General features: G+C 70.2%; 45 protein-coding genes and 1 pseudogene (1 of these 46 running past the window's edge). 32 read left to right on the top strand and 14 right to left on the bottom strand.

The features are described 5' to 3' along the window. Positions 1 to 109: 109 nt before the first annotated feature. Positions 110 to 766, bottom strand: a complete 657-nt coding sequence (locus tag ACFWSK_RS10570) for an MBL fold metallo-hydrolase (RefSeq protein ID WP_383783494.1) — start codon at positions 764 to 766, stop codon at positions 110 to 112. 10 nt (positions 767 to 776) lie between these two features. Continuing rightward, entirely contained in the window at positions 777 to 1,463 is a 687-nt protein-coding gene (locus ACFWSK_RS10565) for a maleylpyruvate isomerase family mycothiol-dependent enzyme (RefSeq protein WP_383783493.1), read from the bottom strand. A 176-nt stretch (positions 1,464 to 1,639) separates the two neighbouring features. Between ACFWSK_RS10565 and uvrA the strand changes: the two genes are divergently transcribed. Then, positions 1,640 to 4,693 (top strand): excinuclease ABC subunit UvrA, encoded by a 3,054-nt coding sequence (uvrA, locus tag ACFWSK_RS10560; RefSeq protein WP_383783492.1) that lies wholly within the window; start codon positions 1,640 to 1,642, stop codon positions 4,691 to 4,693. 284 nt (positions 4,694 to 4,977) lie between these two features. Then, positions 4,978 to 5,406 (top strand): Rieske (2Fe-2S) protein, encoded by a 429-nt coding sequence (locus ACFWSK_RS10555; RefSeq protein ID WP_383783491.1) that lies wholly within the window; start codon positions 4,978 to 4,980, stop codon positions 5,404 to 5,406. A gap of 36 nt (positions 5,407 to 5,442) precedes the next feature. Here ACFWSK_RS10555 and ACFWSK_RS10550 read toward each other — a convergent pair whose 3' ends face one another. Then, the gene (locus tag ACFWSK_RS10550) at positions 5,443 to 6,366 is read right to left on the bottom strand and encodes a hypothetical protein (RefSeq protein WP_383783490.1); all 924 of its coding nucleotides are present in this window, start codon (positions 6,364 to 6,366) and stop codon (positions 5,443 to 5,445) included. Positions 6,367 to 6,593: 227 nt separating this feature from the next. Here ACFWSK_RS10550 and ACFWSK_RS10545 point away from each other — a divergent pair, with 227 nt between their 5' ends. The 14 genes from ACFWSK_RS10545 to ACFWSK_RS10480 all read left to right on the top strand — a co-directional run bounded on the left by ACFWSK_RS10545 (position 6,594) and on the right by ACFWSK_RS10480 (position 21,526). Further along, entirely contained in the window at positions 6,594 to 7,199 is a 606-nt protein-coding gene (locus tag ACFWSK_RS10545; protein ID WP_383783489.1) for a papain-like cysteine protease family protein, read from the top strand. A gap of 4 nt (positions 7,200 to 7,203) precedes the next feature. After that, entirely contained in the window at positions 7,204 to 8,115 is a 912-nt protein-coding gene (locus tag ACFWSK_RS10540; RefSeq protein WP_383783488.1) for a hypothetical protein, read from the top strand. Between the two features lie 106 nt (positions 8,116 to 8,221). Beyond that, positions 8,222 to 10,327 carry an excinuclease ABC subunit UvrC gene (uvrC, locus tag ACFWSK_RS10535; RefSeq protein ID WP_383783487.1) on the top strand — a complete coding sequence of 702 codons (2,106 nt, stop codon included), beginning with the start codon at positions 8,222 to 8,224 and terminating at the stop codon, positions 10,325 to 10,327. Next, positions 10,324 to 11,310: an RNase adapter RapZ gene (gene rapZ / locus ACFWSK_RS10530; protein ID WP_383783486.1), complete on the top strand. Its 987-nt coding sequence runs from the start codon at positions 10,324 to 10,326 to the stop codon at positions 11,308 to 11,310. The genes uvrC and rapZ overlap by 4 nt, the downstream gene beginning before the upstream one ends. After that, positions 11,307 to 12,341: a uridine diphosphate-N-acetylglucosamine-binding protein YvcK gene (gene yvcK, locus ACFWSK_RS10525; protein ID WP_383783485.1), complete on the top strand. Its 1,035-nt coding sequence runs from the start codon at positions 11,307 to 11,309 to the stop codon at positions 12,339 to 12,341. The genes rapZ and yvcK overlap by 4 nt, the downstream gene beginning before the upstream one ends. Further along, on the top strand, positions 12,332 to 13,321 hold the full coding sequence (whiA, locus tag ACFWSK_RS10520; protein ID WP_383783484.1) for a DNA-binding protein WhiA: 990 nt from the start codon (positions 12,332 to 12,334) through the stop codon (positions 13,319 to 13,321). The genes yvcK and whiA overlap by 10 nt, the downstream gene beginning before the upstream one ends. A 479-nt stretch (positions 13,322 to 13,800) precedes the next feature. Beyond that, on the top strand, positions 13,801 to 14,811 hold the full coding sequence (gene gap, locus ACFWSK_RS10515; protein WP_383783483.1) for a type I glyceraldehyde-3-phosphate dehydrogenase: 1,011 nt from the start codon (positions 13,801 to 13,803) through the stop codon (positions 14,809 to 14,811). A gap of 112 nt (positions 14,812 to 14,923) precedes the next feature. After that, on the top strand, positions 14,924 to 16,135 hold the full coding sequence (locus ACFWSK_RS10510; protein ID WP_383783482.1) for a phosphoglycerate kinase: 1,212 nt from the start codon (positions 14,924 to 14,926) through the stop codon (positions 16,133 to 16,135). Positions 16,136 to 16,141: 6 nt separating this feature from the next. Further along, entirely contained in the window at positions 16,142 to 16,918 is a 777-nt protein-coding gene (tpiA, locus tag ACFWSK_RS10505; RefSeq protein WP_383783481.1) for a triose-phosphate isomerase, read from the top strand. A 120-nt stretch (positions 16,919 to 17,038) separates the two neighbouring features. Beyond that, positions 17,039 to 17,269, top strand: coding sequence for a preprotein translocase subunit SecG (gene secG / locus ACFWSK_RS10500; protein WP_362842466.1), 231 nt, complete (start codon positions 17,039 to 17,041; stop codon positions 17,267 to 17,269). Positions 17,270 to 17,378: 109 nt separating this feature from the next. Next, positions 17,379 to 17,714 (top strand): RNA polymerase-binding protein RbpA, encoded by a 336-nt coding sequence (locus ACFWSK_RS10495; protein WP_136207022.1) that lies wholly within the window; start codon positions 17,379 to 17,381, stop codon positions 17,712 to 17,714. A 154-nt stretch (positions 17,715 to 17,868) separates the two neighbouring features. Continuing rightward, on the top strand, positions 17,869 to 19,521 hold the full coding sequence (pgi, locus tag ACFWSK_RS10490; RefSeq protein ID WP_383783480.1) for a glucose-6-phosphate isomerase: 1,653 nt from the start codon (positions 17,869 to 17,871) through the stop codon (positions 19,519 to 19,521). A 5-nt stretch (positions 19,522 to 19,526) separates the two neighbouring features. Then, on the top strand, positions 19,527 to 20,030 hold the full coding sequence (locus tag ACFWSK_RS10485; protein ID WP_383783479.1) for a PH domain-containing protein: 504 nt from the start codon (positions 19,527 to 19,529) through the stop codon (positions 20,028 to 20,030). Beyond that, positions 20,027 to 21,526 (top strand): PH domain-containing protein, encoded by a 1,500-nt coding sequence (locus ACFWSK_RS10480; RefSeq protein WP_383783478.1) that lies wholly within the window; start codon positions 20,027 to 20,029, stop codon positions 21,524 to 21,526. The genes ACFWSK_RS10485 and ACFWSK_RS10480 overlap by 4 nt, the downstream gene beginning before the upstream one ends. Here the strand turns inward: ACFWSK_RS10480 and ACFWSK_RS10475 are convergent, their stop codons facing one another. From ACFWSK_RS10475 to tkt, 6 genes are all read right to left on the bottom strand, one after another. Beyond that, positions 21,527 to 21,919: a VOC family protein gene (locus ACFWSK_RS10475; RefSeq protein ID WP_383783477.1), complete on the bottom strand. Its 393-nt coding sequence runs from the start codon at positions 21,917 to 21,919 to the stop codon at positions 21,527 to 21,529. A gap of 79 nt (positions 21,920 to 21,998) precedes the next feature. Continuing rightward, positions 21,999 to 22,781, bottom strand: a complete 783-nt coding sequence (gene pgl / locus ACFWSK_RS10470; protein ID WP_383783476.1) for a 6-phosphogluconolactonase — start codon at positions 22,779 to 22,781, stop codon at positions 21,999 to 22,001. Beyond that, positions 22,778 to 23,827, bottom strand: coding sequence for a glucose-6-phosphate dehydrogenase assembly protein OpcA (gene opcA / locus ACFWSK_RS10465; protein ID WP_383783475.1), 1,050 nt, complete (start codon positions 23,825 to 23,827; stop codon positions 22,778 to 22,780). Before opcA ends, pgl begins: the two co-directional genes overlap by 4 nt. Continuing rightward, entirely contained in the window at positions 23,824 to 25,356 is a 1,533-nt protein-coding gene (zwf, locus tag ACFWSK_RS10460; protein WP_383783474.1) for a glucose-6-phosphate dehydrogenase, read from the bottom strand. Before zwf ends, opcA begins: the two co-directional genes overlap by 4 nt. 5 nt (positions 25,357 to 25,361) lie before the next feature. Further along, positions 25,362 to 26,480: a transaldolase gene (gene tal, locus ACFWSK_RS10455; protein WP_383783473.1), complete on the bottom strand. Its 1,119-nt coding sequence runs from the start codon at positions 26,478 to 26,480 to the stop codon at positions 25,362 to 25,364. Positions 26,481 to 26,513: 33 nt separating this feature from the next. Next, positions 26,514 to 28,601, bottom strand: a complete 2,088-nt coding sequence (gene tkt, locus ACFWSK_RS10450; protein ID WP_383783472.1) for a transketolase — start codon at positions 28,599 to 28,601, stop codon at positions 26,514 to 26,516. A 286-nt stretch (positions 28,602 to 28,887) separates the two neighbouring features. Here tkt and ACFWSK_RS10445 point away from each other — a divergent pair, with 286 nt between their 5' ends. The 3 genes and pseudogenes from ACFWSK_RS10445 (at position 28,888) to ACFWSK_RS10435 (ending at position 30,971) form a co-directional block, all read left to right on the top strand. Then, positions 28,888 to 29,841, top strand: a complete 954-nt coding sequence (locus ACFWSK_RS10445; protein ID WP_383783471.1) for a heme o synthase — start codon at positions 28,888 to 28,890, stop codon at positions 29,839 to 29,841. Positions 29,842 to 29,938: 97 nt separating this feature from the next. Then, positions 29,939 to 30,295, top strand: coding sequence for a hypothetical protein (locus tag ACFWSK_RS10440; RefSeq protein WP_383783470.1), 357 nt, complete (start codon positions 29,939 to 29,941; stop codon positions 30,293 to 30,295). An 86-nt stretch (positions 30,296 to 30,381) separates the two neighbouring features. Further along, positions 30,382 to 30,971 (top strand): annotated as a pseudogene (locus tag ACFWSK_RS10435) (hypothetical protein). Positions 30,972 to 30,996: 25 nt separating this feature from the next. Here the strand turns inward: ACFWSK_RS10435 and ACFWSK_RS10430 are convergent. The 3 genes from ACFWSK_RS10430 to ACFWSK_RS10420 form a co-directional block, all read right to left on the bottom strand. Beyond that, positions 30,997 to 31,968, bottom strand: a complete 972-nt coding sequence (locus tag ACFWSK_RS10430; protein ID WP_383783469.1) for a heme A synthase — start codon at positions 31,966 to 31,968, stop codon at positions 30,997 to 30,999. Positions 31,969 to 32,041: 73 nt separating this feature from the next. After that, positions 32,042 to 32,809 carry an ABC transporter permease gene (locus ACFWSK_RS10425; RefSeq protein WP_383783468.1) on the bottom strand — a complete coding sequence of 256 codons (768 nt, stop codon included), beginning with the start codon at positions 32,807 to 32,809 and terminating at the stop codon, positions 32,042 to 32,044. Beyond that, positions 32,806 to 33,732: an ABC transporter ATP-binding protein gene (locus ACFWSK_RS10420; RefSeq protein ID WP_383783467.1), complete on the bottom strand. Its 927-nt coding sequence runs from the start codon at positions 33,730 to 33,732 to the stop codon at positions 32,806 to 32,808. The genes ACFWSK_RS10425 and ACFWSK_RS10420 overlap by 4 nt, the downstream gene beginning before the upstream one ends. Before the next feature lie 343 nt (positions 33,733 to 34,075). Between ACFWSK_RS10420 and ACFWSK_RS10415 the strand changes: the two genes are divergently transcribed. The 9 genes from ACFWSK_RS10415 to ACFWSK_RS10375 all read left to right on the top strand — a co-directional run bounded on the left by ACFWSK_RS10415 (position 34,076) and on the right by ACFWSK_RS10375 (position 44,478). Next, positions 34,076 to 37,663, top strand: a complete 3,588-nt coding sequence (locus tag ACFWSK_RS10415) for a S8 family serine peptidase (RefSeq protein WP_383783466.1) — start codon at positions 34,076 to 34,078, stop codon at positions 37,661 to 37,663. Between the two features lie 218 nt (positions 37,664 to 37,881). After that, a complete protein-coding gene (locus ACFWSK_RS10410) occupies positions 37,882 to 38,619 on the top strand; it encodes a helix-turn-helix transcriptional regulator (protein ID WP_383783465.1) in 738 nt (245 codons plus the stop codon). Next, positions 38,616 to 40,037 (top strand): Fe-S cluster assembly protein SufB, encoded by a 1,422-nt coding sequence (gene sufB, locus ACFWSK_RS10405; protein WP_383783464.1) that lies wholly within the window; start codon positions 38,616 to 38,618, stop codon positions 40,035 to 40,037. The genes ACFWSK_RS10410 and sufB overlap by 4 nt, the downstream gene beginning before the upstream one ends. A 59-nt stretch (positions 40,038 to 40,096) precedes the next feature. Next, the gene (gene sufD, locus ACFWSK_RS10400; RefSeq protein ID WP_383783463.1) at positions 40,097 to 41,314 is read left to right on the top strand and encodes a Fe-S cluster assembly protein SufD; all 1,218 of its coding nucleotides are present in this window, start codon (positions 40,097 to 40,099) and stop codon (positions 41,312 to 41,314) included. After that, positions 41,314 to 41,631 (top strand): bifunctional 3-phenylpropionate/cinnamic acid dioxygenase ferredoxin subunit, encoded by a 318-nt coding sequence (locus tag ACFWSK_RS10395; protein ID WP_185301523.1) that lies wholly within the window; start codon positions 41,314 to 41,316, stop codon positions 41,629 to 41,631. Before sufD ends, ACFWSK_RS10395 begins: the two co-directional genes overlap by 1 nt. A 4-nt stretch (positions 41,632 to 41,635) precedes the next feature. Beyond that, complete coding sequence (sufC, locus tag ACFWSK_RS10390) at positions 41,636 to 42,400, top strand: Fe-S cluster assembly ATPase SufC (protein WP_383783462.1); 765 nt, start codon at positions 41,636 to 41,638, stop codon at positions 42,398 to 42,400. Beyond that, positions 42,397 to 43,665 carry a cysteine desulfurase gene (locus ACFWSK_RS10385; protein WP_383783461.1) on the top strand — a complete coding sequence of 423 codons (1,269 nt, stop codon included), beginning with the start codon at positions 42,397 to 42,399 and terminating at the stop codon, positions 43,663 to 43,665. Before sufC ends, ACFWSK_RS10385 begins: the two co-directional genes overlap by 4 nt. A gap of 25 nt (positions 43,666 to 43,690) precedes the next feature. Beyond that, entirely contained in the window at positions 43,691 to 44,146 is a 456-nt protein-coding gene (sufU, locus tag ACFWSK_RS10380) for a Fe-S cluster assembly sulfur transfer protein SufU (RefSeq protein ID WP_383783460.1), read from the top strand. Then, a complete protein-coding gene (locus ACFWSK_RS10375; RefSeq protein ID WP_173312305.1) occupies positions 44,143 to 44,478 on the top strand; it encodes a metal-sulfur cluster assembly factor in 336 nt (111 codons plus the stop codon). Before sufU ends, ACFWSK_RS10375 begins: the two co-directional genes overlap by 4 nt. Before the next feature lie 178 nt (positions 44,479 to 44,656). On the opposite strand, the gene ACFWSK_RS10370 is transcribed toward ACFWSK_RS10375, so the two are convergent. Next, positions 44,657 to 45,823, bottom strand: a complete 1,167-nt coding sequence (locus ACFWSK_RS10370; protein WP_383783459.1) for a hypothetical protein — start codon at positions 45,821 to 45,823, stop codon at positions 44,657 to 44,659. Positions 45,824 to 46,019: 196 nt separating this feature from the next. Between ACFWSK_RS10370 and dapD the strand changes: the two genes are divergently transcribed. After that, entirely contained in the window at positions 46,020 to 47,018 is a 999-nt protein-coding gene (gene dapD, locus ACFWSK_RS10365) for a 2,3,4,5-tetrahydropyridine-2,6-dicarboxylate N-succinyltransferase (RefSeq protein WP_383783458.1), read from the top strand. A gap of 90 nt (positions 47,019 to 47,108) precedes the next feature. Here dapD and dapA read toward each other — a convergent pair whose 3' ends face one another. Beyond that, positions 47,109 to 47,999, bottom strand: a complete 891-nt coding sequence (gene dapA / locus ACFWSK_RS10360) for a 4-hydroxy-tetrahydrodipicolinate synthase (protein ID WP_383783457.1) — start codon at positions 47,997 to 47,999, stop codon at positions 47,109 to 47,111. A 146-nt stretch (positions 48,000 to 48,145) separates the two neighbouring features. Between dapA and ACFWSK_RS10355 the strand changes: the two genes are divergently transcribed. The 3 genes from ACFWSK_RS10355 to ACFWSK_RS10345 all read left to right on the top strand — a co-directional run. After that, positions 48,146 to 48,793: a DUF4232 domain-containing protein gene (locus tag ACFWSK_RS10355; RefSeq protein WP_383783456.1), complete on the top strand. Its 648-nt coding sequence runs from the start codon at positions 48,146 to 48,148 to the stop codon at positions 48,791 to 48,793. 17 nt (positions 48,794 to 48,810) lie between these two features. Further along, complete coding sequence (locus tag ACFWSK_RS10350) at positions 48,811 to 49,593, top strand: SGNH/GDSL hydrolase family protein (RefSeq protein WP_383783455.1); 783 nt, start codon at positions 48,811 to 48,813, stop codon at positions 49,591 to 49,593. 277 nt (positions 49,594 to 49,870) lie between these two features. Next, positions 49,871 to 50,660 carry the 5' portion of a hypothetical protein gene (locus tag ACFWSK_RS10345; protein WP_383783454.1) on the top strand. Its footprint extends 713 nt past the window's final position, so only the first 790 of its 1,503 coding nucleotides appear in the window; the start codon lies at positions 49,871 to 49,873; its stop codon lies beyond the right edge, outside the window.

Here is a 50,660-nt window from a genome sequence, read left to right as displayed (position 1 = left end):
TCACCGGGGTCACCCCATTGGCTTATAAGCAGCACAACGGCCCCGGGCGGGGGTGCGCGTATCGTCCCGCACACCCCGGCCGGTGTGGTGTTTCAGCTTCTGGAGACGCTCACCAGCCGCGCTCGCGCCACGCGGGCAGGTGAGGCCGCTCGTCGCCCAGCGTGGTGTCGTGCCCGTGTCCCGGGTAGACCCAGGTCTCGTCCGGCAGGGGCTCGAAGAGCTTCGTCTCCACGTCGTGGAGCAGACGGGCGAACGCCTCGGGGTCCTTGCGCGTATTGCCGAGGCCGCCGGGGAAGAGGCAGTCCCCGGTGAACAGGTGCGGGGCCCCGTGCGGGTCGTCGTAGACCAGGGCGATGGAGCCCGGAGTGTGTCCGGCGAGGTGGCGGGCGGTCAGCGAGACGCGGCCCACCCGGATCGTGTCGTCGTCCTCGACGAGCACGTCGGTCGGGACCGGGATGCCCTCGGCGTCGTACCGCCCCGCGTAGGTGCGCGCTCCGGTGGCCCCCACGACCTCGGCCAGCGCCTGCCAGTGGTCGCCGTGCCGGTGCGTGGTGACGACGGACGCGATGCCGTCGTCACCGATGAGCCGCAGCAGGGTCCCGGCCTCGGCGGGCGCGTCGATCAGGAGCTGCTCGCCGGTGGCCCGGCAGCGCAGCAGATAGGCGTTGTTGTTCATCGGTCCGACCGCGACCTTGGAGATCATCAGGTCGGTCAACTCGTGCACATCCGCAGGTCCGCCGACCTTGACTGCTCCGCTGTACGTCATACGACTCAGCCTATAGCGGGGGCAGTACGGGAAGGGGGCCTCCTTCCGTGATCAGCGCGGAGCCGTCGCGGCGTCCGCAGAGCCAGCCCATGACCTCGGGTGCCGCCCCCCGGACCGTGACCGCCCCGCCTCCGGCGCCGCCGCCCGTGGTCCACGTCCGCCCGCCGGCGATCACGGTCGTCGCCACGACGTCGGGGTGGCCGGTGAACCGCTTCGCCAGGAAGTCGGTCTCCCGCGTCACGAACTCCTCCGGCAGATCGTCCAGCTCGTAGCCGGTCCCCAGATCGACGTGGTGCAGTTCGACCTCGATCAGGCGCCGGAACGGGATGCGGGAGGCCGAGTCGGTCACGCCGTTGCGCAGGGTGACGGTACGGGCCCAGTCTGCTGTGCCGGCCGCCGCCTGCAGGAAACCGGCCGCGCTCTCCCGGAGGTCGGCCAGCTGCTCGTCGAGCGGCCGGGGAGCATCACGGGCGATGTCCTGGTCCCGGGTTTCGCTGCTCGCGTACATCGGACGTCCCTGGAGAACATTTACGAGCGCGTCGGCGTTACGTGAAAGGTGGGCCAGTACATGGCCCCGGCTCCACCCCGGCAGCCGTGACGGCTCGGCGAGCGAAACGTTGTCCATTCTGCCCGCTGCGCTGAGCAGTCGATCGGTTGCCTCGCGTACAGCGCCCAGGTCGCGCACATGATCAATCATGAGGCCGAGCCTAGCTCCGCCACTCAATCGGGTGAAGGAGTCCGAGCGCGGCCGAAAATCGAATGTGCGTGCTATACGCTCGGAGTCGAAAGCTTTTCTACATCGCTGTGGCGCCCCCCATACCCTGGGACAGGGGCTCAGTTCCCCCGCTTCTCTCAAGAAAGGTGCGGACCGGCGTGGCCGACCGTCTCATCGTCCGTGGCGCGCGCGAGCACAACCTCAAGAACGTCTCGCTCGACCTCCCCCGCGATTCCCTCATCGTCTTCACCGGGCTCTCCGGGTCGGGCAAGTCGTCCCTCGCGTTCGACACGATCTTCGCCGAGGGCCAGCGGCGCTACGTGGAGTCGCTCTCCTCGTACGCCCGGCAGTTCCTCGGTCAGATGGACAAGCCGGACGTCGACTTCATCGAGGGCCTCTCACCCGCCGTCTCCATCGATCAGAAGTCGACCTCGCGCAACCCGCGCTCGACGGTCGGCACCATCACCGAGGTCTACGACTACCTGCGGCTGCTGTTCGCCCGGATCGGCAAGCCGCACTGCCCGGAGTGCAACCGCCCCATTGCGCGTCAGTCCCCGCAGGCCATCGTCGACAAGGTGCTGGGCCTGCCCGAGGGCAGCCGCTTCCAGGTGCTGTCGCCGCTGGTGCGTGAGCGCAAGGGAGAGTTCGTCGACCTCTTCTCCGATCTGCAGACCAAGGGCTACAGCCGGGCCAGGGTCGACGGGGAGACCATCCAGCTCTCCGAGCCGCCCACGCTGAAGAAGCAGGAGAAGCACACCATCGAGGTGGTCATCGACCGCCTCACGGTCAAGGACAGCGCCAAGCGCCGCCTGACCGACTCGGTGGGGACCGCGCTCGGCCTCTCCGGGGGCATGGTCGTGCTCGACTTCGTCGACCTCGCCGAGGACGATCCCGAGCGTGAGCGGATGTATTCCGAGCACCTCTACTGCCCGTACGACGACCTCTCCTTCGAGGAGCTGGAGCCCCGCTCCTTCTCCTTCAACTCGCCCTTCGGCGCCTGTCCCGACTGCACGGGTATCGGTACGCGCATGGAGGTCGACCCGGAGCTGATCATCCCGGACGAGGACAAGTCCCTCGACGAGGGCGCGATCCACCCCTGGTCGCACGGACACACCAAGGAGTACTTCGGGCGGCAGATCGGCGCACTCGCCGAAGCCCTCGGATTCCGTACGGACATCCCCTGGGCCGGACTGCCCCAGCGGGCCAAGAAGGCCCTGCTCTTCGGCCACAAGATCCAGACCGAGGTGCGTTACCGCAACCGGTACGGGCGCGAGCGCGCGTACACCACCCCCTCCTTCGAGGGTGCGGTGCAGTTCGTGAAGCGCCGGCACTCCGAGGCCGAGAGCGACTCCAGCCGGGAGCGCTTCGAGGGCTACATGCGCGAGGTGCCCTGCCCGACCTGTGAGGGCACCCGGCTCAAGCCGCTCGTCCTCGCGGTGACGGTGATGGAGAAGTCCATCGCCCAGGTCGCCGCGATGTCGATCAGCGAGTGCGCCGACTTCCTCGGCCGGCTCAAGCTGAACGCCCGCGACAAGAAGATCGCCGAGCGGGTGCTCAAGGAGGTCAACGAGCGGCTGAAGTTCCTCGTGGACGTCGGCCTGGACTACCTCTCGCTCAACCGCGCCGCGGGCACCCTGTCCGGTGGCGAGGCCCAGCGCATCCGGCTGGCCACCCAGATCGGCTCCGGCCTGGTGGGCGTCCTGTACGTGCTGGACGAGCCGTCCATCGGACTGCACCAGCGGGACAACCACCGGCTGATCGAGACCCTGGTCAGGCTCCGCGACATGGGCAACACACTCATCGTCGTCGAGCACGACGAGGACACCATCAAGGTGGCCGACTGGGTCGTCGACATCGGCCCCGGCGCCGGTGAGCACGGCGGCAAGGTCGTCCACTCCGGCTCGCTCAAGGACCTGCTGGCCAACAAGGAGTCGATCACCGGCCAGTATCTGGCAGGCAAGCGCGCCATCCCGCTGCCCGACATCCGGCGCCCGGTCGACCCGACGCGGCAGCTCACGGTGCACGGCGCCCGGGAGAACAACCTCCACGACATCGACGTCTCCTTCCCCCTCGGTGTGCTCACCGCGGTCACCGGCGTCTCCGGGTCGGGAAAGTCGACCCTGGTCAACGACATCCTCTACACGCACCTGGCACGCGAGCTGAACGGCGCCAAGTCGGTGCCCGGCCGGCACACCCGCGTCGAGGGCGACGACCTCGTCGACAAGGTGGTGCACGTCGACCAGTCGCCGATCGGCCGTACACCGCGGTCCAACCCGGCCACGTACACCGGAGTCTTCGACCATGTCCGCCGGCTCTTCGCCGAGACGATGGAGGCGAAGGTGCGCGGCTACCTGCCGGGCCGCTTCTCCTTCAACGTCAAGGGGGGCCGCTGCGAGAACTGCTCCGGTGACGGCACCATCAAGATCGAGATGAACTTCCTGCCCGACGTGTACGTCCCGTGCGAGGTCTGCCACGGAGCGCGCTACAACCGGGAGACCCTGGAAGTCCACTACAAGGGCAAGTCCATCGCCGAGGTGCTGGACATGCCGATCGAGGAGGGGCTCGAGTTCTTCGAGGCCGTCCCGACGATCGCCCGCCATCTGCGCACGCTCAACGAGGTGGGCCTCGGATACGTCAGGCTCGGGCAGTCCGCGCCGACGCTCTCCGGTGGTGAGGCACAGCGTGTGAAGCTGGCGAGCGAGCTCCAGAAGCGTTCCACGGGCCGCACGGTCTACGTTCTGGACGAGCCGACCACGGGTCTGCACTTCGAGGACATCAGCAAGCTGATCACGGTGCTCTCGGGTCTGGTCGACAAGGGCAACACGGTGATCGTCATCGAGCACAACCTCGATGTCGTCAAGACCGCGGACTGGGTCATCGACATGGGCCCCGAAGGGGGCAACGGAGGCGGTCTGGTCGTCGCCGAAGGCACTCCCGAGCAGATCGCGTCGGTGCCCGCCAGCCACACCGGGAAGTTCCTCCAGAGCATTCTCGGCGCGGACCGGATCAGCGACGCCGCCATGCCGACGGCCCGTAGGAAGACCGCCCGCAAGACGGCCGCCGAGCAGGCGGTGGCGGCCAAAGCCGCCCCGGCCCGTGAGAAGGCCGCGGCCAGGACGGCGGCGCAGCCTGCCGCGAAGAAGGCCGCGGCCAAGAAGACGGCCGTGAAGAAGCCCACCGCGAAGAAGACGGCCCGCGCCCCGAAGGCGTGAGCACCGGCTGACCGGGACAGCGGCCCGCTGTCCCGGAACGCCCGCAGAGGTGGCGGTCCCCGGCCCGGGGGCCGCCACCTCGCCGTCGGGCCGACATGCTCCTCGGACGCCGTCGCCCCCGGCCCTTCCCCCTGCTCCACCGCCGGAACCGGCCCGGTCGAAGGGCCGCCGATCTCCGCCGGTATCGTCGGTTCTGTCGCTGCTGCCTCCGGCTCCCGGCCCCTCGGGTGCCCCTGGCGGCTCTCTGCCCCCTCACCTCTGCCCCCTCACCCCGTGGAGACCGCATGCCCGGCCTGCCCGCCGCCCGCCGTACCGTGCTGAAGGGCGCCGCTCTCGCCGGTGCCGCCGGGCTGGGAGTGGCCGCCTGCTCGACCGAATCGAAGCTGGGCCACGCGAAGACGCCCACGCCCACCGCGCCCGTGGCGCTCGGCGCCGCGGACGATGTCCCGGTCGGCGGAGCCAGGCTCTACCGGGAACAGCGGCTCGTCGTGAGCTGCCCCGCCAAGGGCCAGTACAAGGCGTTCAGCGCCCAGTGCACCCATGGCGGCTGCGTCCTGGACAAGGTCGAGGACGCCGAGGGCCACTGCCCCTGCCACGGCAGCCGCTTCGACATCACGACCGGCAAGGTGGTGCAGGGCCCGGCCACCGTTCCGCTGCCCTCCGTGCCGGTGAAGGTCGAGGGCGGACAGCTCGTCGCGGGCCCCGACGCCTGACGGAACCGCGCGCGTGACGCCACCGCACGATCGTCGTCACTCCCAGTCCCAGTCGATGCCGACCAGTCCGGGCCGTACCCCCTGCTCGACCAGGTGGACGGTCCGGTGCCGGCCGGTGAGTGTGAGGTCGGTCCGGGCACCGCGCGGCGCCCCCGCCGACACCTGGACGAAGCGCCGGCAGCGCACCGGCAGCGCGGCCTCGTCGAAGCGCACCTGCAGTACGTACTGCCCGCCGCCGAAGCTGAACCCCCGCACGTACTCCCCGCAGGGCCCGCCCGTACCGTCCTCGAAGCCGTAGCCGAAGAGGTACGTGTCGCCGGCCCGGAGCCGGGTGTCGAACAGGAGCTCGGCGACGAGGACTCCCGCCTCGTGGTCCCAGCGGACCCGGCCCGTCCGGCAGTTCTCCACGGCGCGCACCTCGATCGCGGACGGATCACAGCCCGGATCGCCACGGTAGACCGCCAGATAGCGGTCGACCCCGTCCCGGTGCGCCCGTACGACGTGCTGCGACGCGCGGCCCGCCATCTCCCGGCCCGCCGCGATCCGTACCCGCTCCTGATGCCCCACCGTGTGCAGCCCGCCGTCGGCCGGTGACTCCATCGAGGCCAGCAGCCGCTCCACCGCGCCGGACACCTCCAGCAGCGCGCGGTACGAGCGGGCGGCCGGACGCTCGGCGTCCGCCGGGACGCCGGAGTCCAGCAGCCGGAGCAGGGAGTTGCCCGGCAGGGCGAGCACCTCCTCCAGCGCCTTCACGGCCCGCAGCGACTCGGCTCGCCGCGGCCGCCGGACGCCCTGCTGCCAGTAACTCAGGCTCGTCACCCCGACCTTGATGCCGCGGTGCGCGAGATGGTGCTGCACCCGCTGGAGAGGCAGTCCGCGCACCGAGATTGCCGTGCGCAGGGCCAGATGGAACGGGCCGGTGTGCAGTACCTGCGCCAGTTCACCCTCGGTGTGCCGCATCCGGGCCTCCAGTGAATGTTCACGACGGGGAACGGCGCCACCGCGCCGACGGGAAGGGGCGGCCAGGTGACCGGGCCGGGAGCGTTCACACGGCCGCCGTGCCGTTCACACCGTGATGTCACCCCGCATTGAAGCGTGTTGACCCCCTCCGGACAACGGCCGATGCTCGACCCCAGCGTCCGGACGCGCTCCTCCGACCCCACACCCCCCGCCATGGGAGGAACGCCATGCGCAACCGAAGAAGCAGGCCGGGAAGGTTCCCGTTCACGGCTCTCCTGGCCGCCGTACTGCTCGCCGTGCCCGCGGCCACCGCCACCGCGGCCGGGTCCCCCACCCCGACGGCCGGAAGCGCCGCAGCTCAGCGGCTCGGCATCACCATGCAGGCGCAGCAGAAGACCAACTGGTGCTGGGCCGCAGGGGGCAGCACCATCGCCACCTGGTTCGGCCGCGGTTACACCCAGAACCAGTTCTGCAACGCCGCCTTCGGCCGTACGCAGGGCTCCGAGTGCCCCAACTCGCAGGCAACGCTCGGTGATGTGCAGGACGGCCTGTCCTGGGCCGGGGTCAGCCCCGGTTCGTACGTCAGGGGCTGGCTGCGCTACGCGACCCTCCAGGGCGAGATATCCGCGGGGCGTCCTGTCGAGACGCGCATCCAGTGGTCGTCGGGCGGCGGCCACATGCACGTCCTGTACGGGTACGACGACGCCAGCAGCTGGGTCTACTGGGGTGACCCCTGGCCCACCAGCAACCGTTACAACTGGGCCTCCCATGCCTGGTATGTGAATAACGGCGAATTCTCCTGGACCCACTCGCTCTACCGGATCGGGGCGTGACCCCATGACCTCCACGACCCGGCGCACCCTCGTGGCCGCCGCACTCACCGGCGTCGCCCTGTTCACGGCGGCCGCTCCCCGGGCCACCGCCGCCCCCGGACCGGTGACGCCTCCCGCGCCCACCGCCTCGGACGTGGCCGCGGCCCACCGGGCGGCCACCGCGTCTACGACCCTGGACACCCTGTCCCGGTTCTTCGCGAGGGAGGGCGCGGTCAGCGGGTCCGCGGCGGCCCCGCGGATCGAGGGGGCGGCCATCGCCGTGCGCACGCTCGCCCCGGACTTCGTCGCGGGGAGACCGGGGGCGCCCGTCGCCCGGCTGCACTACCTGGCCAGCACCGCGGTCTCCTCGGACGGCCGGAAGGCCACCCTGTGGACCGTCCCCAAGAAGGGCACGAAGGCCGTCTGGGAGGTGGTGAACATCGCCACCGGGGACGACGAGTCGCGGTACGCCGCGGCCGGCGCCCGCGCACTCCCCGGCGGCACGGTCTTCCGTGAGCCGCAGATCGACGCCTGGTACGTCCACGACGGCGCCCGGGTCCTCCCGCTGGACGCGGACGCGGCCCGTGCGGTCGGCGACGGCGGCACCACGCTGACCGCATACGGCAGCCGGGTGCGGAAGGCGTACGGGGACAAGCTCCCGGACTCCGGATACGGCCGCTCGGGCAAGGCGGGCGGCTACGCCACCGGACCCGGCACGGCCCCGGGACCCGGTAAGGCCACGGGCACGGACCCGGGCCTCGGCACGGGCGTCGCCGCCGGCCGGCCGGCTGCCGCCGCCGTGAGCACGCCCGACACCGCCCTCGCGGTCACCTCGGCCGTCGCCGGAGCCGGGGCGCTGCTCGTCCTGGTCTCCTGGGCCCGCACCGCCGTCCGCCGCGACCGCAGGCGCGGGGAGACCCCCGGCGCCGACGCCTGACCCGCTCCACAGGTGCGTGTTCCGGGGGCACACCCCCGCCCCGGGAGCGCGCACCTGTCCGCCGACCGAGGCCGCGCTGTCACTGCCCGCAAGTAGGGTGTGAGACATGGCAGACCCCTCCAGCTACCGCCCCAAGCCGGGACAGATCCCCGACTCCCCGGGGGTCTACAAGTTCCGCGACGAGCACCGCAGGGTGATCTACGTCGGGAAGGCCAAGAACCTGCGCCAGCGCGTGGCCAACTACTTCCAGGACCTGGCCAGTCTCCACCCGCGCACGCGCACGATGGTCACCACGGCCGCCTCCGTCGAATGGACCGTCGTCTCCACGGAGGTCGAGGCGCTCCAGCTCGAGTACTCCTGGATCAAGGAGTTCGACCCCAGGTTCAACGTCAAGTACCGCGACGACAAGAGCTATCCGTATCTCGCGGTCACCCTCAACGAGGACTTTCCCCGCGTCCAGGTGATGCGGGGGGCCAAGAAGAAGGGTGTGCGCTACTTCGGGCCGTACGGGCACGCGTGGGCGATCCGCGAGACCGTCGACCTGATGCTCCGCGTCTTCCCCGTGCGTACGTGCTCCGCGGGCGTCTTCAAGAACGCCGAGAGGACCGGCCGCCCCTGCCTCCTGGGCTACATCGGCAAGTGCTCCGCGCCCTGCGTCGGCCGGGTCACCCCCGACGAGCACCGCGAGCTCGCCGAGGACTTCTGCGACTTCATGGCGGGCCGGACCGGTACGTACATCCGCCGCCTGGAGAAGGACATGATGCAGGCGGCCGAGGAGATGGAGTACGAGCGGGCGGCCCGGCTGCGCGACGACGTGGAGGCTCTCAGACGGGCCATGGAGAAGAGCGCCGTCGTCCTCGCCGACGCCACCGACGCCGACCTGATCGCCGTCGCCGAGGACGAGCTCGAAGCGGCCGTCCAGATCTTCCACGTCCGCGGTGGCCGGGTCCGCGGCCAGCGCGGCTGGGTCACCGACAAGGTCGAGGCGGTCGACACCGCGGGCCTCGTCGAGCACGCGCTCCAGCAGCTGTACGGGGAGGAGAGCGGGGACTCCGTACCCAAGGAGGTCCTGGTCCCCGCCCTCCCGGAGGACGCGGAGGCGGTCGCCCAGTGGCTCGCCGGGCGCCGGGGCTCGCAGGTCAGCCTGCGCATTCCGCAGCGGGGCGACAAGAAGGACCTGATGGCCACGGTCCAGCGCAACGCCCTGCAGGCCCTCGGGCTGCACAAGACCAAGCGGGCCTCCGACCTGACGACCCGCTCCCGTGCCCTGGAGGAGATCTCCGAGGCGCTCGGCCTCGACACGGCGCCGCTGCGCATCGAGTGCTACGACATCTCGCATCTCCAGGGCGACGACGTGGTGGCGTCCATGGTGGTCTTCGAGGACGGCCTCGCGCGCAAGAGCGAATATCGCCGCTTCCAGATCAAGGGCTTCGAGGGCCAGGACGACGTGCGGTCGATGCACGAGGTGATCGGCCGCCGCTTCAAGCGGTATCTCCAGGACAAGGAGCGGACGGGGGAGTGGGAGGAGACCCCCGCCCCGACAGGCCCCGTCCCGGCCGGTCCGGTCCCGGCGGGCGCCGTCCCGGCCCCCGCCCCCGCAGGCCCCGCTCCGACGGGACCCGTGCCGGCGCCCACCGGAGCCGTATCCGCGGGTGACGACACCGGGAGCGAGCCCCGGGAGGACGACGGCCGGCCGAAGCGGTTCGCGTATCCGCCGCAGCTCGTCGTCGTCGACGGCGGGCAGCCCCAGGTGGCCGCCGCGAAGCGCGCCCTGGACGAGCTGGGCATCGACGACATCGCCGTCTGCGGGCTCGCCAAGCGCCTCGAAGAGGTCTGGCTGCCCGATGACGACGACCCCGTCGTCATGCCCCGCTCCAGCGAAGGGCTCTATCTCCTGCAGCGGATTCGTGACGAGGCCCACCGCTTCGCCATCACGTACCAGCGCGCCAAACGCGCCAAGCGCATCCGCAGCAGCCCGCTGGACGACGTCGCGGGCCTCGGCGAGACCCGGAAGCAGGCTCTGATCAAGCATTTCGGCTCCGTGAGGAAGCTGCGGCAGGCGACAATCGACGAGATCTGCGAGGTCCCGGGGATAGGGCGCAGGACGGCGGAATCAGTGGCCGCCGCTCTCGCCACGACCGCCCCGGCCGCGCCCGCCGTGAACACGGCCACAGGAGAGATCATTGAAGACGACGACGGGGGCACGTCATGACTGAGCACAAGAACGAACGCACGCACGAAACCGAACCTGAGCACCACAGCACCGACCGAGCAGACGGAGCAGCACACGTGAGTACGGGCACCACGAACGAGGCGGATGAGGCCACCGCGCCGGTCATCCCCGAACTGGTGATCATCTCCGGAATGTCCGGCGCCGGGCGCAGCACCGCCGCCAAGTGTCTGGAGGACCTCGGCTGGTTCGTCGTCGACAACCTGCCGCCCGCGCTGATCCCCACCATGGTGGAGCTCGGCGCACGGTCCCAGGGCAACGTGGCCCGCATCGCCGTCGTCGTCGATGTCCGGGGCCGCCGCTTCTTCGACAACCTCCGGGAGTCCCTCGCGGACCTGGAGGCCAAGCACGTCACCCGGCGCATCGTGTTCCTGGAGTCCTCGGACGACGCCCTCGTGCGCCGCTTCGAGTCGGTCCGCCGCCCGCACCCACTCCAGGGCGACGGCCGGATCGTCGACGGCATCGACGCCGAGCGCGATCTGCTGCGCGAGCTGCGCGGCGACGCCGACCTGGTGATCGACACCTCCAGCCTCAACGTGCACGAACTGCGCGCCAAGATGGACGCCCAGTTCGCCGGCGACGAGAAGCCGGAACTGCGGGCCACGGTGATGTCGTTCGGCTACAAGTACGGCCTCCCGGTCGACGCCGACCTCGTGGTGGACTGCCGCTTCCTGCCGAACCCGCACTGGGTGCCTGAGCTGCGGCCGTTCACCGGGCTCAACGAGGAGGTGTCCGCGTACGTCTTCGACCAGCCGGGCGCCAAGGAGTTCCTCAACCAGTACACGGAACTGCTCCAGCTCATCGCCACCGGGTACCGCCGCGAGGGCAAGCGCTACGTGACCGTCGCCGTCGGGTGCACGGGCGGCAAGCACCGTTCCGTGGCGATGTCCGAGAAGCTGGCTGCCCGGCTGGCCACGGAAGGCATCGAGACCGTCCTCGTCCACAGGGACATGGGGCGCGAGTGACCAGTCGTAATCTGCGTCTGCGGCGGCTGAGCAGAGCGACATCCGCGCTGTCCGGACGCAAGCGTGGTGCCCAGCCCAAGGTCGTCGCCCTCGGCGGCGGCATGGGGCTGTCGGCCTCGCTCACGGCGCTGCGCCGGATCACCGGCGATCTCACGGCCGTGGTCACCGTCGCCGACGACGGGGGCTCCAGCGGCCGGCTCCGCGAGGAGCTCGGCGTGCTGCCCCCGGGCGATCTCCGCAAGGCGCTGGCCGCCCTCTGCGGGGACGACGAATGGGGCCAGACCTGGGCCCAGGTCATTCAGCACCGTTTCGAGTCCAAGGGTGATCTGCACGGGCACGCGGTCGGCAACCTGCTGATCGTCGCCCTCTGGGAGCAGCTCGGTGACCACGTGCAGGCGCTCGACCTCGTCGGCAAGCTCCTCGGCGCCCACGGCCGGGTGCTGCCGATGTCGGCCGTGCCCCTGGAGCTCCAGGCGCTCGTACGGGGACACGACCCGGAGCGTCCCGACGACATCGTCACCGTGCGCGGACAGGCGACGGTGGCGCTGACCCCGGGCGAGGTGCAGTCCGTGCACGTCGTACCGGCCGACCCGCCCGCCGTCCCGGAAGCGGTCGCCGCAGTCCTCGACGCGGACTGGGTGGTGCTCGGTCCCGGGTCCTGGTTCTCCTCGGTGATCCCGCACCTGCTCGTCCCGGAACTGCTCGACGCACTGGTCGTCACGAAGGCCCGGAAGGTCCTTTCCCTGAACCTCGCGCCGCAACCCGGTGAAACAGATGGCTTCTCACCGCAGCGTCATTTGGAGGTTTTGGGGCGACACGCCCCTAAACTCGCCTTGGACGTGGTGTTGGCCGACGAGGCCGCCGTGCCCGACCGCGAGTCCCTCGCCGACGCCGCAAAGCGGCTCGGTGCCGCGGTCGAGCTGGCGCCGGTGGCTTCACCCGATGGCGTTCCGATTCATGATCCGGAGCTGTTGGCCGCCGCGTACGACCGTATTTTTCGGATGCATGGAAGGATCGGCCCATGGCGATGACGCCAGCGGTGAAGGACGAAATCTCTCGGCTTCCCGTAACCCGGACCTGCTGCAGGAAGGCAGAAGTCTCGGCGATTCTTCGGTTCGCGGGTGGGCTGCACCTGGTGAGCGGCCGGATTGTGATCGAGGCGGAGCTGGACACCGCGATGGCGGCGCGCCGGCTGAAGCGGGACATTCTCGAGATCTTCGGGCACAGCTCGGAGCTGATCGTGATGGCACCCGGCGGGCTACGGCGCGGCTCCCGCTATGTCGTACGGGTGGTGGCGGGCGGCGACCAGCTCGCCCGCCAGACCGGGCTGGTGGACGGCCGCGGCCGTCCCATCCGCGGGCTGCCCCCGCAGGTGGTCTCGGGGGCCACCTGCGACGCCGAGGCGGCCTGGCGAGGGGCCTTCCTGGCGCACGGCTCGCTCACCGAGCCCGGCCGTTCCTCCTCGCTGGAGGTGACGTGCCCGGGTCCCGAGGCGGCGCTCGCCCTGGTCGGTGCGGCGCGCAGGCTCTCCATCGGGGCTAAGGCCCGCGAGGTGCGCGGTGTGGACCGCGTCGTCGTCCGCGACGGCGACGCCATCGGAGCGCTCCTGACCCGGCTCGGCGCGCACGAGTCGGTGCTTGCCTGGGAGGAGCGCCGGATGCGGCGCGAGGTCCGCGCCACGGCGAACCGCCTCGCCAATTTCGACGACGCCAACCTGCGCCGCTCGGCACGGGCCGCGGTGGCCGCAGGCGCCCGCGTGGGGCGCGCGCTGGAGATCCTCGGCGAAGAGGTTCCCGAGCACCTCGCGGCGGCCGGACGGCTGCGCATGGAGCACAAGCAGGCGTCCCTGGAGGAGCTGGGTGCGCTGGCCGAGCCGCCGCTGACCAAGGACGCGGTCGCCGGGCGTATCCGCCGCCTGCTGGCCATGGCGGACAAGCGGGCCCAGGACCTGGGTATCCCGGGGACGGAATCCACCCTGAGCGAGGAGCTGGCCGACGGCCTCGTCGGCTGACCGGCACCCCCGCACCGGGGCACACCATCACGCCCCGGGGTCCGCTCCGGACATCACGCCGCCGGCGCCCCGCAAGGGTGCGCCGGCGGCGGCATGTCCGGGCGCGGACGCTTTTCGGACGTCTCTCCTTCGCGCCCGGGTACCCGGCCCCCGGGCAGTCGGGCCGCTCAGCGCCGGGCCCAAATACCTCACCGGCGCGGCCGGGCGCAAGCGTTTCCTGCCGGAAAGAGGCTGAGAACACAGGGCGGTTGACACTCCGTAGCCGGCGTCCCGGACCCCGTGCGCGGGTCATCGCCGGCGGCGGACCCCAGGAGCGGAGGTCCGTACTCCTACTGGGGAGTACGGACTTCCCGGCCTCGTCCGGCCCCTCTCGATGTCACTTCCCGGTCCCCGGAGGGGTAGGGTCGGAGGCGGTCGGGGACATCCCTATACAACTCGCCGGCGTCGAAAACCGGCGTACCTAACGAGGAGATCGGTTCGTGACGATCCGCGTAGGCATCAACGGCTTTGGCCGCATCGGACGTAACTACTTCCGCGCGCTGCTGGAGCAGGGTGCGGACATCGAGATCGTGGCTGTCAACGACCTGGGTGACACTGCGACCACGGCCCACCTGCTGAAGTACGACACCATTCTGGGTCGTCTGAAGGCAGAGGTCAGCCACACCGCCGACACCATCACCGTCGACGGTCACACCATCAAGGTGCTCTCCGAGCGCAACCCCGCCGACCTGCCCTGGGGCGAGCTGGGCGTCGACATCGTGATCGAGTCGACCGGCATCTTCACGAAGAAGGCCGACGCCGAGAAGCACATCGCCGGTGGCGCCAAGAAGGTCCTCATCTCGGCTCCGGCCAAGGACGAGGACATCACGATCGTGATGGGCGTCAACCAGGAGAAGTACGACGCCGCCAAGCACAACGTCATCTCCAACGCCTCCTGCACCACCAACTGTGTGGCGCCGATGGCCAAGGTTCTCGACGAGAACTTCGGCATCGTCAAGGGCCTGATGACGACGGTCCACGCGTACACGAACGACCAGCGGATCCTGGACTTCCCGCACTCGGACCTGCGTCGCGCCCGCGCCGCCGCCGAGAACATCATCCCGACCACGACCGGTGCCGCCAAGGCCACCGCTCTGGTCCTGCCGCAGCTCAAGGGCAAGCTCGACGGCATCGCGATGCGCGTGCCGGTCCCGACCGGCTCGGCCACCGACCTGGTCGTCGAGCTCTCGCGCGAGGTCACCAAGGACGAGGTCAACGCCGCGTTCAAGAAGGCGTCCGACGACGGCGACCTCAAGGGGTACCTCGCGTACACCGAGGACCCGATCGTATCCTCGGACATCGTCGGTGACCCGGCGTCCTGCACCTTCGACTCGTCGATGACGATGGTTCAGGAGGGCAAGACGGTGAAGATCCTCGGCTGGTACGACAACGAGTGGGGCTACTCCAACCGTCTCGTCGACCTGACCGAATTCGTCGGCGGCCAGCTCTGATCCTCGGAGTGGCAGGCAACTCGATGTGAGCGTGGGGCTCGGACGGCGCAACGCGGCGCCGTTCGAGCCCCGTTGCATGCTCTCTCGTCCTTCCAAGGAGTACCGGAAACAGATGAAGACGATCGACGAACTTCTCGCCGAAGGGGTCGCGGGCAAGCGGGTATTCGTCCGCGCCGACCTCAACGTGCCGCTCGACGGCACCACGATCACGGACGACGGCCGCATCCGCGCCGTCGCGCCCACGGTCGCCAAACTTGCCGCAGCCGGCGCGCGCGTCATCGTCGCCTCGCACCTCGGCCGCCCCAAGGGTGCCCCCGACCCGGCGTTCTCGCTCGCGCCCGCAGCCGCGCGCCTCGGTGAGCTGCTCGGAACCGATGTCGCCTTCGCGACCGACACCGTCGGCGAATCCGCCCGGTCCACGGCCGCCGCTCTCACCGACGGCCAGGTCGCCGTCATCGAGAACCTGCGCTTCAACGCCGGCGAGACGTCGAAGGACGACGCCGAGCGCGGCGCCTTCGCCGACCAGCTCGCCGAGCTCGCCGATCTGTACGTGGGCGACGGCTTCGGTGCCGTCCACCGCAAGCACGCCTCGGTCTTCGACCTCCCGGCCCGGCTGCCGCACGCGGCGGGCGATCTGATCGCCACCGAGGTCGGCGTCCTGAAGAAGCTCACCGAGGACGTCGAGCGCCCCTACGCCGTCGTCCTCGGCGGCTCCAAGGTCTCCGACAAGCTCGGCGTCATCGACCACCTCCTGGAGCGGGCCGACCGCATCCTCATCGGCGGCGGCATGGCGTACACCTTCCTCAAGGCCCAGGGCCACGAGGTCGGCAGCTCCCTCCTGCAGGAGGACCAGATTCCGGCGGTGCTGACGTATCTGAAGCGGGCCGAGGAGAAGGGCGTGGAGTTCGTCCTCCCCGTCGACGTCGTCGTCTCCGAGCAGTTCCCGGACCTGAAGACCAAGGCCCCGAGCCACCCCACCACGGTGGCCGCTGACGCCATCCCGGCCGGTGCGATGGGCCTGGACAACGGCCCCGAGACCAACAGGCTGTACGCCGAGAAGCTCGCCGGCGCGGCCACGGTCTTCTGGAACGGTCCCATGGGTGTCTTCGAGCACCCCGACTACGCCGAGGGCACCAAGGCGGTCGCCCAGGCCCTCGTCGACTCCCCGGGATTCAGCGTCGTCGGCGGCGGAGACAGTGCCGCCGCCGTGCGCATCCTGGGCTTCGACGAGAATGCATTCGGCCATATCTCGACCGGTGGCGGCGCCAGCCTCGAATACCTCGAGGGCAAGACGCTTCCCGGCCTCGCCGCACTGGAGGACTGACACTCAATGACTACCCGCACCCCGCTGATGGCGGGCAACTGGAAGATGAACCTCAACCACCTCGAGGCCATCGCCCACACCCAGAAGCTCGCTTTCGCCCTGGCCGACAAGGACTACGACGCCGTAGAGGTCGCCGTCCTGCCGCCCTTCACCGACCTGCGCTCCGTGCAGACGCTGGTGGACGGCGACAAGCTGAAGATCAAGTACGGCGCCCAGGACATCTCGGCGCACGAATCCGGTGCGTACACGGGTGAGATCTCCGGCGCCATGCTCGCCAAGCTGAAGTGCACGTACGTGGCCGTCGGCCACAGCGAGCGCCGGCAGTACCACGGCGAGAACGACGAGATCTGCAACGCCAAGGTGAAGGCCGCGTACAGGCACGGCCTGACCCCGATCCTCTGCGTCGGCGAGGGCCTGGACATCCGCAAGGCCGGTGACCAGGTCTCCTACACCCTCGCGCAGCTCACCGGCGCCCTCAAGGACATCCCCGCCGAGCAGGCCGAGTCCATCGTGATCGCGTACGAGCCGGTCTGGGCCATCGGGACCGGCGAGGTCGCCACCCCCGAGGACGCCCAGGAGGTGTGCGGAGCGATCCGTGGCCGGCTCGCCGAGCTGTACTCGCAGGAGCTGGCGGACGCCGTCCGCATCCAGTACGGCGGCTCCGTGAAGTCCGGCAACGTGGCGGCCATCATGGCGCAGCCCGACGTCGACGGCGCACTGGTCGGAGGCGCGGCGCTGGACGCCGAGGAGTTCGTCAAGATCGTCCGCTTCCGCGACCAGTGAGTATGCGGTAGCGCCGATCCGTCGTACCCTAGCGGGGGCCGAGGGGGGGTACCCCTCCGGCCCCCGTTGTCCGTATGTGCAGTCCAAGGGAATTCCGGAAAGTAGGGACCAGCCGTGATTATGGGGTTCTCGATCGCCCTGATCGTCTTCAGCCTGCTGCTGATGCTGCTGGTGCTGATGCACAAGGGAAAGGGCGGCGGCCTCTCCGACATGTTCGGTGGCGGTATGCAGTCGTCCGTCGGTGGCTCCTCGGTCGCCGAGCGCAACCTCGACCGCATCACCGTGGTGGTCGGTCTGGCGTGGTTCGCATGCATTGTTGTACTTGGTCTGCTGATGAAGCTGGACAACTGACCCGGCGTCCGCGATTCCCGGTGAGGGTGTAACTCCAATCACTGGACGCGCGTTGGGCCTTACGTAGACTGGGGCATCTTCGAGCACCATCACGCAGGGAGTTACGACCGTGGCAAGTGGCAACGCGATCCGGGGAAGCCGGGTCGGAGCGGGGCCGATGGGGGAGGCCGAGCGGGGCGAGTCCGCGCCGCGCCTCCGCATCTCCTTCTGGTGCTCGAACGGGCACGAGACGCAGCCGAGCTTCGCCCATGACGCGCAGGTACCGGAGACTTGGGACTGCCCGCGCTGCGGCTTCCCGGCCGGCCAGGACCGGGACAGCCCGCCCGACCCGCCGCGCACCGAGCCGTACAAGACGCATCTGGCGTATGTACGTGAGCGGCGCAGCGACGCGGACGGCGAGGCCATTCTTGCCGAAGCACTCGCGAAACTCCGCGGCGAAATCTAGAAGTTGTTCACCGGCCGGTCACCCCAGGGGTGCCCGGCCGGACCGCTTTCCCCGTGCCGCACAGTGCCCTCGCGCCGCACACCCCTCGGATCAATTAGGTTGGAGGGGCAGCGGGGCATGCGCAGGTACGAGAAGAAGTGGGCTGATACCCGGGATGAACGCACAAAGCCGAACGAAGCTCAATCAGACGCCCGAGTGGACGGCTCTGGGCAAGCACCGTGAGGAACTCGGCGGGACCCAGCTGCGACAGCTGTTCGCCGACGCACCGGACCGCGGAACGGACTACTCCCTCCGGGTCGGCGACCTCCTCGTCGACTACTCCAAGAACCTGGTCACCGACGAGACGCTCCGCCTGCTGCGCGAGCTCGCCGCCGCCACCGGTGTCGCGGAGCTGCGGGACGCGATGTTCCGCGGCGAGAAGATCAACACGACCGAGGACCGCGCCGTACTGCACACCGCGCTCCGCGCTCCGCGCTCCGCCGTGATCGAGGTCGACGGCGAGAACGTGGTGCCGGCCGTGCACGCCGTCCTGGACAGGATGGCGGCGTTCTCCGACCGCGTCAGGTCGGGGGAGTGGACCGGCCACACCGGCAGGCCCATCAAGAACATCGTGAACATCGGCATCGGCGGCTCCGACCTCGGTCCCGCCATGGCGTACGAGGTGCTGCGGTCCTTCACGGACCGTTCGCTCACCCTGCGCTTCGTGTCGAACGTCGACGGAGCCGACCTCCACGAGGCCCTGCAGGGCCTGGACCCGGCCGAGACGCTGTTCGTCATCGCCTCGAAGACGTTCACCACGATCGAGACCATCACCAACGCCACCTCGGCCCGCGACTGGCTGCTCACCGGTCTGAGGGCCGGTCAGGAAGCCGTCGCCAAGCACTTCGTGGCGCTGTCGACCAACGCCGGCAAGGTCGCCGACTTCGGCATCGACACGGCCAACATGTTCGAGTTCTGGGACTGGGTCGGCGGGCGTTACTCGTACGACTCGGCGATCGGTCTCTCCCTGATGATCGCCATCGGCCCGGACCGCTTCCGCGAGATGCTCGACGGCTTCCACCTCGTCGACGAGCACTTCCGCAACGCCCCGGCCGAGGAGAACGCCCCGCTGCTGCTCGGCCTGCTGGGCGTCTGGTACGGCGGATTCTTCGACGCCCAGTCGCATGCCGTGCTGCCCTACAGCCACTACCTGTCCAAGTTCACCGCGTACTTGCAGCAGCTGGACATGGAGTCCAACGGCAAGTCCGTGGACCGGGACGGCAATCCGGTGGAGTGGCAGACCGGCCCGGTCGTCTGGGGCACGCCCGGGACCAACGGGCAGCACGCCTACTACCAGTTGATCCACCAGGGCACCAAGGTCATCCCCGCCGACTTCATCGGCTTCGCCGAGCCGGTATACGACCTGCTGCCCGGACTGGTCGCCCAGCACGATCTGCTGATGGCCAACTTCTTCGCCCAGACCCAGGCGCTGGCCTTCGGCAGGACGCCGGACGAGGTCCGCGCGGAGGGCGTGCCCGAGGAGCTGGTGCCGCACAAGACGTTCCGCGGCAACCACCCGACGACGACCATCCTCGCCGACAGGCTGACCCCGTCGGTGCTCGGCCAGCTCATCGCGCTGTACGAGCACAAGGTCTTCGTCCAGGGCGCCGTCTGGAACATCGACTCCTTCGACCAGTGGGGCGTCGAGCTCGGCAAGGTCCTCGCCAAGAAGATCGAGCCGGTCCTGACCGAGGGCACCGGCGGGGAGCAGCTCGACAGCTCCACCGCCGCGCTCGTCGCCGCCTACCGCTCCCTGCGGGGACGCTGAGCGGCGTGATGACGGGGGAGGGGACGGTACGGCTGCGGCCGCCGCGCAACACGCTGGACCGCAGGGCCGTCGGCTGGTGGCGGGCCCAGTGGCTGCTGCTGACCGCGGTGCCCGTGCTGGTGCTGGGTGTGCTCGGCGCGTTCGTCGGGCCCGCCCGGTTCTGGCTGCTGACGGCCGCCGCCGTCCTGGCGGTCGCCGGTCCGGTCTGTGCCGTCCTCTTCCCCCTCTGGTGGTTCCGGACGCACCGCTGGGAAGTCACCGACGAAGCGGTGTACGTCCGGACGGGAGTCTTCCGGCAGGAGTGGCGGATCGCGCCGATGTCCCGGATCCAGACCGTGGACACCGTGCGCGGCCCGCTGGAACAGCTCTGGAGGCTGGCCACGGTCACCGTCACCACCGCATCCGCCAAGGGCGCGGTGCGGATCGAGGGCCTCGACCACGAGGTGGCGGCGGAACTGGCCGAGCGGCTGACCCGGATCACGCAGGACACCCCCGGGGACGCCACATGAGCACCCCCGCCGACGACTGGCGGCGCCTCGACCGGCGTACGGTCCTGGTCACCGCACTCGTCACGGCGGGGGTGCTGCTGGGGGCGGCCGTACCGGTCGCCCTCGCGCTCGCCGGACGCTTCGGGACCGGCAGGGCCCTGGTCTGGGTGCCGGCCGCCGTCGTCGTGCTCACCGTCTGCTCGGCGGGGGTCGACTACGTGCGCTGGCGCCGCACCCGCTACCGCGTCGGCGCCGAGCGCGTCGCCCTGCGCACCGGCCTCCTGCTCGTGAAGGAGCGCTCGCTGGCCCAGGAACGCATCCGCAGCGTCGACCTCACGGCCCGCCCGCTGCTGCGCCTGCTCGGGCTCGTCACGGTCCGGATCGGCACGGGCGAGCACGCGGGCAGCGACTCGACGCTGGAGCTCGACCCGGTCACCCGCGCCGAGGGCGAGCGGCTGCGCCGCCTGCTCCTGGAGCGCGCGGCCACCGGTGCGACGGGCAGCCACCGCGAGGGCGAACTGAGCGCACTGAACCTCCGGTGGATCAGATACGCCCCGGTGTCCTTCGTCGCCCCCATGCTGGGCGGTGCGGCGGCCGGGGCCGTGATGCAGGTCAGCGAGTGGGCCGGGGCGCAGGGGCAGGTGATCGCCTGGATCGGAGACCTGTTCCGCGACACCCCGCTGCTCTGGACGGTCCTCGTCCTGGTCGTCGCCGTCGTCGTCGCGGGCGTCGTCGGCGCGCTCGCACTCTGGGTCGAGATGTGGTGGAGCTACCGGCTGGAGCGTGAACCGGGTGGCACCCTGCGGGTCCGCCGCGGGCTCTTCACCTCCCGGTCGGTCTCCATCGAGGAACGCCGGCTGCGCGGGGTCGACCTCGTGGAGCCGCTCGGAGTACGGCTGATGGGCGCCGCCCGGCTGGACGCGATCACGACGGGCCTGGCCAAGGACGACGAGGAACAGCACGGCGCCCACAACACCCTGCTGCCCGCCGTGCCCCGCGCGCTGGCCGACACGGTCGCCGCCGATGTCCTGCGCGAGCGGGTGACCCCCACGGGCACCGCACTGACCGGCCACCCGCGCGCCGCCCGCCGCCGACGGCTCGGCTGGGCCCTGTGGAGCGTACTGGTCCCGGTGGCGGTCCTGGCCGTCCTCGGCGCGCTGCTGACGCCCGTCCTGCTCGGGATCGCCCTGGCCTGCGCGGTGGTCTTCCTGCCGCTCGCCGTCCTCCTCGCCCTCGACGCGTACCGTGCCCTCGGACACGCCGTCGGCGGCGCCTACCTGGTGACCCGCTCCGGCACGCTCCGGCGCTCCACGGCCGCGCTGGAACGGGCCGGAGTGATCGGCTGGACGGTGCGGCAGTCGTACTTCCAGCGGCGGGCCGGGCTCCTCAGCGTCACCGCCACGACAGCCGCGGGAGCGGGTGCGTACACGGCGTACGACACCGACGCCTCCGAGGGCCTCGACTTCGCCGCCGAGGCCGTGCCTGGCCTGCTGGAGCCGTTCCTGGAGAGGTCCTAGCTAGGGGATGGCCGCGACGATATCCTCCCCGGTCAGGCCGTGCGTCGTGTCGATGACGCAGAAGCGATTTCCCTCCGTGTCCGCGAGCACCACGAAATCCGGGTCCTGCGGGTAGAGCTCCCAGGCCACCCGGGCCGCCCCGAGCGCGAGCAGGCGCTCCACCTCGGTGTCCTGCTCGTCGGTGTACAGGTCGAGATGGACCCGGGGGACCTCCTGCACGGGCGACTCACTGCGCCCCAGGGCCAGCCCCACGCCGGTTCCCCCCGCCGGGACCAGGACCACCCAGTCGTCCTCCAGCGGTTCGCGCTCCACATAGCCGAGCGCCGACTTCCAGAACGACGCCGCGCGCCGTACGTCCGACGTCCCCATCACCACGGTTCCGATACGCATCATGGTCCGAGGCTTTCATGACGGAGGCCCGGCCCGCTCCTGAGAGCGAAACGGGCCTCCGTACAACCTTGCTGACAGCCTCTCAGGGAGAGGCCGGCGGGTAGAGCGCTCGCGGCAGCCGCGAGGCCGCCGCCGCGTCCAGCAGCCACAGGGTGCGGCTGCGCCCGTACGCTCCCGCGGCCGGGGCCTGGATCTCCCCGGCGCCGGACAGGGCGATGGCCGCGGCCTCCGCCTTGTCCTCGCCCGCCGCCAGCAGCCACACCTCGCGCGCCGCCCGGATGGCGGGCAGCGTGAGCGAGACGCGGGTCGGCGGCGGCTTGGGCGCACCGTGCACACCGACGACGGTGCGCTCGGTCTCCCGTACCGCGGGCAGCTCCGGGAAGAGGGACGCGACATGCGTGTCCGGTCCGACGCCCAGCATCAGTACGTCGAACGCCGGCACGGGGCCGTGGTTCTCCGGCCCCGAAGCCGCGGCGAGTTCGGCCGCGTACCCCGCGGCGGCCGCGTCCGCGTCGTCCCCGTACGGGCCGTCCGAAGCGGGCATCGCGTGCACCCGGGACGGGTCGAGCGCCACCGAGTCCAGCAGGGCCTCGCGGGCCTGCGTGACGTTGCGCTCCGGATCGCCCTCGGGCAGGAAACGCTCGTCGCCCCACCAGAGGTCGAGCCGCGACCAGTCGATCGCGTCCCGCGCGGGCGTGGCGGCGAGCGCGGCCAGCAGGCCGTTGCCGTTGCGCCCGCCGGTCAGCACCACCGAGGCGTGTCCGCGCGCGGCCTGGGCGTCCACGACCTTCGTGATCAGCCGGGCCGCCGCGGCCTGCGCCATCAGCTCCTTGTCGCGGTGCACGACCAGTTGGGGAGCGTTCACTTCGACGCCGCCCTCTTGGCGGCGGCCTTCTTGGCGGCCGTCGCCGTGGCCGCCGGGGTGGCGGAGGCGGGCTTCTCCCCGGACTCCCCGGCCTCCCCGGACTCCGCAGGCTTCGCCGCGGTGCTGCCCAGCCTTTCGAGGCCGAACTTCACCGCCGAGGCGTAGGTGTTGTCCGGGTCGAGGCGCCGCAGCTCCTCCGCGAGGAGTTCGGCTGTCTCCCGCCGCTTGAGCGCCACTCCGCGGTCCGGCTGCCCCTGCATGGAGAGCGTGGCCAGCGAACCGTCGGGCCGGTGCAGCGTGATGACGCCGTTCCTGGTCTCCATGCGGACGGCCGTCAGACCGGGACCGCCGGAGTGCGTCCGCTCCACCGGGACGCCGAGCCGGTCCGCGAGCCACATGGCGAGCAGCTCGCAGCTCGGGTTGTCCGACTCGCCCTCGACCGTGGCGGCCACGACCTCCGCGGCCTGCTGGTCGAGCGCGGCGGCCAGCATGGAACGCCACGGCGTGATGCGGGTCCACGCCAGGTCGGTGTCGCCGGGGCTGTACGTCGCTCCGCGCACGGCCAGCTCGTCGAGCGGCCGGGCCGCCGAGTAGGTGTCCGTGATGCGGCGCTGGGCCAGCGCGCCCAGCGGGTCCTTCGCCGGGTCGGCGGGCGCGTCCTGCGGCCACCACAGCACGACGGGTGCGTCCGGCAGCAGGAGCGGCAGGACCACCGACTGGGCGTGGTTGGCCAGTTCGCCGTGCAGCCGCAGGACGACGGTCTCACCGGTGCCCGAGTCGGAACCGACCCGCACCTCGGCGTCGAGCCGAGCGTCACGCCGGCTGCGCGGTGAACGGCTGACCCGCTTGATCACCGCGATGATCCGCGAGGGGTGCTCGCGGGAGGAGTCGCTCGCCGCCTTGAGGGCGTCGTACGCGTTCTCCTCGTCGGTGACGATGACGAGGGTGAGCACCATGCCGATGGCCGGCGTGCCGATGGCACGGCGGGCCGACACGAGCGCCTGATTGATCTTGCTGGACGTGGTTTCCGTGAGATCGATCTTCATGGCCGGCGCCAGCTCCGTCCGTCGCGTGCGAGCATCTCGTCAGCCTCGGCCGGACCCCAGGTGCCGGCCGCGTACTGAGCGGGCTTGCCGTGCTTGTCCCAGTACTCCTCGATCGGGTCGAGGATGTTCCAGGAGAGTTCGACCTCCTGGTGGCGGGGGAAGAGGTTGGCGTCGCCGAGCAGCACGTCGAGGATGAGCCGCTCGTACGCCTCGGGGCTGGACTCCGTGAAGGACTCGCCGTATGCGAAGTCCATCGTGACGTCCCGGACCTCCATCGAGGTGCCGGGCACCTTCGAACCGAACCGCACGGTCACGCCCTCGTCCGGCTGGACCCGGATGACCAGGGCGTTGCCGCCCAGCTCCTCGGTCGCGCCGGACTCGAAGGGCAGGTACGGGGCGCGCTTGAAGACGACCGCGATCTCCGTGACCCGGCGGCCGAGCCGCTTTCCGGTACGGAGGTAGAACGGAACGCCCGCCCACCGGCGGTTGTTGATCGTCAGCTTGATCGCGGCGAAGGTGTCGGTCGTCGACTTGGGGTCGATGCCGTCCTCCTCCAGATAGCCGAGGACCTCTTCGCCGCCCTGCCACGCGTGGGCGTACTGGCCGCGCACGGTGTGCTTGCCCAGGTCGTCCGGCAGCTCCACCGCCGTGAGGACCTTGAGCTTCTCGGCGACCAGGGCCTTGGGGTGGAAGGAGCCGGGCTCCTCCATCGCCGTCAGCGCCAGCAGCTGGAGCAGGTGGTTCTGGATGACGTCACGGGCCGCGCCGATGCCGTCGTAGTAACCGGCCCGGCCACCGATGCCGATGTCCTCGGCCATCGTGATCTGGACGTGGTCGACGTAGGACCGGTTCCAGATGGGCTCGAACATCGTGTTGGCGAAGCGCAGCGCCAGGATGTTCTGGACCGTCTCCTTGCCCAGGTAGTGGTCGATCCGGAAGACCTCGTTGGGCGGGAACACATCGTGCACGAGCTGGTTGAGCTCCTGCGCGCTGGTGAGGTCGTGACCGAACGGCTTCTCGATGACGGCACGCCGCCAGGAGCCTTCCTTCTGGTCGGCCAGCCCGTGCTTCTTGAGCTGCTGGACGACCTGCGGGAAGAACTTCGGGGGCACGGACAGGTAGAAGGCGAAGTTGCCGCCCGTGCCCTGTGCCTTGTCGAGCTCCTGGATGGTGGCCTTCAGGGTCTCGAAGGCCTCGTCGTCGTCGAAGTTGCCCTGGACGAAGCGCATCCCCTGGATGAGCTGCTGCCAGACCTCTTCACGGAACGGCGTACGGGCGTGCTGCTTGACGGCGTCGTGGACCTCCTGTGCGAAGTCCTCGTTCTGCCACTCGCGGCGCGCGAAGCCGATGAGCGAGAAGCCCGGCGGCAGCAGGCCGCGGTTGGCCAGGTCGTAGACAGCGGGCATCAGCTTTTTACGGGACAAATCGCCCGTGACGCCAAAGATGACCAGGCCCGACGGCCCCGCGATGCGCGGGAGCCGTCGGTCCTGGGCGTCACGAAGCGGGTTGGCTCCGGGAACACCAGACAAGGTGGTCAGCCCTCCGAAGGGGCGAGGCGCTTGAGTTCCGCCTCGGTGGAGTTGAGCAGGTCGATCCAGGCCGCCTCGAACTTCTCGACGCCCTCGTCCTCGAGGAGCTGGACGACGTCGTCGTAGCTGACCCCGAGCTTCTTGATGGCTTCGAGGTCGGCACGGCCCTGGCCGTAGCTGCCCGCGATGGTGTTGCCGGTGATCTCGCCGTGGTCGGCGACCGCGTCGAGCGTGGCCTCCGGCATGGTGTTGACCGTGTTCGGGGCGACGAGCTCGTCGACGTACAGGGTGTCCTTGAGGGACGGGTCCTTCACGCCGGTGGAGGCCCACAGCGGGCGCTGCTTGTTGGCCTGCGCCTTGTCCAGGGCGGCCCAGCGGTCGCCCGCGAAGACCTCCTCGTACGCCTCGTAGGCCAGGCGCGCGTTGGCGAGGGCGGACTTGCCCTTGGCGGCCCTGGCCTCGTCGCTGCCGATCGCGTCGAGACGCTTGTCGATCTCGGTGTCCACGCGGGACACGAAGAAGGAGGCGACCGAGTGGATCTTGGAGAGGTCCAGGCCCGCGGCCTTCGCCTTCTCCAGGCCCGCCAGGTAGGCGTCCATGACCTCGCGGTAGCGCTCCAGCGAGAAGATCAGCGTCACGTTGACGCTGATGCCCCGGCCGATGACCTCGGTGATCGCCGGAAGGCCGGCCTTCGTCGCCGGGATCTTGATGAGCGTGTTCGGCCGGTCCACCAGCCAGGCGAGCTGCTTGGCCTCGGCGACCGTGGCCAGGGTGTTGTGCGCCAGGCGCGGGTCGACCTCGATGGAGACCCGGCCGTCCTGGCCGTCCGTCGCGTCGAAGACCGGACGCAGGATGTCGGCGGCGTCGCGGACGTCGACCGTCGTGATCATGCGGATGGCCTCGTCGACGGTGACCCTGCGGGCGGCGAGGTCGGTGAGCTGCTGCTCGTAACCGTCACCGTGCGAGATCGCCTTCTGGAAGATCGACGGGTTCGTGGTGACACCCACCACGTGCTGCTGGTCGATCAGCTCGGCGAGGTTGCCGGACGTGATCCGCTTGCGCGAGAGGTCGTCGAGCCAGATCGCCACGCCCTCGTCGGAGAGGCGCTTGAGTGCGTCTGTCATTGGTATTGCATCTCCTACTGTCGTATACCTGCGTCAGCGCGCGGAGGCGGCGAGGGATTCCCGGGCGGCGGCAGCGACGTGCTCTGCGGTGAAGCCGAACTCGCGGAAGAGGACCTTCGCGTCGGCGGAGGCACCGAAGTGCTCCAGCGAGACGATCCGGCCGGCGTCACCGACGTACCGGTGCCAGGTCAGGCCGATGCCCGCCTCGACGGCGACACGCGCCTTCACCGACGGCGGCAGAACGCTGTCCTTGTACGCCTGGTCCTGCGCCTCGAACCACTCGACGCACGGCATCGACACGACACGCGTCGGCACACCGGCGGCCTGGAGCTGCTCGCGCGCCCCGACCGCGAGGTGCACCTCGGAGCCCGTGCCGATCAGCACGACCTCGGGCTCGCCGCCCTCGGCGTCGAAGAGCACGTAACCGCCCTTGGCGGCGTCCTCGTTCGCCTCGTACGTCGGCACGCCCTGCCGGGTCAGCGCCAGACCGTGCGGGGCACCCTCGCCGAACACCTTGGTGTAGCGGCGCAGGATCTCGCGCCAGGCGATGGTGGTCTCGTTCGCGTCGGCCGGGCGCACGACGTTCAGGCCCGGGATCGCGCGCAGCGAGGCCAGGTGCTCCACCGGCTGGTGGGTCGGGCCGTCCTCGCCGAGGCCGATCGAGTCGTGCGTCCACACGTACGTCACCGGAAGGTGCATCAGCGCCGACAGGCGCACGGCGTTGCGCATGTAGTCGGAGAACACCAGGAAGGTGCCGCCGTAGATACGGGTGTGACCGTGCAGCGCGATGCCGTTCATGGCCGCGGCCATGGAGTGCTCGCGGATGCCGAAGTGGATCGTCCGGCCGTACGGGTCCGCCCCGGGCAGCGGGTTACCTGCCGGGAGGAACGACGACGTCTTGTCGATCGTCGTGTTGTTCGAGCCCGCCAGGTCGGCGGAGCCGCCCCACAGCTCGGGGATGACGTCGCCCAGGGCCTGGAGCACCTTGCCGGAGGCCGCGCGGGTGGCGACGGACTTGCCCGCCTCGAACACCGGAAGCTTCTCTTCCCAGCCCTCGGGCAGCTCGCCCGAGGAGATCCGGTCGAACTCCGCGGCGCGCTCCGGGTTGGCGGTACGCCACGCGGCGAGGGACTTGTCCCACTCGGCCCTGAGCTCACGGCCGCGGTCCAGCGCCTCACGGGTGTGCGCGATGACCTCGTCGGCGACGTCGAAGCTCTTCTCGGGGTCGAAGCCGAGCACACGCTTGGTGGCCGCGACCTCGTCGCCGCCGAGCGCCGAGCCGTGCGCGGCCTCGGTGTCCTGGGCGTTCGGGGCGGGCCAGGCGATGATCGAGCGGGCCGCGATGAACGACGGGCGCTCCGTCTCGGCCTTGGCGGCCTGGAGCGCCTTGTAGAGGCCCGCCGGGTCGAGGTCGCCGCTGGGCAGCTGCTCGACGCGCTGGACGTGCCAGCCGTACGCCTCGTACCGCTTGAGGGTGTCCTCGGAGACCGCGGTCTCCGTGTCGCCCTCGATCGAGATGTGGTTGTCGTCCCACAGCATGACGAGGCTGCCGAGCTTCTGGTGCCCGGCCAGCGAGGACGCCTCCGCGGAGATGCCCTCCTGGAGGCAGCCGTCACCGGCGATGACGTAGATGTTGTGGTCGAACGGGGACGTGCCGGGGGCCGCGTCCGGGTCGAACAGGCCGCGCTCGTAGCGGGCCGCCATGGCCATGCCGACGGCGTTGGCGACACCCTGGCCGAGCGGCCCGGTCGTCGTCTCCACGCCCGTGGTGTGGCCGTACTCCGGGTGGCCCGGGGTCTTGGAACCCCAGGTGCGGAACGCCTTGAGGTCGTCGAGCTCAAGGCCGTATCCGGCCAGGTAGAGCTGGATGTAGAGGGTCAGGCTGGAGTGGCCCGCAGAGAGCACGAACCGGTCACGTCCGGCCCATTCCGCGTCCGCGGGGTCGTGCCGCATCACCTTCTGGAAGATGGTGTACGCGGCGGGAGCCAGGCTCATCGCCGTACCCGGGTGGCCGTTTCCGACCTTCTGTACGGCGTCGGCGGCGAGGACGCGGACAGTGTCCACGGCCCGCTGGTCCAATTCGGTCCACTGGAGGTCTGTGGTGGTCGGCTTGGTGCTCACCCTGAGTCAGGGCTCCTCTCCACTGTCGTAAACCGGTGGCTGATACCGCACCGGGCGATGTCGAGCCTACCCCCGACACAACGCGCTGCTTTCGAGTAGTTACCAGGGTGACGGCGACCTGCGGAGTTCGCCTCCTGACGGAGGGTGCCCGTTCATCACCGCGCCACCCCAACACGAGCCCACCCCCGCGAAGGGCGGTGTATCCGCAACGTCTACAGTGGTCTGGTTCGCGCAAGTCTTTACCGGGACTTCACTCCCGGAGCTTGCTGGGATTTCTCTGTCAGGGGTGTGCGTGACGGCCGTCGAGTCCCGACCCGCAGGGGTCGCCTTGACTCCGAGCCCAGGGGGCCATCGCCCGTTCGGGGCCCGCATCAAGGCATTCGTGGCGCTTACCAAGCCGCGGATCATCGAGCTGTTGCTCATCACCACCGTTCCGGTGATGTTCCTCGCCGCTCAGGGTGTGCCAGACCTGTGGCTCGTACTCACTACCACCATCGGCGGATATCTCTCCGCGGGCGGTGCCAACGCGCTGAACATGTACATCGACCGCGACATCGACGCGCTGATGGACCGTACGTCGCAGCGTCCACTTGTCACCGGCATGGTGAGTCCCGTCGAGTGCCTCGTATTCGGCATCGCCCTCGCGGTGATTTCCACCGTCTGGTTCGGCCTGCTCGTCAACTGGCTCTCGGCAGCCCTCGCTCTCGGGGCACTGCTCTTCTACGTCGTCGTCTACACGATGCTTCTGAAGCGCCGTACCTCGCAGAACATCGTCTGGGGCGGAATCGCCGGCTGCATGCCGGTTCTCATCGGCTGGTCCGCCGTGACCAATTCCCTCTCGTGGGCCGCGGTCATTCTCTTCGCCGTCATCTTCTTCTGGACGCCGCCGCATTACTGGCCGCTGTCGATGAAGGTGAAGGAGGACTACGCCCGGGTCGGCGTACCGATGCTTCCCGTCATCGCCACCAACCAGGTGGTCGCCCGCCAGATCGTCCTCTACAGCTGGGTGATGGTGGCGGTGTCGCTGCTGCTGACCCCGCTCGGCTACACCGGCTGGTTCTACACGGCGGTGGCCCTGGTGACCGGCGGATTCTGGCTCTGGGAGGCGCACGGTCTGCAGAACCGGGCCAGGTCCGGAGTGACCGGCGCCAAGCTCAAGGAGATGCGGCTGTTCCACTGGTCCATCACCTACGTCTCCCTGCTGTTCGTCGCCGTCGCGGTGGACCCCTTCCTGCGGTAACCCCGCGCATGCGCTTCCGTCGACGGGCGGGTCACGTGGCACAGACCACGTGGCCCGCCCGTCGCCAGTTGATCTACTGCTCGGTAGCATCCATCACATGGCAGAGACGGCAGAGACCCAGCAGGTGGACAGCAGGCAGGCGGCCCGCGCGGAGCGCCGGGCGGCGAAGCTGGCCAAGCAGATCGGCGCGTTCGCCAAGGAGCACGGCGGCGCCGAGGGCCACCTCGAACACACGGGGCAGACGGGCACCCGCATCGTCCTCGTCGGGCAGGACGGCGGCTGGGGCGACCTCGTCGCACCGTCCTACGCGGTGGCGGACAGCGCGGCGCGGAAGTCCGGGATCACGATGCACGAGAGCTTCGACGGCGACTTCGCGGCCAAGGTCCGCACGGGGCCGTACGAGTGGACCCGGATGGCCGGCATCCAGGTCGGCGGGTCCTCCGACAACCGCTGAGCCGTTCGGGACAGCACACGGGCAACACCTGACACGGGGCTCACCCGTTAGGCCGTGCATACGCACGCCATCGCAGGGAGCCCCGGATGACCGACACACTGCCCGTGGCGGACCTGGTCGATCAGAACTGTCACGGGGTGCTCCGCACCGAGCTGGGCCTCGCCGCCTCCCCTTCGAGGCCCAGCTGTCCACGGCCGGTGCCGGGCCAGCGCAGGGCACCACCTTCTTCGACACCCAGACCTGCTTCGCCGTACGCCGCTGGTGCCCGCCCCTGCTGGACCTGGAGGCGCACTGCGCGCCCGCGCACTACCTCGCGAGGCGCAGGGAACTGGGCGTCGTGGAGACCACCCGCCGCCTGTTGCGCGCCACCGGTGTCTCCGTCTTCCTCGTCGGCACCGGGCTTCCCGGGGACCTCACCGATCCGGCCGAGACCGCGTCCGCGGCCGGCGCCGAGGCCCGGGAGACCGTCCGGCTCGAACGGCAAGCTGCTGTACTCCAGCGGGGCGCGGGCACTGCCCGAACTCCATCTGGTCGCGGCACGGCAGTTCCACGAGGCCTCGGCCGGGTGCTGGGCGGCTGGGTGACGGACGGCGCGTGGTCCCGCGCCGACGCGGCACGGGTCGCCGCACTGATCGGCTCGGGCAACGCGCGGCGGGTCTACGGCCTGGACGGCTGACCCGCCGCGGGGGAGGGGCCGGGGATCAGCTCGCGACGGTGACGGCCGGGGTCTCCTGCGCGGGGATGCCGGCTGTGACCTGCGGACGCTCCCGCATGCTCAGGAAGAGTCGCAGCACGGCGACCCACATCAGCGCGGAGCCGAGCATGTGGACGCCGACCAGGATCTCGGGGACGTCGCTGAAGTACTGCACGTAACCGATCGCACCCTGCGCCAGCAGCACGATCAGCAGGTCACGGGCGCGCGCCCGGGTGTCGGCGGGGGCGTCCACCACCCGCAGCGCCAGCCACATGGCGATGGCCAGGGCGCAGACGACCCAGGCGGCGATGGCGTGGACGTGCGCGGCGGCGGACCAGTCCCACGGCATGCGCGGTACGTCGCTGCTGTCACCGGCGTGCTTGCCGGAGCCGGTCACCGTCGTGCCGAGAGCGATCAGGATCACCGTGGTGACGACGATCGCCCAGGACAGGCCGCGTACCGGCCGGGGTGCGCGCGGGCGCGGTGCGCCGTCGCCCTCGCCGGTCCGTACCCAGGTGATGACGGCGACCGCGAGCAGGCAGTTGGCGAGCAGGAAGTGACCGGCCACCGTCCACGGGTTGAGGCCCGCCCAGACCGTGATTCCGCCGAGCACGGCGTTCCCCATCACGAGCCAGAACTGCGACCAGGCGAGCCGGGTCAGCGTGCGACGGCGGGGCTTGGCGGAACGTACCGCGATGATCGCCCAGCCGACGGCGGCCGACAGGACGTAGGTGAGCATCCGGTTGCCGAACTCGATCGCGCCGTGCAGCCCCTGCTCGGGCGTGGCGAAGAGGCTGTCGTCCGTGCACTTGGGCCAGGTGTCGCAGCCCAGACCGGAACCGGTCAGCCGGACGGCACCGCCCGTGACGATGATGAACACGCTCATCACGACTGCGGAGAGAGCGGCGCGCCGGACCACCTCGTTGGACGGAGTCCAGCGCTTGGCGATGTAGGAGAGGGGGGTTTCCACGCGAACCATCGTAGGCGGGGGCTTGTGCATGTTTTCACGAGGGGTGCGTTATGCCCGAATGCCCTCGGTCACAGCCCGGCGCCTACTCCCAGCGGAAGAACCTCGCCGCCGCGCCCAGCCCGAGCACGGCCCACACCACGAGGATTCCGGCCTCGCTCCACGGCATCGCGGCGCCGTGCTGGAGGACGTCCCTCAACCCCTCCGAGAGGGCCGAGACGGGCAGCAGCCCCAGGACCGACTGGACCGCGTCCGGGAACTTGTCGAGCGGCACGATGACGCCGCCGCCCACCAGGAGCAGCAGGAAGACCAGGTTGGCGGCGGCGAGCGTCGCCTCCGCCTTCAGCGTCCCGGCCATCAGGAGGCCGAGGCCGGAGAACGCCGCGGTGCCCAGCACCAGAAGCAGCAGGACGGCGAAGGGGTTGCCCTGGGGAGACCAGCCGAGTGCGAACGCGATGACCGTCAGCAGCACGACCTGCAGCACCTCGGTGACCAGCACCGACAGGGTCTTGGCGGTCATCAGCGCCCAGCGCGGCAGCGGTGAGGCACCGAGCCGCTTGAGTACCCCGTAACGCCGTTCGAAGCCGGTGGCGATGGCCTGGCCGGTGAAGGCCGTGGACATCACGGCCAGCGCGAGAACGCCGGGCGTCAGGAAGTCGACCGACTCGCCCGCGCCCGTGTCGATGATGTCGACCACGCTGAACAGCACGAGGAGCAGCGCCGGGATGATCACCGTGAGGAGCAGCTGCTCGCCGTTGCGCAGCAGCATCCGCGTCTCCAGCGCGGTCTGCGCGGCGATCATGCGGGGCAGCGGGGCCGCGCCGGGTCGGGGGGTGTACGTACCGGCGCTCATGCGCGCAGCTCCTTGCCGGTCAGTTCCAGGAAGACGTCCTCCAGTGTGTGCCGCTCCACGGAGATGCCGGACGGCATCACTCCGTGCTGGGCGCACCAGGAGGTCACGGTGGCCAGCAACTGGGGGTCGACCTCTCCCGTGATGCGGTACGTGCCCGAGGCCGGCTCCGCCACCGCCGTACCGTCGGGCAGCGCCTTGAGCAGCGATCCGATGTCCAGACCGGGGCGGCCGGTGAAGCGCAGGGTGTTCTCGGCGCCGCCGCGGCACAGGGCCTCCGGACTGCCCTGGGCGATGACCCGGCCCGCGTCGATGATGGCGACGTCGTCGGCGAGCTCCTCGGCCTCGTCCATGAAGTGGGTGGTCAGGACCACCGAGACGCCGTCCGCGCGCAGTTCCCGTACGAGATCCCAGGTGGAGCGGCGTGCCTGCGGGTCCAGGCCCGCGGTCGGCTCGTCGAGGAAGACCAGCTCGGGCCGGCCCACGACGGCCATCGCCAGGGCGAGCCGCTGCTGCTGACCGCCGGAGAGCCGGCGGTAGGTGGTGCGCCCGCAGCCGGCGAGGCCGAGCCGTTCGATCAGGGCGTCGACGTCCAGCGGGTGCGCGTACAGCTTGGCCATGTGGCGCAGCATCTCGTCGGCGCGCGCGCCGGAGTAGACGCCGCCGGACTGGAGCATCACGCCGACACGGGGGCGCAGCGCCCCGGCGTCGGCGACCGGGTCGAGGCCGAGGACGCGTACGGTCCCGGCGTCGGGCCGCCGGTACCCCTCGCAGGTCTCGATGGTGGTGGTCTTGCCTGCGCCGTTCGGGCCGAGGACCGCGGTGACCGCGCCCGCCCGGACGTCGAGGTCGAGGCCGTCCACTGCGGTCCTGGTGCCGTACCGCTTCACCAGGCCGGTGACCTGGACGACGGGCTCGCTGTTCATGGCGGGAAGTCTAGGCAGTCGCCGAGCGGCCCCGGGGCGCGGGTCCCACAGGGCCCGAATGCGCCAATGTGGCGGCGGGCCGCGGCGGCGCACCGCTCCGGGAGCCGTGGGTAAGTGCCCGCACGATGCCCCGGTACACCCCGAAGTCCGGCCAATCGCCGCGCCGGCTCCGGTGGGCGCCCTACCCCGCGCCGCCCCAGGTGCCCCATGCTCCTCCCTGAGCTCAAGCGCTTGCTGTGCCCCCCACACGCACCAGCGGGCAGCGGCAGCTGTGAGTGGCACCCGCGCCTGTTCCTTCATCCCCTACGGCGGGAGACCCCCGCCGACTCCTGAAGGAGAGCTCGTGACCAGACGTACACCTCGTCTCAGACGGCGGTTCGCCGCCGCACTTCTCACCGCCGCGGCGACCGCGGTACCCCTGCTGACCGGCACCCTGCCGGCCCAGGCGCGGCCGGCCGACCCCGTGCCGCAGTCCGCCTACCAGACCAAGTCCGAGGGCAAGCTGCTCAAGCAGTTCGCCGGCCAGGAGAAGGTGACCTTCTGGGTGAGCCTCGCGGAGGAAGCGGATGTCGCGTCCGCCCGCGCGGCGAAGGGCAAGACCGCCAAGGCCCGCGCCGTCTACGAGACGAAGACGGCGTTCGCCAAGAAGTCCCAGGCCGGGATCATCGAGCTGGCCAAGGACGCCGGAGCGGCGTACAAGTCGTTCTGGATCGCCAACACCGTGCAGATCACCGGCGACAAGGCACTCGCCGAGAAGATCGCGGCCCGTCCGGACGTCGCCGCCATCGAGGCCGACGACCCGGTCACGATTCCCGACCCCCTGCCGGGCACCAGCGAGCCCGAGGTCGACGCCGTCGAGTGGAATCTCGACCGGATCAACGCCCCCAAGGTCTGGAACGACCTGGGCGTACGCGGCGACGGCATCGTCGTGGCCAACATCGACAGCGGGGTCCAGTTCGACCACCCGGCGGTCGCGGCCGCCTACCGGGGCCTGAAGCCGGACGGCACGTACGACCACGCGTACAACTGGTTCGACCCCACCAAGGTCTGCACGGGCACCGCGCCCTGCGACAACAACGGCCACGGCACCCACACCATGGGCACCATGGTCGGCGACGACGGGGCCGGCAACCAGGTGGGCGTCGCCCCCGGCGCCCGGTGGATCGCCGCCAAGGGCTGCGGGACCAGCTCCTGCGCCCAGGCGACGCTGCTCGCCTCCGGCCAGTGGATGGTCGCGCCCACGGACGCCTCGGGCGCCAACCCCCGGCCGGACCTGGCGCCGGACGTGGTGAACAACTCCTGGGGCTCGAACGTCATCGACACCTGGTACAAGGCGACCGTCCAGTCATGGCGTGACGCGGGCATCTTCCCCGCCTTCTCCAACGGGAACAACGGCTCGGGCTGCAACACCGCTGGGTCGCCCGGCGCCTACTCCAACAGCTACTCGTCGGGCGCCTTCGACATCAACAACGCCATCGCGAGCTTCTCCTCGCGCGGCACCGGCGAGGCCGGCACGCTCAAGCCGAACCTCTCGGCGCCCGGTGTCAACGTCCGCTCCTCGTGGATGGGCGGCGGCTACAACACCATTTCCGGTACGTCGATGGCCTCCCCGCACACCGCCGCCACCGTGGCGCTGATGTGGTCGGCCTCGCCCGCGATCCGCGGCAACATCGCGGAGACGGAGAAGCTCCTCGACCAGACCGCGATCGACACCGACAACACGACCTGCGGCGGCACCGCGGCCAGGAACAACGTCTGGGGCGAAGGGCGCCTCGACGCGTACGCCGCGGTCAGCGCCACCCCGCGCGGCCCGCTCGGCGCGCTCGGCGGCACGGTCGGCTCCGGTGGCGCGGCCGTCGCGGACGCCACCGTGACCCTGGACGGACCGATGAAGTCGACGGTCAACACCGGGGCGGACGGTTCGTACGCCCTGCCCAAGGTGATGGCCGGCGACTACCGGATCAGCGTCTCCAAGTTCGGGTTCCACCCCGCCGAGTCCACCGTCACGGTCGTCGAGAACGAGACGGCGACCAAGGACTTCACCCTGGAACAGGCGCCCAGCGCGACACTCGGCGGCACCGTGAGGACCGAGGCGGGCGTCGAAGCCGGTGCGAACGTCGTGGTCCAGGGCACTCCGGTGAAGACGGTCTCGGCCGCCGACGGTACGTACTCGGTGACCCTGCCCGTCGGTACGTACAACGTGGCCGTCACCCCCGTCAGCCGGTGCGCCACGGCGACGAGCGTGAGCGTGGAGCTGACCGCCGCGGTCACCAGGGACATCGACCTGGCGAGCCGCGCGGACACCTTCGGCATGACCTGCCGGGCGGGCACGGGTGCCTTCCCGACCGGTGACACGAAGCTGGCCATGTCCAGCGCGACCAGCGGTTCGGCCCGGTTCGACCTGCCGTTCCCGGTCGGGCTGTACGGAAAGACGTACCGCGCCGCCACCGCCACCACCGAGGGTGTTCTCGGACTCGGCTCCGTCAGCACCTCGTCCGTGAACGGCAGCCTGCCGACCACGGGTACTCCCAACGGCGCGCTCTACCCCTTCTGGGACAACCTGCAGATCGACAGCACCTCCAACGTCTCGGGCGTCTACTGGGCGGCCCGCGGCACGGCGCCGCACCGCTCGGTGGTCGTCGAATGGCGGGACGTGCAGATCACCGCCTCCACCACCCAGCGGATCAGCTTCGCCGCGGTCATCGGTGAGGACGGCTCCGTCTCCTACCACTACAAGGACATCGGCGAGGGAACCTACGAGAACGGCTCCAGCGCCACCGTCGGCATCGAGAGCGACACCGGTACGGACGCCCTGCTGTACTCCTACAACCAGGCGGCCGTCACGGACGGCACGGCCCTCTCCTTCAGCACCGGCAGGAGCGCGGTGGTCGCCGGCACCGTCACCGACGAGAACGACGGCAAGCCGGTGGCCGGCGCCACCGTGAAGGTCGGCCAGGACGGTACCGCCATCGCCACCGGCACCACGGGAGCCGACGGCAGCTATCTCGTCCAGGTCCCGGCAGGCACCACCGAGTCCGGCTACGCCATCACGGTCGGGGCGGACCACTACGCCGGCGTCACCGCGGAGCGCGCACTGAAGGCCAAGGACATCGCCGTGGCCGACGCGGCACTCCGGACAGGTCTCGTCACGACGTCCGCGGCGCAGTACACCCTGGTCGTTCCGGCCGAGCAGGGCCGAACCCGCACCCTGACCGTCAGCAACTCGGGCATCGCCACGCCCTACACGGTGAAGGAGGAGAGCGACGCCGCCTGGATCACGGTCGCACCGGCCTCCGGAGAACTGGCCAAGGGCGCCGAGCAGAAGGTGGAGCTCACCTTCGACACCACGGGCGCCGCTCCGGGGACGGTTCTCACCGGCACCCTGCTCGTCTCCTCGGAAAGCGGCAGGGCGCCCGTGGTCGAGGTTCCGCTGAAGGTCGTCGTCCCCGCCTACCAGGCGGCCCTCGACACCGGCGCCGCCGGTTCGACGACGGACCTGCTCGGTGACAGCTGGGGAGCGGACCGGGCGTACGCGGCCGGTTCGTACGGCTACATCGGGACCACGAGCAAGGCCGGCACGACGAAGACCATCTCCGGCACGAGCGAGCAGGCGCTGTACCGCACGGCCCGCACCGGCGCGCTGGAGTACCGCTTCGACAACGTCCCCAACGGGGTCTACCGCGTCGAGCTGGGCTTCGCCGAGGTCAGCGGCACCAAGCCGGGGGCCAGGGTCTTCGACGTGCTCGCCGAGGGCAAGGAGTACGTCTCCAACCTCGACATCGCGCTGGAGAAGGGCACGTACACCGCCCTGGACAAGACGATCACGGTGGAGGTCACCGACGGCCAGCTCAACGTCCGGCTGTCGGCGATCCATGGCAAGTCCCTGGTGAACTCGGTCCGGGTCTCGCAGCGGCCGGACCTGACCGGCTGAACCACGGCCGGCGGCTGACGCGCCGGAGCTCACGGCCCGTCCGGCACCCTGCCGGGCGGGCCGTCGTGCGGCGCCGCGGCGGTTCCGCGGGACCGGTCGGGCACGGGAGAATGATCATTTCCGCAGGTCAAGTTAGGTATGCCTAAGTGATGAACCCCATCAGGCCATGATCGGGGGGCGGGTTGTCAGGCTCCGGTGAATTACGCAACAATGGCGTTGTGAAATACGTTGGCGAGGCTCCGCAGGAGGAACTCGCGACCGGTGAGCGCTCGACGCGCAACCGGGTCGCGCGCTCCATCCTGGACCACGGCCCCTCCACCGCCGCCGACCTGGCGAAGCGCGTCGGCCTTACCCAGGCCGCCGTCCGCCGTCATCTCGACGCCCTCGTCTCCGACGGTGTCGTCGAGGCCCGCGACCAGCGGGTGTACGGGGCACGGACCCGGGGGCGTCCCGCCAAGGTGTTCGCCCTGACCGATTGCGGCCGGGACGCCTTCGACCAGTCCTACGACAAGCTCGCCGCCGACGCCCTGCGCTGGATCGCCGAGACCGCGGGCGACGAAGCGGTCGTCGCGTTCGCCCGCGCCCGCATGGCCGCGCAGGCCGAGGCGTACCGCGCCGCGGTCGAGGCCGCGGCCCCCGAGGACCGCACCGAGGCACTGGCCAGGGCCTTGTCGGCCGACGGGTACGCTGCTACGGCGCGAAGTGCGCCCGGCCCGCAGCAGGGCGAGCAGTTGTGCCAGCACCACTGCCCGGTCGCGCATGTCGCCGAGCAGTTCCCGCAGCTGTGCGAGGCGGAGACGGAGATCTTCTCCAGCCTGCTCGGGACCCATGTGCAGCGTCTGGCCACCCTCGCCCACGGCGACGGTGTGTGTACGACGTATGTGCCGCGCAGCGGCCACGCAACACCACAGACCACATCAGTTTCTGCAAGCACTGCCGGGAGGAACCCCGCATGACGCTCCCCACGGAGACTGCCCACCCTGAGCTCGAGGGTCTGGGCACGTACGAATTCGGTTGGGCCGACTCCGACGCGGCAGGCGCTGCGGCCAAGCGCGGCCTCTCCGAGGCTGTCGTGCGCGACATCTCGGAGAAGAAGAACGAACCCGAGTGGATGCTGAAGCTGCGGCTCAAGGGCCTCAAGCTCTTCGGCAAGAAGCCCATGCCGAACTGGGGCTCGGACCTCTCGGGCATCGACTTCGACAACATCAAGTACTTCGTGCGGTCGACGGAGAAGCAGGCGGAGTCCTGGGAGGACCTGCCCGAGGACATCAAGAACACGTACGACAAGCTCGGCATCCCCGAGGCGGAGAAGCAGCGCCTCGTCGCCGGTGTCGCCGCGCAGTACGAGTCCGAGGTCGTCTACCACCAGATCAACGAGGAGCTGGAGGCGCAGGGTGTCATCTTCATGGACACCGACACCGCGCTGAAGGAGCACCCGGAGCTCTTCCAGGAGTACTTCGGCACCATCATCCCGGTCGGCGACAACAAGTTCGCCTCGCTGAACACGGCCGTCTGGTCCGGTGGCTCGTTCATCTACGTGCCGAAGGGCGTGCACGTGGAGATCCCGCTCCAGGCCTACTTCCGTATCAACACGGAGAACATGGGCCAGTTCGAGCGGACGCTGATCATCGTCGACGAGGACGCCTACGTCCACTACGTCGAGGGCTGCACCGCGCCGATCTACTCGTCGGACTCGCTGCACTCCGCGGTCGTCGAGATCATCGTGAAGAAGGGCGGCCGCTGCCGCTACACGACCATCCAGAACTGGTCGAACAACGTCTACAACCTCGTCACCAAGCGCGCCGTGGCGTACGAGGGCGCGACCATGGAGTGGGTCGACGGCAACATCGGCTCCAAGGTCACCATGAAGTACCCGGCCATCTACCTGATGGGCGAGCACGCCAAGGGCGAGACCCTGTCCATCGCCTTCGCGGGCGAGGGCCAGCACCAGGACGCCGGCGCCAAGATGGTCCACATGGCCCCGAACACCTCGTCCAACATCGTCTCCAAGTCGGTGGCACGAGGCGGCGGCCGTACCTCATACCGCGGTCTCATCGAGATCGGCGAGGGCGCGCCCGGCGCGAAGTCCAACGTGCTCTGTGACGCGCTGCTGGTCGACACCATCTCGCGCTCCGACACGTACCCGTACGTCGACGTCCGCGAGGACGACGTGTCGATGGGTCACGAGGCGACCGTCTCCAAGGTCTCCGAGGACCAGCTCTTCTACCTCATGAGCCGCGGACTCACCGAGTTCGAGGCCATGGCGATGATCGTGCGCGGCTTCGTCGAGCCGATCGCCAAGGAGCTGCCCATGGAGTACGCCCTTGAGCTCAACCGGCTGATCGAGCTGCAGATGGAGGGTTCGGTCGGCTAGTACGCCTGCCGACCGCGTCCCCCGACTTCTTGACTGAGAAAGCGAGCACTACGACAGCCATGGCTGAGGCTCAGAACTCCCCCACTCTCGGCTCCGCTCGAGCGGGGGGGCCCCTTCCGGCGGGCTCCACCACCGCCGGGTCCATCGCGGTGGCCGCCGAGTCGACCGTCGCCACGCGCATGAGCGCGCCGCCCTCCTTCGACGTCGCGGACTTCCCCGTCCCGCACGGCCGTGAGGAGGAGTGGCGGTTCACGCCGCTGGCGCGCCTTCGCGGGCTGCACGACGGCACCGCCGTCGCCACCGGTGACGCCGTGAAGGTCGCGATCGAGGCCCCGGAAGGGGTCACCGTCGAGACCGTCGGCCGCGAGGACTCGCGGCTCGGCAAGGCCGGCACCCCGGTGGACCGTGTCGCCGCCCAGGCATACACGTCCTTCGCGCAGGCGTCGGTCGTCACGGTCGCCAAGGAGGCCGTGCTGACCGAGCCGATCCGGATCGCCGTGCACGGCGAGGGCGGCGTCGCCTACGGCCACCAGCTCATCGAGCTCGGAGCCTTCGCCGAGGCCGTCGTCGTGATCGACCACACGGGTGACGCGGTGCTCGCCGCCAACGTCGACTACGTCCTGGGTGACGGTGCCAAGCTCACCGTCGTCTCGGTCCAGGACTGGGACGAGACGGCCGTCCACGTCGGTCAGCACAACGCGCTGATCGGCCGGGACGCCTCGTTCAAATCGATCGTCGTCACCTTCGGCGGCGACCTCGTCCGCCTGCACCCGCGCATCAGCTACGCGGCCCCCGGCGGTGAGGCCGAGCTCTTCGGCCTGTACTTCACCGACAAGGGCCAGCACCAGGAGCACCGCCTCCTCGTCAACCACAACACCCCGCACTGCAAGTCCAACGTCGCCTACAAGGGCGCGCTGCAGGGCGACGGTGCGCACGCCGTATGGATCGGTGACGTCCTCATCCAGGCCAAGGCCGAGGGCACCGACACGTACGAGATGAACCGCAACCTCGTCCTCACGGACGGCGCGCGGGTCGACTCCGTGCCGAACCTGGAGATCGAGACCGGCGAGATCGTCGGCGCCGGCCACGCCTCCGCGACCGGCCGCTTCGACGACGAGCAGCTCTTCTACCTCCAGTCGCGCGGAATCCCCGCCGAGGAGGCCCGCCGCCTCGTCGTGCGCGGCTTCTTCGCCGAGCTCGTCCAGCAGATCGGCCTGCCGGACGTCGAAGCGCGCCTGCTCGACAAGATCGAGACCGAGCTGAAGGCGTCCGTCTGATGGCCTTCGTCAAAGCCTGTGCGCTGAGTGAGCTGGAGGACGACACCCCGAAGCGGGTGGAGCTCGACGGCACGCCGGTGTCCGTGGTGCGCACCGAGGGCGAGGTGTTCGCGATCAACGACATCTGCTCGCACGCGAACGTCTCGCTGTCGGAGGGCGAGGTCGAGGACTGCATGATCGAGTGCTGGTTGCACGGATCGAGTTTCGACCTGCGTACCGGCAAGCCGTCCGGCCTTCCCGCGACGCGCCCCGTTCCCGTTTACCCCGTAAAGATCGAAGGGGACGATGTGCTCGTCTCCGTCACCCAGGAGACCTGAGTTCATGGCAACGCTTGAAATCCGCGACCTGCACGTCACCGTCGAGGCCGACAACGCCACGAAGGAGATCCTCAAGGGCGTCGACCTGACCGTGAAGCAGGGCGAGACCCACGCCATCATGGGCCCCAACGGCTCCGGCAAGTCCACCCTCGCGTACTCGCTCGCGGGTCACCCCAAGTACACGATCACCAGTGGCACGGTGACCCTGGACGGCGAGAACGTCCTGGACATGACCGTCGACGAGCGCGCCCGCGCCGGGCTCTTCCTCGCCATGCAGTACCCGGTCGAGATCCCCGGCGTATCGGTCTCCAACTTCCTGCGCACCTCCGCCACCGCCGTCCGCGGTGAGGCGCCCAAGCTGCGTACGTGGGTGAAGGAGGTCAAGGAGACGATGGCCGGCCTCCAGATGGACCCGGCGTTCGCCGAGCGCAACGTCAACGAGGGCTTCTCCGGCGGTGAGAAGAAGCGCCACGAGATCCTTCAGCTGGAGCTCCTCAAGCCGAAGATCGCCATCCTCGACGAGACCGACTCCGGCCTCGACGTCGACGCGCTGCGCGTCGTCTCCGAGGGCGTCAACCGGGTCCGTGAGAGCGGCGAGGTCGGCACCCTGCTGATCACGCACTACACGCGGATCCTCCGGTACATCAAGCCCGACTTCGTCCACGTCTTCGCCAACGGCCGCATCGCCGAGTCCGGCGGCGCCGAGCTCGCCGACAAGCTGGAGAACGAGGGCTACGAGGCATACGTGAAGGGTGGCGCTTCCGCGTGACTGACGCCCGACAGGGTCTCTCCGGCCTCCTCGACACCGAGGCGATCCGTAAGGACTTCCCGATCCTGGACCGCACGGTCCACGACGGCAAGAAGATCGTTTACCTGGACAGCGCGGCGACGTCGCAGAAGCCGCGCCAGGTCCTCGATGCGCTCAACGAGTACTACGAGCGGCACAACGCCAACGTCCACCGCGGTGTGTACACCATCGCGGAGGAGGCGACCGCGCTGTACGAGGGTGCTCGCGACAAGGTCGCGGCCTTCATCAACGCGCCGAGCCGCAACGAGGTGATCTTCACGAAGAACGCCTCCGAGTCGCTCAACCTCGTGGCCAACATGCTCGGCTGGGCCGACGAGCCCTACCGGGTGGACCGCGACACCGAGATCGTCACCACGGAGATGGAGCACCACTCCAACATCGTGCCGTGGCAGCTGCTCTCGCAGCGCACCGGCGCGAAGCTGAAGTGGTTCGGCATCACCGACGACGGCCGCCTCGACCTGTCCAACATCGACGAGATCATCACGGAGAAGACGAAGATCGTCTCCTTCACCCTGGTCTCGAACATCATGGGCACGATCAACCCGGTCGAGCAGATCATCCGCCGTGCCCAGCAGGTCGGCGCGCTGGTCTGCATCGACGCCTCGCAGGCGGCCCCGCACATGGTGCTCGACGTGCAGGCGCTGCAGGCGGACTTCGTGGCCTTCACCGGTCACAAGATGGTCGGCCCGACCGGTATCGGCGTGCTGTGGGGACGGCAGGAACTCCTGGAGGACCTGCCCCCGTTCCTGGGCGGCGGCGAGATGATCGAGACCGTGTCGATGCACTCGTCGACGTACGCTCCAGCGCCGTACAAGTTCGAGGCGGGTACGCCCCCGATCGCCCAGGCCGTCGGCCTCGGTGCGGCCGTGGACTACCTCTCGGCGATCGGCATGGAGAACATCCACCGCCACGAGCAGGCGATCACCGAGTACGCGGTGAAGCGGCTCCTGGAGGTCCCGGACCTCAAGATCATCGGTCCGTCGACGGCCGTGGACCGGGGCGCGACGATCTCCTTCACGCTGGGTGACATCCACCCGCACGACGTGGGTCAGGTCCTGGACGAGCAGGGCATCGCCGTCCGGGTCGGTCACCACTGCGCGCGGCCGGTGTGCCTGCGGTACGGAATTCCTGCGACGACGCGAGCGTCGTTCTATCTGTACTCCACGCCCGCCGAGGTCGACGCCCTGGTGGACGGTCTCGAACACGTCCGGAACTTTTTCGGTTAATGCCACAACTGCTGAGGGTTGACTGGTGAAGCTCGATTCCATGTACCAGGAAGTGATCCTGGACCACTACAAGCACCCCCACGGGCGCGGCCTGCGGGACGGCGACGCCGAGGTGCATCACGTCAACCCGACGTGTGGCGACGAGATCACACTCCGGGTGAGGTACGAAGGCGAGAAGATCGCCGACATCAGCTACGACGGCCAGGGCTGCTCCATCAGCCAGGCCAGTGCCTCCGTGCTGAACGAACTGCTCGTCGGCAAGCAGCTCGGCGAGGCGCAGAAGATCCAGGGCGCGTTCCTGGAGCTGATGCAGTCGAAGGGCCAGCTGGAGCCGGACGACGCGATGGAGGAGGTACTGGAGGACGCGGTCGCGTTCGCCGGTGTCTCCAAGTACCCGGCCCGGGTCAAGTGCGCGCTGCTGAGCTGGATGGCGTGGAAGGATGCGACGGCGCAGGCGCTGTCCGAAGGGAAGACCGCATGAGTGAAGAGACAGTCGCACTGAAGCCGGCCTCCGAGGAGGAGGTCCGCGAGGCGCTGTACGACGTAGTCGACCCCGAGCTGGGTATCGACGTCGTCAACCTGGGCCTCATCTACGGCATCCACGTCGACGACGCCAATATCGCCACCCTCGACATGACGCTGACGTCGGCGGCCTGTCCGCTGACCGATGTCATCGAGGACCAGGCGAAGTCCGCGACCGACGGCATCGTCAGCGAGTTGCGGATCAACTGGGTCTGGATGCCGCCGTGGGGCCCGGACAAGATCACGGACGACGGCCGCGAGCAGCTGCGCGCGCTCGGCTTCAACGTCTGACCGGTTCCTCCGATCGCTGCCGGTCCGGCGCGTACGGGTGTCCGCTGCGGGGCGTCTTTCCCTTGTCGTAAGGGATGGGCGCCCCGCAGCGCTGTGTGCGGTGCGGCATGGCGGGCATGGTCGCGAGGAGTTCTGCGTGCTCAGGCCGAAGCGGTCCCTCCTGGACCGAGTGCGGGGCTCATCCGCCGTACTGCGGGGCGCCGTCCTGCGGGGGTGCGGCGGCGGCCTCGGCGAGGACGGGGCCCAGGTTCTCCGAACGTATCCGGCGGTCGACGTAGAGCAGGCCGTTCACCAGGAGGGGGAAGGGCGCCGAAACGATCTGGGCGACCATCTGCCCGGTCACCATCGCCGCCAGATAGCCGCTCATCGCGATGATCACGGCGGTGGGGCTCGGATCGGAGTCCAGGTCCGCGGTGGTGATCATGGTCGGGAACATGCCGAGGACCGAGAACGGCATCTGGATGATGTAGGCGGCGACGCCCGCTATGACGGACGCCAGCAACCCGGTCCCGAACAGCCGCCACCAGTCGCCGTGTACCAGCTGCGACGAGCGGCGCAGTGCCTCGAAGGGCCGCTGACCCTCGAAGACCACGGCGGCCGGGGCCAGGGAGAACTTCACCCAGAGCCAGATCGCCAGCGGCCCCGTGACCAGGGCGCACAGCGCGCCGAGCGACATGATGGTGAGGGCGCCGGAACTGCCGTCCAGGGTGATGAAGACGACCATCATGGCGATGAACGCGACCGAGGCGAGCAGGACCGGGACGGCCGCGATCAGACCCGTGAGGAACACGGTGCCGATCATGGCCGCCATGCGTGCCCGGGAGCGCCGCCACACGGTGGCGAAGGTGACCGGCCGGCCCAGCACCGCGTCCTGGAGGATCGCCGGGACTGCCCCGTACATCAAGGCGGACGCGAGCACCACGAGGACGATGCCGAGCAGCGCGACGAGACCGAAGGCGGTCACCAGCGGTACGACGTCCGAGGAGGCGGGCTCGACGCCGTCGGGGAGCGAGACGAGGTGTTCCAGATGGCTGGCGACCGCGGAGTAGGCCACGGCCATCGCCGCCGCCATCGCGAGCGCCGCTCCTCCGTACAGCGCGAGGCCCATCCCGAACAGCTGCTTCCAGTACCGGCCCATCGTGGCGAAGGCACCCCCCAGCAGGTCTCCGAGCCTCAGCGGTGCGAGGGGTATCACTCCGGGCTTGGGCGGCGGCATCCAGCCGCCCCATCCCGGCGGCCCGGGGGGTCCGCCGTACGGTCCGCCGCCGTACGGTCCGCCGCCGTACGGCGATCCCCCGAGATGCGCGCCTCCGTATGCGCCGCCCCACCCTGCGTCCTGCGACACTGCTTCTCCGTCATGTTGTTGTTCGTACAGTCGTGCGATGTACCGGTCGGGACACCGTAGCGTCCCGGTCACCCGGGCTTCCGACGTGCAACGGTCACGCCCCGGTCGGGGGCCCCGGGCCGTCCCCCGGGCGTCCTTCGGGCCGGTCGCTGAGACCGGTTCGCCCGCGCGGCCCCCGGCCGGTTAGGTTTTGGTCATGACCGACACGACTTCCCAGGCTTCCCCCCGCACCTCCGGCGCCGTCGCCGCCGGCCTCGCCACCATCGCCGGTGACGGCACCGTCCTCGACACCTGGTTCCCCGCCCCGGAGCTCACGGCCGAGCCCGGCCCGGCCGGCACGCAGCGCCTGACGCCGGACGAGGCCGTGAACCGGCTCGGCGAGGCCGCGGCCAGGGCCATCGGCGTGGACGCCCGCCGCGGTGTGGAGGTCGTGGCCGTCGCCACGGTCATCTCCTCGCTCGACGACAAGCCGCTCGACGCGCACGACGCGTACCTGCGTCTGCACCTGCTCTCCCACCGCCTCGTCCAGCCGCACGGGCAGAACCTCGACGGGGTCTTCGGCCTCCTCGCCAACGTCGCCTGGACCTCGCTCGGTCCGGTCGCCGTCGACGAGCTGGAGACGGTCCGGCTGAACGCCCGCGCCGACGGCCTGCACCTCCAGGTCACCTCGGTGGACAAGTTCCCGCGGATGACGGACTACGTCGCGCCCAAGGGCGTACGGATCGCGGACGCCGACCGAGTCCGGCTCGGCGCGCACCTCGCGGCCGGTACGACCGTCATGCACGAGGGCTTCGTCAACTTCAACGCCGGCACGCTCGGCACTTCGATGGTCGAGGGCCGCATCTCCGCGGGCGTCGTCGTCGGCGACGGCTCCGACATCGGTGGCGGCGCGTCCACGATGGGCACGCTCTCCGGTGGCGGCAACGTCCGCATCACGATCGGCGAGCGCTGCCTGGTCGGCGCGGAGGCGGGTGTCGGCATCGCGCTGGGCGACGAGTGCGTCGTCGAGGCCGGGCTGTACGTCACGGCCGGTACGCGTGTCACCATGCCGGACGGCCAGGTCGTCAAGGCCCGCGAGCTCTCCGGTGCCTCGAACATCCTCTTCCGCCGCAACTCGGTCACCGGCACCGTCGAGGCCCGCCCGAACAACGCGGTGTGGGGCGGACTCAACGAGATCCTGCACCACCACAACTAGGGCGACGCCCCGGTCGGAAGCCGTTTCGTCCTCGATCGCCGGGCGGGCTCGAAAACGAGCCCGTCCGGTCGGTGAACGGACCCGGCCACGTCACTCGGCGGTGGCGGCGAACAGCCTCGTGCGGGCGTCCCGGAGTGCGGCGGCCGCCTCCTCCCCGGCGGGCTGCAAGGGTTCACGGACCGGGCCCGCTACGAGCAGGGTCTTTGCCGTCACCGTGCCGGGGAGGCCGGAGGCCATCATCAACTCGACCAGTTCGATGGTCAGTTCGTTGAGGCGGGCGGCCCCGGCGGTGTCCCCGGTGTCGAACGCGTCCAGTACGGCCCTCATCTGACGCGGTGCCACATTGGCGACCGTGCTCACATAGCCCGCGCCGCCCAGCGCGTACAGCGGAAGGTTCAGTTCCTCGCTTCCCGAGTAGTAGGCGAGCGAGGACCTCGACATCACCTTCGTGGCGCCCAGCAGGTCGTAGCTGCAGTCCTTGACCGCCACGATGCGGGGGTGCTCCGCGAGGCGCAGCAGGGTCTCCGGTTCGATCCTGGTGCCCGTGCGGCCGGGGATGTCGTACAGCATCAGCGGGATGCCGGCGGCGTCCGCGACGCGGTTGAAGTACATCTCCACGGCGGACTGCTGGGGCCGGCTGTAGTACGGCGTCACCACCAACAGGCCGTCGGCGCCCGCCTCTTCGGCCTCCCGGGCCAGTCGCAGCGTATGCCGGGTGTCCGGGCCGCCGACGCCCGTGACGAGCGGGACCGCGTCGCCGACCGCTTCCCGTACCGCCCGGAGCAGTGCGCTCTTCTCGGCGTCCGTCGTGGCCGGTGACTCGCCCGTCGTGCCGCTGAGCACGAGCCCGTCGCAGCCCTCGGCGACCAGCCGGGAGGCATGCTGCCCGGCGGCGTCCAGGTCCAGGTCTCCGGCGGCTGTGAAGGGCGTGATCATGGCGCAGAGGGTGCGGCCGAAGGGGGCGGGGGTGAGGGCTGTCATGTTCGCAGTGTCGGCCGTCGGATCGTGAAGGTCTACTTAGTTCTGCTTCGGATGATGCCGTAGACATGCTGAACAGTCTCGGTGGTGCGTCGCAGCGTCTGGCATGATCGAACGTACGAACGGCAGGCTGACGCGGGGGCGGACGTATGGCAGCACGGTCATCCGAGCGGGTACGGGGACCGGTCTCGGCGGTCCTGTTCACGGTGGGTGCACTGGTCCTCTCGGGCTGCGCCGGGTTCCTCGTCCCGGCGGGCGAGGGCGAACCGGGCCCGACGCCGAGCCCGGCGAGCACCACGGCCCCGCGCGCGAGCATCGAACCGCCCACGGCCGGTGCCCCCGCTCAGGGGTCCTCACCCACCCCCACCCCGCAGGGCGGCTGCCCCGCCTCCGGTGTGCTCGTGGACATGGGGGAGGTGGAGACGGCGATGTTCCACCGGGCCGTCGTCCTCACCCTCACCAACTGCGGTGAGAAGCCGTACCCGGTCAACGGTTATCCGTCGGTCCAGGCCCTGGGCGAGGAGGGTGAGCGGCTTCCGGTGAAGGTCAATCCCGGCGGCTCGTACTTCGGCGCCGACCCGGGCGCCGAGCCGATCACGCTGAAGCCGGGCGGCACCGTGCGCTCGGTCCTCGCCTGGGTGTCCACGCAGGAGGGCGGCGACCTCATCGAGGGCGACGCGCTTGAGATCGCGGCCGCCCCGGACACGGGCGTCCGCGTCTTCCCCCTGGTGGGGCACGACATCCGGCTGATGGACGAGCTCAACATGACCGCCTGGCGTGTCCAGGTACCCAACTGACCCCAGGAGGGCCGGGTATGAAGGAAAGACGCGTCTTCACCCGCTACGTCGCCATCGGCGACAGTCAGACGGAAGGGCTCGGAGACGGCGACGACCTCCGTGGTCATCGCGGCTTCGCCGACCGGCTCGCGGAGATCCTGGCCGCCGACGGTCCCGGGCTGCTCTACGCCAACCTCGCGGTACGGGGCCGGCTCGCCGACCGGGTGAAGGCGGAACAGCTGGAGCCCGCGCTCGCGCTGCGGCCCGATCTCGTCACCGTCGTGGCGGGGATGAACGACCTCGTGCGCCCCGGCTTCGACGCCGCACGGGTCGCCGCCGGCCTGGAGGAGATGTTCGCCGCGCTGACCGCGTCCGGCGCCACGGTGGTCACCGTCACCTTCCCCGACATCGGCCGCATCTCACCCATGGCCCGCCGGGCCGTGCCCCGCGTCCTCGCCCTCAACGCCCGGATCAGGGAGGCCGCCGCCCGGCACGGCGCCCTCGTCCTCGACACCTTCCCGCAGGCGGCGACGGTGGACCCGCGCCTCTGGAGCCGGGACCGGTTGCACGCCGCGCCGCTGGGCCACTCCCGTATCGCCTCCGGCATGGCCGACGTGCTCGGTGTGCCCGGACACGCCGACTGGGCCGCACCGCTGCCGCCCCTGCCCCCACGCTCCTTCGTCCGCAGGGCATCCGTGGAGGTGGGCTGGGCCGCGAACTTCCTGGGGCCGTGGGCGGTCCGCCGGATCAGGGGACGCTCCTCCGGCGACGGCCGCACGGCGAAGCGCCCCGCGCTGATCCCTGTGCGGCCCCTCGCTTGACCCCGCGAGAGCTACCGGGCCTTCGTAGCGGACGGCAGGGACGACCGGAACGCGGACATCGACGCACTCGCCGGGCCGGGTGACGGGGTCGGGTCCCTGACCCCGCAATGGCAGAGGGTGCATACCTTCCCCGGAGTGACGGGCGGCGGGGTGAACCGCTATGCGCCCGCGTTGAGCATGGTCCCGGGTGGCGGGGGGTGAAGTGCGTCTAGGCTTGGGCGGCCTGAACTCCGTACCCCACGGGGTACGCCCGAGTCGTCCCGAGGAGAACCACCTGATGTCCGCAGAGCGCCCCTCCCTGCCGCCGGTGCGGCTGCACTCCGAGGCCGAGCTGGCACGGGACGCGCTCGCCGCTCCGCTGCTCGCCCGTGCCGTCAGGCTCGCTCGCTGGGCCGGACCCGGGACGCGGGTCGGCGCGGGTGGTGAGCTGGTCGAGGCGCAGCTGCCGGCGGCGGCCGAGCACCTGGGCCTCGACGCCGACGAGGACGGTGCCGCGTACGCCAGTGAGGCGTGGCGCCTCGCGGTCGACACCGGGCTCCTGGACGTCGAGGACCCCGCGGACGCCGAGGAGGCCGAGGACGGGGATGACGGGGAGGGGGGACCGGAGGGCGGAGAGGCGGAGGGGACCGTCACCGTCGGCGAGAACCTGGCCCTGCTGACCGGCGGCTCCCCGCAGGACGTGCTGGCGATCTGGCTCGACGGTCTGGAGGCCGTGTACGCCGACGCCACCGCGCCGGCCTTCGACGACTTCGCCGACCTCGTCAACGAGGACGGTTCGATCGACTTCGACGCCCTGGACTGGGACCCGGAGGCGGAGGCGGAGTTCCTCGACGGAGTGCTCGGCAATCTGTACCTGCTCACCGTCTCGGAGGCCGGCCCCGGTGAGGGCCCGCTGCCGCTGCCCGCCCTCGCCGCGTCGATGATCGTGCCCGATGACATGGACGAGCCCACCGACGACGTCCTGGAACAGGTGTCGGAGGCGATGATGCGCCTCGACGACCAGTTCCGGGTGCTCGAACCCATCGGCATCGTCGAGTACCGGCCGCTGGACGAGACGCTGCTGACCG

Source organism: Streptomyces sp. NPDC058620, assembly GCF_042717135.1.
GTDB lineage: Bacteria > Actinomycetota > Actinomycetes > Streptomycetales > Streptomycetaceae > Streptomyces.
This window is presented reverse-complemented; position numbering and strand designations above follow the sequence as displayed.

Excerpts from the sequence above, each read along its gene's own strand:
- sufD (WP_383783463.1), top strand. The coding sequence starts at position 40,097 with ATGGCTGAGGCTCAGAACTCCCCCACTCTCGGCTCCGCTCGAGCGGGG.
- ACFWSK_RS10545 (WP_383783489.1), top strand. The coding sequence starts at position 6,594 with ATGCGCAACCGAAGAAGCAGGCCGGGAAGGTTCCCGTTCACGGCTCTC.
- ACFWSK_RS10355 (WP_383783456.1), top strand. The coding sequence starts at position 48,146 with ATGGCAGCACGGTCATCCGAGCGGGTACGGGGACCGGTCTCGGCGGTC.
- opcA (WP_383783475.1), bottom strand. The coding sequence starts at position 23,827 with ATGAAGATCGATCTCACGGAAACCACGTCCAGCAAGATCAATCAGGCG.
- secG (WP_362842466.1), top strand. The coding sequence starts at position 17,039 with ATGGGGTTCTCGATCGCCCTGATCGTCTTCAGCCTGCTGCTGATGCTG.
- uvrC (WP_383783487.1), top strand. The coding sequence starts at position 8,222 with ATGGCAGACCCCTCCAGCTACCGCCCCAAGCCGGGACAGATCCCCGAC.
- ACFWSK_RS10480 (WP_383783478.1), top strand. The coding sequence starts at position 20,027 with ATGAGCACCCCCGCCGACGACTGGCGGCGCCTCGACCGGCGTACGGTC.
- ACFWSK_RS10425 (WP_383783468.1), bottom strand. The coding sequence starts at position 32,809 with ATGAGCGCCGGTACGTACACCCCCCGACCCGGCGCGGCCCCGCTGCCC.
- whiA (WP_383783484.1), top strand. The coding sequence starts at position 12,332 with ATGGCGATGACGCCAGCGGTGAAGGACGAAATCTCTCGGCTTCCCGTA.
- ACFWSK_RS10510 (WP_383783482.1), top strand. The coding sequence starts at position 14,924 with ATGAAGACGATCGACGAACTTCTCGCCGAAGGGGTCGCGGGCAAGCGG.
- tpiA (WP_383783481.1), top strand. The coding sequence starts at position 16,142 with ATGACTACCCGCACCCCGCTGATGGCGGGCAACTGGAAGATGAACCTC.
- rapZ (WP_383783486.1), top strand. The coding sequence starts at position 10,324 with ATGACTGAGCACAAGAACGAACGCACGCACGAAACCGAACCTGAGCAC.
- ACFWSK_RS10350 (WP_383783455.1), top strand. The coding sequence starts at position 48,811 with ATGAAGGAAAGACGCGTCTTCACCCGCTACGTCGCCATCGGCGACAGT.
- ACFWSK_RS10395 (WP_185301523.1), top strand. The coding sequence starts at position 41,314 with ATGGCCTTCGTCAAAGCCTGTGCGCTGAGTGAGCTGGAGGACGACACC.
- pgi (WP_383783480.1), top strand. The coding sequence starts at position 17,869 with ATGAACGCACAAAGCCGAACGAAGCTCAATCAGACGCCCGAGTGGACG.
- dapD (WP_383783458.1), top strand. The coding sequence starts at position 46,020 with ATGACCGACACGACTTCCCAGGCTTCCCCCCGCACCTCCGGCGCCGTC.
- ACFWSK_RS10430 (WP_383783469.1), bottom strand. The coding sequence starts at position 31,968 with ATGGTTCGCGTGGAAACCCCCCTCTCCTACATCGCCAAGCGCTGGACT.
- ACFWSK_RS10475 (WP_383783477.1), bottom strand. The coding sequence starts at position 21,919 with ATGATGCGTATCGGAACCGTGGTGATGGGGACGTCGGACGTACGGCGC.
- ACFWSK_RS10570 (WP_383783494.1), bottom strand. The coding sequence starts at position 766 with ATGACGTACAGCGGAGCAGTCAAGGTCGGCGGACCTGCGGATGTGCAC.
- ACFWSK_RS10375 (WP_173312305.1), top strand. The coding sequence starts at position 44,143 with ATGAGTGAAGAGACAGTCGCACTGAAGCCGGCCTCCGAGGAGGAGGTC.
- ACFWSK_RS10555 (WP_383783491.1), top strand. The coding sequence starts at position 4,978 with ATGCCCGGCCTGCCCGCCGCCCGCCGTACCGTGCTGAAGGGCGCCGCT.
- sufB (WP_383783464.1), top strand. The coding sequence starts at position 38,616 with ATGACGCTCCCCACGGAGACTGCCCACCCTGAGCTCGAGGGTCTGGGC.
- tal (WP_383783473.1), bottom strand. The coding sequence starts at position 26,480 with ATGACAGACGCACTCAAGCGCCTCTCCGACGAGGGCGTGGCGATCTGG.
- ACFWSK_RS10420 (WP_383783467.1), bottom strand. The coding sequence starts at position 33,732 with ATGAACAGCGAGCCCGTCGTCCAGGTCACCGGCCTGGTGAAGCGGTAC.
- ACFWSK_RS10440 (WP_383783470.1), top strand. The coding sequence starts at position 29,939 with ATGGCAGAGACGGCAGAGACCCAGCAGGTGGACAGCAGGCAGGCGGCC.
- ACFWSK_RS10540 (WP_383783488.1), top strand. The coding sequence starts at position 7,204 with ATGACCTCCACGACCCGGCGCACCCTCGTGGCCGCCGCACTCACCGGC.
- sufC (WP_383783462.1), top strand. The coding sequence starts at position 41,636 with ATGGCAACGCTTGAAATCCGCGACCTGCACGTCACCGTCGAGGCCGAC.
- dapA (WP_383783457.1), bottom strand. The coding sequence starts at position 47,999 with ATGACAGCCCTCACCCCCGCCCCCTTCGGCCGCACCCTCTGCGCCATG.
- ACFWSK_RS10565 (WP_383783493.1), bottom strand. The coding sequence starts at position 1,463 with ATGATTGATCATGTGCGCGACCTGGGCGCTGTACGCGAGGCAACCGAT.
- ACFWSK_RS10550 (WP_383783490.1), bottom strand. The coding sequence starts at position 6,366 with ATGCGGCACACCGAGGGTGAACTGGCGCAGGTACTGCACACCGGCCCG.